The sequence below is a fragment of the Streptomyces sp. NPDC033845 genome (assembly GCF_055576225.1).
Window position 1 is genome coordinate 1 of record NZ_JBVIRI010000018.1, and the last position, 56,020, is coordinate 56,020.

The 56,020-nt window shown below is 72.2% G+C and carries 53 protein-coding genes, 1 pseudogene and 1 riboswitch (1 of these 55 cut by a window edge); of the genes and pseudogenes, 31 read left to right on the top strand and 23 right to left on the bottom strand.

Going from position 1 to position 56,020, the window contains the following annotated elements; all coding sequences use genetic code 11:
• Positions 1-260: 260 nt before the first annotated feature.
• Positions 261-887: a hypothetical protein gene (locus tag ACZ50K_RS29545; protein WP_468908491.1), complete on the bottom strand. Its 627-nt coding sequence runs from the start codon at positions 885-887 to the stop codon at positions 261-263.
• 270 nt (positions 888-1,157) lie between these two features.
• Here ACZ50K_RS29545 and purN point away from each other — a divergent pair, with 270 nt between their 5' ends.
• Together purN and purH are read left to right on the top strand one after the other, a co-directional pair.
• Entirely contained in the window at positions 1,158-1,790 is a 633-nt protein-coding gene (purN, locus tag ACZ50K_RS29550) for a phosphoribosylglycinamide formyltransferase (protein ID WP_468908492.1), read from the top strand.
• Positions 1,787-3,388 carry a bifunctional phosphoribosylaminoimidazolecarboxamide formyltransferase/IMP cyclohydrolase gene (gene purH, locus ACZ50K_RS29555; protein ID WP_468908493.1) on the top strand — a complete coding sequence of 534 codons (1,602 nt, stop codon included), beginning with the start codon at positions 1,787-1,789 and terminating at the stop codon, positions 3,386-3,388. The genes purN and purH overlap by 4 nt, the downstream gene beginning before the upstream one ends.
• Before the next feature lie 98 nt (positions 3,389-3,486).
• On the opposite strand, the gene ACZ50K_RS29560 is transcribed toward purH, so the two are convergent.
• A complete protein-coding gene (locus tag ACZ50K_RS29560; RefSeq protein ID WP_468908494.1) occupies positions 3,487-4,122 on the bottom strand; it encodes a hypothetical protein in 636 nt (211 codons plus the stop codon).
• A gap of 287 nt (positions 4,123-4,409) precedes the next feature.
• Here ACZ50K_RS29560 and ACZ50K_RS29565 point away from each other — a divergent pair, with 287 nt between their 5' ends.
• From ACZ50K_RS29565 to ACZ50K_RS29575, 3 genes are all read left to right on the top strand, one after another.
• A complete protein-coding gene (locus ACZ50K_RS29565; protein WP_468908495.1) occupies positions 4,410-5,270 on the top strand; it encodes a bifunctional methylenetetrahydrofolate dehydrogenase/methenyltetrahydrofolate cyclohydrolase in 861 nt (286 codons plus the stop codon).
• Complete coding sequence (locus ACZ50K_RS29570) at positions 5,260-5,670, top strand: DUF3017 domain-containing protein (protein ID WP_468908496.1); 411 nt, start codon at positions 5,260-5,262, stop codon at positions 5,668-5,670. Before ACZ50K_RS29565 ends, ACZ50K_RS29570 begins: the two co-directional genes overlap by 11 nt.
• 162 nt (positions 5,671-5,832) lie before the next feature.
• On the top strand, positions 5,833-6,822 hold the full coding sequence (locus ACZ50K_RS29575) for a malate dehydrogenase (RefSeq protein ID WP_468908497.1): 990 nt from the start codon (positions 5,833-5,835) through the stop codon (positions 6,820-6,822).
• Positions 6,823-6,891: 69 nt separating this feature from the next.
• Here the strand turns inward: ACZ50K_RS29575 and ACZ50K_RS29580 are convergent, their stop codons facing one another.
• Positions 6,892-7,383, bottom strand: a complete 492-nt coding sequence (locus ACZ50K_RS29580) for a carboxymuconolactone decarboxylase family protein (RefSeq protein WP_468908498.1) — start codon at positions 7,381-7,383, stop codon at positions 6,892-6,894.
• Between the two features lie 46 nt (positions 7,384-7,429).
• Between ACZ50K_RS29580 and pdxR the strand changes: the two genes are divergently transcribed.
• A complete protein-coding gene (gene pdxR / locus ACZ50K_RS29585; protein ID WP_468908499.1) occupies positions 7,430-8,866 on the top strand; it encodes a MocR-like pyridoxine biosynthesis transcription factor PdxR in 1,437 nt (478 codons plus the stop codon).
• 27 nt (positions 8,867-8,893) lie between these two features.
• Here pdxR and ACZ50K_RS29590 read toward each other — a convergent pair whose 3' ends face one another.
• Positions 8,894-9,322, bottom strand: coding sequence for an ATP-binding protein (locus ACZ50K_RS29590; protein WP_468908500.1), 429 nt, complete (start codon positions 9,320-9,322; stop codon positions 8,894-8,896).
• A 106-nt stretch (positions 9,323-9,428) separates the two neighbouring features.
• Between ACZ50K_RS29590 and ACZ50K_RS29595 the strand changes: the two genes are divergently transcribed.
• Positions 9,429-10,268, top strand: coding sequence for a helix-turn-helix domain-containing protein (locus ACZ50K_RS29595; RefSeq protein WP_468908501.1), 840 nt, complete (start codon positions 9,429-9,431; stop codon positions 10,266-10,268).
• Entirely contained in the window at positions 10,265-10,462 is a 198-nt protein-coding gene (locus ACZ50K_RS29600; RefSeq protein ID WP_468908502.1) for a DUF397 domain-containing protein, read from the top strand. The genes ACZ50K_RS29595 and ACZ50K_RS29600 overlap by 4 nt, the downstream gene beginning before the upstream one ends.
• On the opposite strand, the gene ACZ50K_RS29605 is transcribed toward ACZ50K_RS29600, so the two are convergent.
• Positions 10,446-11,294, bottom strand: a complete 849-nt coding sequence (locus ACZ50K_RS29605) for a DMT family protein (RefSeq protein ID WP_468908503.1) — start codon at positions 11,292-11,294, stop codon at positions 10,446-10,448. The genes ACZ50K_RS29600 and ACZ50K_RS29605 overlap by 17 nt on opposite strands.
• Positions 11,295-11,410: 116 nt before the next feature.
• Between ACZ50K_RS29605 and ACZ50K_RS29610 the strand changes: the two genes are divergently transcribed.
• Together ACZ50K_RS29610 and ACZ50K_RS29615 are read left to right on the top strand one after the other, a co-directional pair.
• The gene (locus ACZ50K_RS29610; RefSeq protein WP_468908505.1) at positions 11,411-11,842 is read left to right on the top strand and encodes a hypothetical protein; all 432 of its coding nucleotides are present in this window, start codon (positions 11,411-11,413) and stop codon (positions 11,840-11,842) included.
• A 34-nt stretch (positions 11,843-11,876) separates the two neighbouring features.
• A complete protein-coding gene (locus tag ACZ50K_RS29615; protein ID WP_468908506.1) occupies positions 11,877-13,070 on the top strand; it encodes a glutathionylspermidine synthase family protein in 1,194 nt (397 codons plus the stop codon).
• A gap of 16 nt (positions 13,071-13,086) precedes the next feature.
• Here the strand turns inward: ACZ50K_RS29615 and rocD are convergent, their stop codons facing one another.
• The gene (rocD, locus tag ACZ50K_RS29620; protein ID WP_468908508.1) at positions 13,087-14,292 is read right to left on the bottom strand and encodes an ornithine--oxo-acid transaminase; all 1,206 of its coding nucleotides are present in this window, start codon (positions 14,290-14,292) and stop codon (positions 13,087-13,089) included.
• Positions 14,293-14,404: 112 nt separating this feature from the next.
• Positions 14,405-14,495: riboswitch (ZMP/ZTP riboswitch) on the top strand.
• A gap of 34 nt (positions 14,496-14,529) precedes the next feature.
• Here rocD and ACZ50K_RS29625 point away from each other — a divergent pair.
• The 4 genes from ACZ50K_RS29625 to ACZ50K_RS29640 all read left to right on the top strand — a co-directional run bounded on the left by ACZ50K_RS29625 (position 14,530) and on the right by ACZ50K_RS29640 (position 18,647).
• A complete protein-coding gene (locus ACZ50K_RS29625; RefSeq protein WP_468908510.1) occupies positions 14,530-15,795 on the top strand; it encodes a serine hydroxymethyltransferase in 1,266 nt (421 codons plus the stop codon).
• Positions 15,796-15,857: 62 nt separating this feature from the next.
• Complete coding sequence (gene trpS / locus ACZ50K_RS29630; RefSeq protein WP_468908512.1) at positions 15,858-16,871, top strand: tryptophan--tRNA ligase; 1,014 nt, start codon at positions 15,858-15,860, stop codon at positions 16,869-16,871.
• 104 nt (positions 16,872-16,975) lie between these two features.
• Positions 16,976-17,563 (top strand): 2'-5' RNA ligase family protein, encoded by a 588-nt coding sequence (locus ACZ50K_RS29635; RefSeq protein ID WP_468908514.1) that lies wholly within the window; start codon positions 16,976-16,978, stop codon positions 17,561-17,563.
• Positions 17,564-17,699: 136 nt separating this feature from the next.
• Positions 17,700-18,647, top strand: coding sequence for a YihY/virulence factor BrkB family protein (locus ACZ50K_RS29640; protein ID WP_468908516.1), 948 nt, complete (start codon positions 17,700-17,702; stop codon positions 18,645-18,647).
• On the opposite strand, the gene ACZ50K_RS29645 is transcribed toward ACZ50K_RS29640, so the two are convergent.
• On the bottom strand, positions 18,586-19,875 hold the full coding sequence (locus ACZ50K_RS29645; RefSeq protein ID WP_468908518.1) for a D-alanyl-D-alanine carboxypeptidase family protein: 1,290 nt from the start codon (positions 19,873-19,875) through the stop codon (positions 18,586-18,588). The two genes, ACZ50K_RS29640 and ACZ50K_RS29645, sit on opposite strands and share 62 nt — an antisense overlap.
• A 121-nt stretch (positions 19,876-19,996) precedes the next feature.
• Here ACZ50K_RS29645 and ACZ50K_RS29650 point away from each other — a divergent pair, with 121 nt between their 5' ends.
• From ACZ50K_RS29650 to ACZ50K_RS29660, 3 genes are all read left to right on the top strand, one after another.
• Entirely contained in the window at positions 19,997-20,254 is a 258-nt protein-coding gene (locus ACZ50K_RS29650) for an SCO4848 family membrane protein (RefSeq protein ID WP_468908520.1), read from the top strand.
• Positions 20,254-21,576 (top strand): metallophosphoesterase, encoded by a 1,323-nt coding sequence (locus tag ACZ50K_RS29655; RefSeq protein ID WP_468908609.1) that lies wholly within the window; start codon positions 20,254-20,256, stop codon positions 21,574-21,576. The genes ACZ50K_RS29650 and ACZ50K_RS29655 overlap by 1 nt, the downstream gene beginning before the upstream one ends.
• A gap of 91 nt (positions 21,577-21,667) precedes the next feature.
• Entirely contained in the window at positions 21,668-23,224 is a 1,557-nt protein-coding gene (locus ACZ50K_RS29660; protein WP_468908522.1) for an ABC transporter substrate-binding protein, read from the top strand.
• On the opposite strand, the gene ACZ50K_RS29665 is transcribed toward ACZ50K_RS29660, so the two are convergent.
• The 11 genes from ACZ50K_RS29665 to ACZ50K_RS29715 form a co-directional block, all read right to left on the bottom strand.
• Complete coding sequence (locus ACZ50K_RS29665) at positions 23,211-23,957, bottom strand: TetR family transcriptional regulator (protein ID WP_468908524.1); 747 nt, start codon at positions 23,955-23,957, stop codon at positions 23,211-23,213. The two genes, ACZ50K_RS29660 and ACZ50K_RS29665, sit on opposite strands and share 14 nt — an antisense overlap.
• 11 nt (positions 23,958-23,968) lie before the next feature.
• Complete coding sequence (locus ACZ50K_RS29670) at positions 23,969-24,412, bottom strand: thiol-disulfide oxidoreductase DCC family protein (protein WP_468908526.1); 444 nt, start codon at positions 24,410-24,412, stop codon at positions 23,969-23,971.
• A 3-nt stretch (positions 24,413-24,415) separates the two neighbouring features.
• The gene (locus ACZ50K_RS29675) at positions 24,416-24,820 is read right to left on the bottom strand and encodes a hypothetical protein (protein WP_468908527.1); all 405 of its coding nucleotides are present in this window, start codon (positions 24,818-24,820) and stop codon (positions 24,416-24,418) included.
• A gap of 98 nt (positions 24,821-24,918) precedes the next feature.
• Positions 24,919-27,264 carry a hypothetical protein gene (locus tag ACZ50K_RS29680; RefSeq protein WP_468908529.1) on the bottom strand — a complete coding sequence of 782 codons (2,346 nt, stop codon included), beginning with the start codon at positions 27,262-27,264 and terminating at the stop codon, positions 24,919-24,921.
• Between the two features lie 70 nt (positions 27,265-27,334).
• On the bottom strand, positions 27,335-28,096 hold the full coding sequence (locus ACZ50K_RS29685; RefSeq protein ID WP_468908531.1) for an alpha/beta fold hydrolase: 762 nt from the start codon (positions 28,094-28,096) through the stop codon (positions 27,335-27,337).
• Positions 28,097-28,112: 16 nt separating this feature from the next.
• On the bottom strand, positions 28,113-28,655 hold the full coding sequence (locus ACZ50K_RS29690; protein WP_468908532.1) for a hypothetical protein: 543 nt from the start codon (positions 28,653-28,655) through the stop codon (positions 28,113-28,115).
• 100 nt (positions 28,656-28,755) lie between these two features.
• Positions 28,756-29,523: a succinate dehydrogenase iron-sulfur subunit gene (locus tag ACZ50K_RS29695; protein ID WP_468908534.1), complete on the bottom strand. Its 768-nt coding sequence runs from the start codon at positions 29,521-29,523 to the stop codon at positions 28,756-28,758.
• Entirely contained in the window at positions 29,523-31,277 is a 1,755-nt protein-coding gene (gene sdhA, locus ACZ50K_RS29700) for a succinate dehydrogenase flavoprotein subunit (RefSeq protein WP_468908536.1), read from the bottom strand. The genes ACZ50K_RS29695 and sdhA overlap by 1 nt, the downstream gene beginning before the upstream one ends.
• Before the next feature lie 26 nt (positions 31,278-31,303).
• Complete coding sequence (locus ACZ50K_RS29705; RefSeq protein WP_468908538.1) at positions 31,304-31,786, bottom strand: succinate dehydrogenase hydrophobic membrane anchor subunit; 483 nt, start codon at positions 31,784-31,786, stop codon at positions 31,304-31,306.
• Between the two features lie 5 nt (positions 31,787-31,791).
• Positions 31,792-32,172 carry a succinate dehydrogenase, cytochrome b556 subunit gene (sdhC, locus tag ACZ50K_RS29710; RefSeq protein ID WP_468908539.1) on the bottom strand — a complete coding sequence of 127 codons (381 nt, stop codon included), beginning with the start codon at positions 32,170-32,172 and terminating at the stop codon, positions 31,792-31,794.
• Between the two features lie 133 nt (positions 32,173-32,305).
• Positions 32,306-32,785: a 2-oxo-4-hydroxy-4-carboxy-5-ureidoimidazoline decarboxylase gene (locus ACZ50K_RS29715; protein WP_468908541.1), complete on the bottom strand. Its 480-nt coding sequence runs from the start codon at positions 32,783-32,785 to the stop codon at positions 32,306-32,308.
• 455 nt (positions 32,786-33,240) lie between these two features.
• On the opposite strand from ACZ50K_RS29715, the gene ACZ50K_RS29720 reads away from it, so the two are divergent.
• Together ACZ50K_RS29720 and ACZ50K_RS29725 are read left to right on the top strand one after the other, a co-directional pair.
• Positions 33,241-33,981, top strand: coding sequence for an RNA polymerase sigma factor (locus tag ACZ50K_RS29720; RefSeq protein ID WP_468908611.1), 741 nt, complete (start codon positions 33,241-33,243; stop codon positions 33,979-33,981).
• Positions 33,981-35,126, top strand: a complete 1,146-nt coding sequence (locus ACZ50K_RS29725) for a hypothetical protein (RefSeq protein WP_468908543.1) — start codon at positions 33,981-33,983, stop codon at positions 35,124-35,126. Before ACZ50K_RS29720 ends, ACZ50K_RS29725 begins: the two co-directional genes overlap by 1 nt.
• Positions 35,127-35,301: 175 nt before the next feature.
• On the opposite strand, the gene ACZ50K_RS29730 is transcribed toward ACZ50K_RS29725, so the two are convergent.
• Complete coding sequence (locus tag ACZ50K_RS29730) at positions 35,302-36,195, bottom strand: L,D-transpeptidase family protein (protein ID WP_468908545.1); 894 nt, start codon at positions 36,193-36,195, stop codon at positions 35,302-35,304.
• 179 nt (positions 36,196-36,374) lie between these two features.
• Here ACZ50K_RS29730 and leuE point away from each other — a divergent pair, with 179 nt between their 5' ends.
• Positions 36,375-37,082, top strand: coding sequence for a leucine efflux protein LeuE (gene leuE, locus ACZ50K_RS29735; RefSeq protein ID WP_468908547.1), 708 nt, complete (start codon positions 36,375-36,377; stop codon positions 37,080-37,082).
• Here leuE and ACZ50K_RS29740 read toward each other — a convergent pair.
• From ACZ50K_RS29740 to ACZ50K_RS29750, 3 genes are read right to left on the bottom strand one after another with little or no spacing between them, the layout of a single operon-like run.
• Positions 37,075-38,259 (bottom strand): acyltransferase family protein, encoded by a 1,185-nt coding sequence (locus tag ACZ50K_RS29740; protein WP_468908548.1) that lies wholly within the window; start codon positions 38,257-38,259, stop codon positions 37,075-37,077. The two genes, leuE and ACZ50K_RS29740, sit on opposite strands and share 8 nt — an antisense overlap.
• Complete coding sequence (locus ACZ50K_RS29745; RefSeq protein ID WP_468908550.1) at positions 38,241-39,614, bottom strand: polysialyltransferase family glycosyltransferase; 1,374 nt, start codon at positions 39,612-39,614, stop codon at positions 38,241-38,243. The genes ACZ50K_RS29740 and ACZ50K_RS29745 overlap by 19 nt, the downstream gene beginning before the upstream one ends.
• Positions 39,614-40,588: a glycosyltransferase family 2 protein gene (locus tag ACZ50K_RS29750; protein WP_468908551.1), complete on the bottom strand. Its 975-nt coding sequence runs from the start codon at positions 40,586-40,588 to the stop codon at positions 39,614-39,616. The genes ACZ50K_RS29745 and ACZ50K_RS29750 overlap by 1 nt, the downstream gene beginning before the upstream one ends.
• Before the next feature lie 199 nt (positions 40,589-40,787).
• Between ACZ50K_RS29750 and ACZ50K_RS29755 the strand changes: the two genes are divergently transcribed.
• The 11 genes and pseudogenes from ACZ50K_RS29755 to ACZ50K_RS29805 all read left to right on the top strand — a co-directional run bounded on the left by ACZ50K_RS29755 (position 40,788) and on the right by ACZ50K_RS29805 (position 54,019).
• Positions 40,788-42,101 carry a DUF6716 putative glycosyltransferase gene (locus ACZ50K_RS29755; RefSeq protein ID WP_468908552.1) on the top strand — a complete coding sequence of 438 codons (1,314 nt, stop codon included), beginning with the start codon at positions 40,788-40,790 and terminating at the stop codon, positions 42,099-42,101.
• A gap of 86 nt (positions 42,102-42,187) precedes the next feature.
• Positions 42,188-42,550, top strand: a pseudogene (locus ACZ50K_RS29760) (acylneuraminate cytidylyltransferase family protein); the annotation flags it as partial.
• A gap of 576 nt (positions 42,551-43,126) precedes the next feature.
• The gene (locus tag ACZ50K_RS29765; protein ID WP_468908612.1) at positions 43,127-44,035 is read left to right on the top strand and encodes an N-acetylneuraminate synthase family protein; all 909 of its coding nucleotides are present in this window, start codon (positions 43,127-43,129) and stop codon (positions 44,033-44,035) included.
• A 76-nt stretch (positions 44,036-44,111) separates the two neighbouring features.
• A complete protein-coding gene (locus ACZ50K_RS29770; protein WP_468908554.1) occupies positions 44,112-45,314 on the top strand; it encodes a hypothetical protein in 1,203 nt (400 codons plus the stop codon).
• 148 nt (positions 45,315-45,462) lie between these two features.
• Positions 45,463-46,707 carry an amidohydrolase gene (locus ACZ50K_RS29775; RefSeq protein ID WP_468908614.1) on the top strand — a complete coding sequence of 415 codons (1,245 nt, stop codon included), beginning with the start codon at positions 45,463-45,465 and terminating at the stop codon, positions 46,705-46,707.
• 238 nt (positions 46,708-46,945) lie between these two features.
• A complete protein-coding gene (locus ACZ50K_RS29780; protein WP_468908555.1) occupies positions 46,946-47,998 on the top strand; it encodes a BMP family lipoprotein in 1,053 nt (350 codons plus the stop codon).
• A gap of 121 nt (positions 47,999-48,119) precedes the next feature.
• Positions 48,120-49,850 (top strand): ABC transporter ATP-binding protein, encoded by a 1,731-nt coding sequence (locus tag ACZ50K_RS29785; protein WP_468908616.1) that lies wholly within the window; start codon positions 48,120-48,122, stop codon positions 49,848-49,850.
• A complete protein-coding gene (locus ACZ50K_RS29790) occupies positions 49,847-50,962 on the top strand; it encodes an ABC transporter permease (RefSeq protein WP_468908556.1) in 1,116 nt (371 codons plus the stop codon). The genes ACZ50K_RS29785 and ACZ50K_RS29790 overlap by 4 nt, the downstream gene beginning before the upstream one ends.
• On the top strand, positions 50,959-52,215 hold the full coding sequence (locus tag ACZ50K_RS29795) for an ABC transporter permease (RefSeq protein ID WP_468908557.1): 1,257 nt from the start codon (positions 50,959-50,961) through the stop codon (positions 52,213-52,215). The genes ACZ50K_RS29790 and ACZ50K_RS29795 overlap by 4 nt, the downstream gene beginning before the upstream one ends.
• Positions 52,212-52,634 carry a cytidine deaminase gene (locus ACZ50K_RS29800; protein ID WP_468908558.1) on the top strand — a complete coding sequence of 141 codons (423 nt, stop codon included), beginning with the start codon at positions 52,212-52,214 and terminating at the stop codon, positions 52,632-52,634. Before ACZ50K_RS29795 ends, ACZ50K_RS29800 begins: the two co-directional genes overlap by 4 nt.
• 107 nt (positions 52,635-52,741) lie before the next feature.
• On the top strand, positions 52,742-54,019 hold the full coding sequence (locus tag ACZ50K_RS29805) for a thymidine phosphorylase (RefSeq protein ID WP_468908559.1): 1,278 nt from the start codon (positions 52,742-52,744) through the stop codon (positions 54,017-54,019).
• A gap of 88 nt (positions 54,020-54,107) precedes the next feature.
• Here ACZ50K_RS29805 and ACZ50K_RS29810 read toward each other — a convergent pair whose 3' ends face one another.
• On the bottom strand, positions 54,108-56,020 hold the 3' portion of the coding sequence (locus ACZ50K_RS29810; protein ID WP_468908561.1) for a DNRLRE domain-containing protein. The gene runs 1,336 nt beyond the window's last position; 1,913 of the gene's 3,249 nt are visible here — the last part of the coding sequence; its start codon lies beyond the right edge, outside the window — the gene reads right to left on this strand; it ends in the stop codon at positions 54,108-54,110.

The following is a 56,020-nucleotide window of genomic DNA, read 5'->3' on the forward strand; positions in this document are numbered from 1 at the left end:
CCGCGCCGCCCGCGCGGCCCGCGCCGCCCGCGCGGCCCGCGCCGCCCGCGCGGCCCGCGCCGCCCGCGCGGCCCGCGCCGCCCGCGCGGCCCGCGACGCCCGCGCCGCCCGCGCCGCCCGCGCCGCCCGCGACGCCCCCGCCGCCCGCGCCGCCCCAGCCGCCCGCGGCACCGCGCGCCGCCCGCGACGCACCGCGGCCCTCGGCCCGCCATACGGCGGGGCCGGGGGCCGCGGTGCGTCTGCGGGGCCGGGCGGATCGGTCAGGGCTGGACGCCCAGGATGCCCCGGAGCGGCTTGGGGAGCTCGTCGTTGCACTTGAGTTCGGCGGTCTGGGTGAGGGCGTCGTCGCGGCAGACGTAGAAGTCCTTGTAGACGATCTGCAGCGTGTACGAGCCGGCCGCGAACAGGATGGCCAGCGCGGCCGTCACCAGGCCGGCGATGGCCGCCGTCCGCTGCGGGCGGACGTAGGCGGCGGGCAGCGGGGTCGCCGGTGCGGCGGCCGGGCGGGTGCCGTCCGCGCCCGGCTTCGCCTCCTGCTTGCCGCGGAGTGCGCTGATGCCCCAGTACAGGGCGAGCGCGCCCAGCAGCAGTCCCATCGAGGGGATGCCGAACAGGCCGAAGAAGAAGCCCCACATGCCGGCCAGCAGCGCGTACCGGGCCCGGCGCTGGACCGGGTCCGTGGGGTCCCAGCGGGACGGGCGCTTGCCGTCGGGGCGGCGGTCGGTGTCGCCGCCGGTCGGGCGGGACGGGTCACCGCCGCCGGCCGGCTCCGCTCCGTCGCGCGGCTGCCAGGGCTGGTCGGGGCGCCCCTCCGGGGGAGCCGCGAACGGGTTGTCGTCGCCGTTCGGCGAGGACGGCGGGGTGGAGGACTGGCGGCGGTCCGGCATCGGGTGCGTTTCTTCCCCTGTGGTGTGTGGAGTCTGGTGGGCTGGCGCGGTGTGTGGTGGCGGTGCGTGGCGGGGTGGTGCTGGTGGTGGCTGGTGGGTGAATGCGTTGGTATGCCAGACGCTACCGCCCGGGGAGGGGACCGTCCCTCGGGGGCCGCCCGGTGTGCCGGTATCGTTGCAGGCGGTCGGTGGCTTCGTATGGTTCCCCGTATATCAGGGGCCCGGAGTTTCGTACGATCGCATAAGACGCACCCGTGAGAAAGGGCCCCCATGGCCGTCTCCCGCCTGGTCGTGCTGGTCTCCGGTTCCGGCACCAATCTCCAGGCCCTGCTTGATGCCATCGACGCCGACCCCGGGGGACCCGAAGGCTTCGGCGCGCGCGTCGTGGCCGTGGGTGCCGACCGGGACTCGATCGCCGGTCTGGAGCGGGCCGAGAAGGCGGGGATTCCCACCTTCGTGTGCCCGGTGCGGGACTACGCCACCCGGGCGGACTGGGACCGGGCGCTGACCGAGGCCACCGCCGCCCACGCACCGGACCTGGTGGTGTCCGCCGGGTTCATGAAGATCGTGGGCCCGGAGTTCATCGGCCGCTACGAGGGCCGGTTCGTCAACACCCACCCGGCGCTGCTGCCCGCCTTCCCCGGCGCGCACGGGGTCCGGGACGCCCTCGCCTACGGGGCGAAGGTCACCGGCTGCACCGTCCACTTCGTGGACGCCGGCGTGGACACCGGTCCGATCATCGCCCAGGGTGTGGTCGAGGTGACCGAGGAGGCCACTCCGGAAGGCGAAGCCGCTCTCCATGAGCGCATCAAGGAAGTCGAGCGCAGGCTGCTCGTCGATGTCGTGGGGCGTCTGGCCCGGCACGGCTACCGCATTGAGGGACGAAAGGTAACGATCCAGTGACCGCCGAAGTGACCGCCGAAGGTACGACGACGAAGCGGCCCATCCGCCGGGCGCTCATCAGCGTGTACGACAAGACCGGGCTGGAAGAGCTCGCGCGCGGGCTGCACGAGGCGGGCGTGGCGCTGGTCTCCACCGGTTCGACCGCCTCCAGGATCGCCGCGGCCGGGGTGCCCGTGACCAAGGTGGAGGAGCTCACCGGCTTCCCCGAGTGCCTGGACGGCCGGGTCAAGACCCTGCACCCGCGGGTGCACGCCGGGATCCTCGCGGACCTGCGGCTGGAGAGCCACCGCGAGCAGCTCGCCGAGCTCGGGGTCGAGCCCTTCGACCTGGTGGTCGTCAACCTGTACCCGTTCCGGGAGACCGTGGCCTCCGGCGCCACCCCCGACGAGTGCGTGGAGCAGATCGACATCGGCGGGCCCTCGATGGTCCGCGCCGCGGCGAAGAACCACCCGTCGGTGGCCGTGGTCACCAGCCCGGAGCGGTACGCCGACGTGCTCGCCGCGGCCGCCGGCGGCGGCTTCGAGCTGACCGCCCGCAAGCGGCTGGCCGCCGAGGCGTTCCAGCACACCGCCGCCTACGACGTGGCCGTGGCCTCCTGGTTCACGAATGCGTACGCGCCGGAGGCCGGCGAGGGCGAGGGCGCGGAGGGCGCGCTGCCCGAGTTCCTCGCGGGCGCCTGGGAGCGCAAGGCCGGCCTGCGGTACGGGGAGAACCCGCACCAGGCGGCCGCGCTGTACGTGGACGGGCAGCCGGGCGGGCTCGCCAACGCCGAGCAGCTGCACGGCAAGGAGATGTCCTTCAACAACTATGTGGACACCGAGGCCGCCCGCCGGGCCGCCTACGACCACGAAGAGCCCTGCGTGGCGATCATCAAGCACGCCAACCCGTGCGGGATCGCGGTCGGCGCGGACCTGGCCGAGGCGCACCGCAAGGCGCACGCCTGCGACCCGCTGTCCGCGTTCGGCGGGGTCATCGCGGTCAACCGCCCGGTGACGGTGGAGCTCGCCGAGCAGGTCGCCGAGATCTTCACCGAGGTCATCGCGGCCCCCGGCTACGAGGACGGGGCCGTGGAGGTCCTCGCCCGCAAGAAGAACATCCGGGTGCTGAAGGTCGACGGGACCCCGCACCAGCCGGGCGACCTCAAGCCGATCAGCGGCGGGGTGCTGCTCCAGCAGTCCGACCTGCTGCACGCCGAGGGCGACGACCCGGCGAACTGGACCCTGGCCACCGGCGAGGCCCTCACGGCGGCGGAGCTCGCCGAGCTCGCCTTCGCCTGGAAGGCCTGCCGGGCGGTCAAGTCCAACGCGATCCTGCTGGCCAAGGACGGTGCCTCGGTCGGCGTCGGCATGGGACAGGTGAACCGGGTGGACTCGGCGAAGCTCGCGGTCGAGCGGGCGGGCGCCGAGCGCGCCCGGGGCTCGTACGCGGCGTCCGACGCGTTCTTCCCGTTCCCCGACGGCCTGGAGATCCTGACCGCGGCCGGCATCAAGGCCGTCGTCCAGCCGGGCGGCTCGATGCGCGACGACCAGGTGATCGAGGCCGCGAAGGCGGCCGGCGTCACCATGTACCTCACCGGCACCCGCCACTTCTTCCACTGACGGGACCGGCCGCGCGGCACGGCGGCGCGGTACGGACGAGACGGCGGAGGCCGCCCCGGAGCGATCGGGGCGGCCTCCGCCGTCTGCGGGGCCGGGGGTTACGGGCGCTTGAAGTAGGCGCCCGCCGCGGCGTTGGCCAGGCCGGCGATGACCCAGATGCTCAGGCCGAGCGAGATCAGGTTGAGGATCAGCGGGAAGATCAGCGCGGCGGCCTCCCCGTGGGCGTCGGCCGAGGCGGCCAGGCTCGCCAGCATGCTGATGCCGGCGAACAGGGCCTGGATCGAGCCGAAGACGATGCCGGAGACCCGGACGCCGGTGCGGCCCTTGCTCAGCTTGGCGGCGGTCAGGATCGGCCACAGGGAGATCCCGATGAGGATCAGGCCGATCACGACCGCGACCCCGCCGGCGATGGCGCCGAAGTCCGAGGCGGAGGAGCTGGAGGAGTCCGCGGTCGCCGAGGCGAACACCGCGCCGAAGATCAGCGCGATGACCCCGCCGACCGCCGTCAGGCCGCCCTGGATGAAGAGGATGACGCGGGCGGCGACCACACTGCCGGGCATGGGGACATGTCCGCCCGGGTAGCCCGCGCCGGCGCCGGCCGGGTAGCCGGGGTAGCCCTGCGGGGCCTGCTGCGGGTAGCCGTAGCCGGCCGGTTGCGGATAGCCGTACTGGGGCTGGCCCTGCGGGGCGGCGGGCTGCTGCCCGTAGGGATTGTTCGGGTCGCCGAAGCTCATCTGGGGTGTTCCTCCGTGGGAGTGCGGGGACGCGCGGCTCGCGCGCGGAGGAAGGTCCAGCGTGCGGTCCGCCCCCCGGCACTGCCCGCGGCACTACTGCGGCCATCGTCGTGGCTGGTTCGAGCCGTTGTCCAGTCGCCCGGGGCGCACCGGGGTCACTCGTTGTGCAAGTGCAATGCGCTCCGCGTGCCGTGCGGGCGTCCCGCACCCGCCCGGCGCCCGCCGTACGCGGTCCGGCCGGATCCGCTGACTGGAACCGGGGCGGGTCCATCCGGAAGGATGGGGACATGACCGCCCAGATTCTCGACGGCAAGGCCACGGCAGCCGCGATCAAGTCCGAACTGACCACCCGCGTCGAGGCGCTCAAGGCCCGGGGCACCACCCCCGGCCTCGGCACCCTGCTGGTCGGTGACGATCCGGGCAGCCGCTGGTACGTCAACGGAAAGCACAAGGACTGCGCCGAGGTCGGCATCGAGTCGATCCGCCGCGAACTGCCCGCCACCGCCTCCCAGGAGGAGATCGAGGCGGTCGTCCGGGAGCTCAACGAGGACCCGTCCTGCACCGGCTACATCGTGCAACTCCCGCTCCCCAAGGGCATCGACACCAACCGGGTGCTGGAACTGATGGACCCGGCCAAGGACGCCGACGGCCTGCACCCGATGTCGCTGGGCCGGCTGGTCCTGAACGAGCCGGGCCCGCTGCCCTGCACCCCCTTCGGGATCGTCCAGCTGCTCCGCCACCACCAGGTGGAGATCAACGGCGCGCACGTGGTCGTGCTGGGCCGCGGCATCACGGTGGGCCGCTCCATCGGCCTGCTCCTCACCCGCAAGTCGGAGAACGCCACCGTCACCCTCTGCCACACCGGCACCCGGGACCTGTCCGGGCTGCTCCGGCAGGCCGACATCGTGGTGGCGGCGGCCGGTGTCCCGCACCTGGTGAAGCCGGAGGACGTCAAGCCGGGCGCCGCCGTGCTCGACGTCGGCGTCAGCCGCGACGAGAACGGCAAGATCGTCGGCGATGTGCACCCCGGTGTGGCCCAGGTGGCCGGCTGGATCTCGCCGAACCCGGGCGGGGTGGGCCCGATGACCCGCGCCCAGCTCCTCGTCAACGTGGTCGAGGCCGCCGAGCGGGCGACCAGTGCGGGCTGAGCAGGGCGGGCGGCGCCGTTCGCGGCGGTTCCCCCAGATCACCCGGGACACCGCCCGCCCCGAGGGCGGCGGCCGGGCGGCGCCCCCGGACGCGCCCGCGCCGGCCCGGCAGTGGCCGATGCTCAGCGTGCTCGCCGCGACCGCGGCCGGGCTGCTGTTCACCGCCTTCGGGCACCCGCGGATCGGCTGCCTGCTGATCGGCGCGGTGCTGGTGGCGGCCGCGGTGCTGCGGCAGATACTGCCCTCGGTGGGCATGCTGGCGGTCCGCTCCCGGTTCACCGACATGGTCACGTACGGCATCCTCGGCGGCGCCATCACCCTGCTCGCGCTGATGATGGAACCCGACTCGCTGCTGGAACTCCCCTGGCTGGAGAACAGCGTCCGGTTCTTCGTCCGCTAGCGGGCCCCCGGACGGGCAGGCCACGGGGCCGTTCCGCCTGCGAACCCCCGGCCCCGTGTGCGACGTGCCACACGGACCGGGGGATTGGGGCGTCCCGCGGTCGGATAGCCTGCGCACATGGGGCAGGGACGTCCCACCGCCAGCTGTCTAACGGAGAAGGCCATGACCCGCACTCCCGTGAATGTCACCGTCACCGGCGCCGCCGGCCAGATCGGTTACGCGCTGCTCTTCCGCATCGCGTCCGGCCACCTGCTCGGCGCTGACGTGCCGGTCAACCTGCGCCTCCTGGAGATCCCGCAGGGCCTCAAGGCCGCCGAGGGCACCGCCATGGAGCTCGACGACTGCGCCTTCCCGCTGCTGCGCGGCATCGAGATCACCGACGACGCCAACAAGGCGTTCGACGGTGCGAACGTCGCCCTGCTCGTCGGCGCCCGCCCCCGCACCAAGGGCATGGAGCGCGGCGACCTGCTCTCCGCGAACGGCGGCATCTTCAAGCCGCAGGGCAAGGCCATCAACGACAACGCCGCGGACGACATCCGTGTGCTGGTCGTCGGCAACCCGGCGAACACCAACGCGCTGATCGCCCAGGCCGCCGCCCCGGACGTACCGGCCGAGCGCTTCACCGCGATGACCCGGCTGGACCACAACCGCGCGATCTCGCAGCTGGCCGCCAAGACCGGTGCCGCCGTCTCCGACATCAAGCGCCTGACCATCTGGGGCAACCACTCGGCCACCCAGTACCCGGACGTCTTCCACGCGGAGATCGCCGGCAAGAACGCCGCCGAGGTCATCGGCGACCAGGCGTGGCTGGCCGACGAGTTCATCCCGACCGTCGCCAAGCGCGGTGCGGCGATCATCGAGGCCCGCGGCGCCTCCTCGGCCGCCTCGGCCGCCAACGCCGCCATCGACCACGTCCACACCTGGGTCAACGGCACCGCCGAGGGCGACTGGACCTCCATGGGCATCCCGTCGGACGGCTCCTACGGCGTCCCGGCCGGCCTGATCTCCTCGTTCCCGGTCGTCTGCAAGGACGGCAAGTACGAGATCGTCCAGGGCCTGGACATCAACGAGTTCTCCCGCGCCCGCATCGACGCCTCGGTGCAGGAGCTCTCCGAGGAGCGCGACGCGGTGCGCGAGCTCGGCCTCATCTGAGTCACCCGCTGAACCACGGGAGCGCCCCGGTCGGATCTCCGACCGGGGCGCTCCGGCGTCTTCCGGGGCTCAGTGCTGGAACATGCCCGGGGTGTAGTGGCCGGGGACCGAGCGGGTGGTCACCGCGAAGCGGTTCCAGGCGTTGATGGTCGCGATCACGGCGGTCAGCTGGGCCAGCTCGGCCGGCTCGAACTGCTTGGCCGCCCGGGCGTACACCTCGTCCGGGACGAATCCGTCGGTGAGCAGGGTGACGGCCTCGGTGAACTCGATCGCGGCCAGTTCCCGCTCGGTGTAGAAGTGCCGGGACTCCGCCCAGGCGGCGAGCTGCACGATCCGCTCGACCGTCTCGCCGGCCGCGACGGCGTCCTTGGTGTGCATGTCCAGGCAGAACGCGCAGTGGTTGAGCTGCGAGGCGCGGATCTTGACGAGTTCGACGAGGACCGGGTCCAGACCCTTCCGGGAGGCGATCTCCAGGGCGACCATCGCCTTGTAGACCTCGGGGGCGAGGGCGTGCCACTGCATGCGGGCGGGCTCTTCGGGGGCGTATTCGCTGTTCGGCATGGGTTCAACCTAGGTTGCCGACCGTCCGCCGGTATGGTCCATTTTCATGACGGATTCCTGGGCCAATCCGGCGGGGGCCGGACCGGCCGGACCCGGTTCCGGTGCCTTCGGCGCCGACCTGCACCTGGAGCTGTCCGCCGGCCGCGGGCTGCGGGCGGGTCTGGCGGCGGCGCTGCGGGAGGCCGTGCGCGGGGGCCGGCTGGCCCCGGGGGCCCGACTGCCGTCCTCCCGGACGCTGGCCGCCGATCTGGGGGTGGCCCGGAACACGGTCGCGGAGGCGTACGCCGAGCTGGTCGCCGAGGGCTGGCTCACCGCCCGGCAGGGCTCCGGCACCCGGGTGGCCCCGCGGGCCACCCCCCGGCCGGCCCCCACCGGACCGGTGGTCCGCCGGCCCACCCGGCAGGGCAGGGCCGCGTACAGCCTGCTGCCCGGCTCCCCCGACCTCGGCGGGTTCCCGCGCGCCGCCTGGCTGACGGCGGCCCGCCGGGCGCTGACCCGGGCGCCGAACGAGGCCTTCGGATACGGGGACCCGCGCGGCCGGGTCGAGCTCCGGGAGGCCCTGGCCGGCTATCTGGCACGGGCCCGCGGGGTGCACGCGGACCCCGAACGGATCGTGCTGTGCTCCGGGTTCGTGCACGGGCTGATGATGCTGGGCCGGGTGCTGCGGGCCCGCCGGGTCGCGGAGGTGGCGGTGGAGGCGTACAGCCTGGACGTCCACCGGGACCTGCTGACGGCCGAGGGGCTGCGGACCCGCCCGCTGCCCGTGGACGGCGCGGGCGCCCGCACCCCGGACCTGCGCGCCATGACGGCCGGCGCGGTGCTGCTGACCCCGGCGCACCAGTTCCCCACCGGGGCCGCGCTCACACCCGGCCGGCGGGCCGCGGTGGTCGACTGGGCGCGCGCCTCGGGCGGGCTGGTCCTGGAGGACGACTACGACGGGGAGTTCCGCTACGACCGCCAGCCGGTCGGTGCCCTCCAGGGCCTGGACCCGGAGCGGGTGGTCTATCTGGGCACGGCCAGCAAGTCCCTGGCCCCCGGGCTGCGGCTGGGCTGGATGGCGGTGCCGCCGGGCCTGCTGGACGAGGTGCTCGCGGCCCGCGGCTACACCGACTGGACGTGCAGCGCGCTGGACCAGCTGACCCTGGCACAGTTCATCACCTCGGGGGCGTACGACCGGCACGTGCGGGGAATGCGGCTGCGCTACCGGCGGCGCCGGGACCACCTGGTGGCGGCGGTGGGCGACCGGTTCCCGGTCACCGGGATCGCGGCCGGCCTGCACGCCGTGCTGGACCTGCCGCCCGGCACCGAACGCTCCGTCCTCCAGGCCGCGGCCTGGCACGGCCTGGCCCTGGACGGCCTGTCCGGCTTCCGCCACCCCGAGGCCGAACTCCCGCCCCGGGACGCCCTGGTCATCGGCTACGGCAGCCCGCCGGACAGCGCCTGGGCCCCCACCCTGGCGGCCCTGGCGGCGGCCCTCCCGTAGCGGGGGCGCGGGCGCGCGGGGGAGTCCTCAGACGGGCGGCCGGTGCTTGGCGCACTCGGCCCACACGGTCTTCCCGACGGTGCGGTCCGACACGCCCCAGGCCGTGCTCAGGGCGTCCACGAGCCGCATGCCGTGCCCGTGCTCCCGTTCATGGGGCGGCAGGACCCCGGGCAGCCGGTCCGCGCGGGCGTCGGAGACCTCCACCCGGAAGACCTCCCCCAGGTCGGCCACCCGGACCTCGAAGGTCCGGCCCGGAGCGCGACCGTGGGACACGGCGTTGGCCGCCAGCTCCGCGACCACGTGCGCGACCCGGTCGGAGTCCGGCCCGCCGAGCGGATGGCCCCAGCCGGCCAGTTCGAGCAGGGCCATGTGCCGGGCCAGCCGGGCCCCGCGCGGGGTGCTGCTGAACTGCCGGTGCCACTCCTGGTCGTAGGTGAAGGGGTTCGTTCCGGGCATGGGCCACTCCTGTCCGTAGTCGTTCCACTACCGAGTGGGTTCAGGGTGGCCGAGAACGGGGAATCCCTTCAACTGGGCAGTAATGAAGGAAGGGTTGGGGGCAGGGATGGTCAATCGCAAGGAACTGAAGCCGGAGAGCAGCCCGCGGGCGGCCTTCGGGGCGAGGGTCCGCAGGTTCCGGGAGCAGCGCGGCTGGAACCAGGAGGAGCTGGCCAGGAGGACGGAGTACTCCAGCCAGCACATCTCCGCCGTGGAAACCGCCCGCAAACCGCCGACCCTCCCGTTCGCACGCAAGCTGGACCAGCTGTTCGGCGTCGCCGGAACCGCCGACTCGTTCGAACGCGAATGGCGCGAACTGCGCCACGGCTCCCTGCTGGAGGGCTTCCCGGAGTACGTCGGCTACGAGGGCCGGGCGGTGGAGCTCCGCCTCTTCGAGGTGGGCATCATGCCGGGCCTGCTCCAGACGCCCGAGTACGCCAGGGTCCTGGCGGACAGTGCGGTGCGGCGCGGAGCCATCACGCCCGAGCAGGCGGACGAACGGGTCTCGCTCCTGGCGGAGCGCCAGGCGGCCCTGATGCGGCCCAAGCCGCCCATGGTGTTCGTGACCATGGACGAGAGCTGCATCCGGCGTCCCGTCGGCGGCGCCGCTGTGATGGATGCCCAGTTGGAGCGTCTGATCGAGTTCGCCGAGCTGCCGAACACCCTGCTCCAGGTGGCGCCTTACGCCATGGGTGAGCGGCGCACGTTCGACCTGCCGGTCAACCTCCTGACGCTCCCGGACCGGTCCGTAATCATCTATGCCGAGTCCCAGGCTCAGGGATACTTGGACCGCGAGAGCGCGTCCGTGCTTCCCATGCTGACGGCCTATCACCAGCTCCAGGCCGAGGCGCTGTCGCAGGCGGCATCCGTGGCCATGATCAGCCAGTTCCGAAAGGGCACCCCATGACGACCGAATCTCCCCGCTGGTTCAAGTCCTCCTACAGCAACAATGGCGGCAACTGCGTCGAGGTGGCCGCCAACCTCGTGGCCTCGCACGGGGTGGTGCCGGTCCGGGACTCCAAGGTGGCGGCCGGGCCCGTGCTCGGGTTCTCCGCGGTGGCGTTCAACCTGTTCGTGGACGGGGTCAAGGGCCGGCGGTAGGGGCTGTCGGTTCGGGTTCGCCGAAGCGGGAGAGGGCCAGGGCGCCGGAGACCGCTACGGCGAAGCCGAGAACGGCCAGCCAGGCCAGGCCGGGGCGGGTGCGGTCGCCCAGCCAGAGGACGCCGATCAGGGCCGGTCCGACGGTCTCGCCGAGCACCATGCCGGCCGTGGCCGTGGTGACCGAGCCGCGGGACAGGGCCGAGGTCAGCAGCAGGAACCCGGCCGCCCCGCCCAGCAGCAGGGCGTAGAACGCGGGGTCGGCCAGGGCCGACCAGGCGATGTCCTCGATCAGGCGGACGGCGACCTCCACCACCCCGAAGCCGGTGCCCGCCCCCAGGCCCAGCACCAGGGCCCGGGAGCGGTCCGGGAGCCGGCCCGCCGCCGCCCCGGCCAGCAGGACGGCCACTGCCACGCCCAGCAGGCCGTACGCCAGCGCGTCGCCGCCGCCCTCACGGCCCTCCGGGCCGGCGGCCAGGCCGAGCATCGCCAGGCCCGCGCACACCACGCCGACCGCGGCCCACTCGCCGCGGCTCAGCCGGACCCGCAGCAGCCGGGCGGCCACCACGGCCGTCACGGCCAGGCTGGCGGCCAGCGCGGCGCCCACCGCGTAGATCGGGATGTGCCGCAGGGCGATGATCTGGAGCACGAACCCGGCTCCGTCCAGGGCCAGACCGGCGAGATACCGCCACTGGCGCACCGCCCGCAGCAGCAGGGCCGCGTCCACCCCGGAACCGCCCGCCCCCGTGCCCTGACCGGCCGCCGCCCGGGCGGCGACCGCCTGGAGGACGGAGGCGGTACCGAAGCAGAGGGCCGCACCGAGCGCAGAAATCATCCCAATCAGCACAAACAGACTGTAGTGGAGGGGGGATCCGGCGGCCGGATTCCATACCCCGCACGCCCGGCCCTACTCTGTCGGCAGCACGCCACCGGCAGGGGGAGCACCCAGACATGGACAGCAGCACCGGCAGTAGCACCGGCAGCAGCGCCGGCAGCAGCACCGGCACCACCGAAGGCGCCCGCGAAGGCGCCGCCGCGACCGGTCCCGCCGGCATAGCCGCGACCGGCACCGCCACCGGCCGCGCCCGCCGCCGGATGCGCTCCGGCGGGGTCGCCCTCGGCGGCATGGGCCTGCTCGCGGCGACCCTGGTCGCCTGCGGCAGCAGCGACGAGCCGGACAAGCGCTGCGCCGACCGCAAGACCCTGAACCAGTACTCCATGGAGGAGTGCAAGAAGGGCGGCCGAGGCTCCTACTACTACGGCGGCTACACCTCCACCGGCGTCGCGGGAGCCAACGACAAGAAGGTGGCCGGCGGCAGCTTCGACAAGAGCGCCGTGCAGCGCGGCGGCTTCGGCGGCGGCAAGAGCTCCAGCGGCGGCTGACCGCCCCACGGGCCGTAACCGGAAGAGCAGGCACATGAAGCGGCACACCATCGAACCCCGGCCCGACTGGCAGCGGACCGTGGAGGAGCAGGGTCTGATCTATCCGCTGACCCGCTACCCGGATGACTCCCTGCGCCCCTACTGGGACGAGAGCGCCTACTACTCCTTCTCCCTCCCCGAGGTGGAGGCCCTGGAGGACGTGGTCGAGGAGCTGCACGCCATGTGCCTGGCCGCGGCGGCCCACATCGTGGAGCAGGACCGGTTCGCCGACCTCGGGATCACCGACCCCCGGCTCCGCGAGCGGATCCTCGACTCCTGGCGGCGGCGGGCCGAACAGCCCTCCCTCTACGGCCGGTTCGACCTGCGCTACGACGGCACCGGCCCGGCCAAGATGCTGGAGTACAACGCGGACACCCCCACCTCCCTGGTGGAGGCGGCCAGCCCGCAGTGGTTCTGGATGGAGGAGCGCTTCCCCGGCGCCGACCAGTGGAACTCGCTGCACGAGCGCCTGGTCGACGCCTGGCGCCGGCAGGCCGAACTGCTGCCGCCCGGTCCGCTGCACTTCGCGCACTCCGAGGCCGACGAGCTCGGCGAGGACCTGATGACGGTCGCCTACCTCCAGGAGACCGCCGAGCAGGCCGGCATCGAGACCCATGCGCTGGCCGTCGAGAAGATCGGCTGGGACCGGCTGTCGGGCCGCTTCGTGGACGAGAAGCTCCGCTTCATCCGCAGCTGCTTCAAGCTCTATCCCTGGGAGTGGATGGTCACCGACCCGTTCGCCCCCCAGGTCCTGGACACCCTGGACAACGGCGGCGGATCGGGCACCACCTGCTGGATCGAGCCGGTCTGGAAGATGCTGCTCTCCAACAAGGCGCTGCTCGCCGTCCTGTGGGAGCTGTTCCCCGAGCACCCCAACCTGCTCCCCGCCTACCTCGACGGCCCCCGGGAGCTCGCCGGGGACGGCGGGTACGTGGCCAAGCCGCTGCTGGGCCGCGAGGGCGCCGGGGTCACCGTCCACGAGCCGGGTCCGGACGGGCTGCCGTTCGTCCCGGAGGACGGGGAGCGGTACTGCTTCCAGGCGCTGGCCCCGCTGCCCGACTTCGACGGCAACCGGGTGGTGCTCGGCGCATGGGTCGTCGAGGAGGAGGCGGCGGGGCTCGGCATCCGGGAATCGGCGGGGCTGATCACGGACGAGTACGCCCGTTTCCTGCCCCACGTCATCCTCTAGCGGGACGGTCCCGCGGTCAGGCCGACAGGACCGCCCGCAGCTGGTCGAGGCCCCAGTCCAGGTCCTCCTTGGAGATCACCAGCGGCGGGGCGATCCGGATGGTCGAGCCGTGGGTGTCCTTCACCAGCACCCCGCGCTCCATCAGCCGCTCGGAGATCTGCCGCCCGGTGCCGTGTGCCGGGTCGATGTCCACGCCCGCCCACAGGCCGCGGCCGCGGACCGCGGTCACCGCGCCGCCGCCGACCAGCAGCCCCAGCTCCTGGTGCAGGTGGTCGCCGAGCTCGGTGGCCCGCTGCTGGTACTCGCCGGTGCGCAGCATCGCCACCACCTCCAGGGCCACCGCGCAGGCGAGGGGGTTCCCGCCGAAGGTGGAGCCGTGCTCGCCGGGGCGGAAGATCCCCAGCACGTCCCGGTCGGCGACCACCGCGGACACCGGGACCACCCCGCCGCCCAGGGCCTTCCCCAGGATGTAGACGTCGGGGACGACCTCCTCGTGGTCGAGGGCGAAGGTCTTCCCGGTGCGGCCCAGCCCGGACTGGATCTCGTCCGCCAGAAAGAGCACGTTCCGCTCCCGGGTGAGCTCCCGGACCCCCCGCAGATAGCCGGCCGGCGGGACCAGCACCCCGGCCTCGCCCTGGATCGGCTCCAGCAGCACCGCCACCGTGTTCTCGGTGACGGCCGCGGCCAGCGCGGTCAGGTCCCCGTACGGCACGATCTCGAAACCGGGGGTGTAGGGCCCGAAGTGGTCCCGGGCCTCGTGGTCGGTGGAGAAGGACACGATGGTGGTGGTCCGGCCGTGGAAGTTGTCCGCGGCGACCACGATCTTGGCGTGCCCGTCCGGGACCCCCTTCACCTGGTACCCCCACTTCCGAGCGGTCTTCACGGCGGTCTCGACCGCCTCCGCACCGGTGTTCATGGGGAGGACCATCTCCTTGCCGCACAGCGCGGCGAGTTCCGTGCAGAACTCGGCGAACCGGTCGTGGTGGAAGGCCCGCGAGGTGAGGGTCACCCGCTCCAGCTGCGCCTTCGCGGCGTCGATCAGCCGGCGGTTGCCGTGGCCGAAGTTGAGCGCGGAGTACCCGGCGAGCATGTCGAGGTACCGCTTGCCCTCGACATCGGTCATCCAGGCGCCCTCCGCCGTGCTCACGACCACCGGCAGCGGGTGGTAGTTGTGCGCGCTGTGCGCCTCGGCGGATCGGATGGCATCAGCAGTACTCGACACGGGGTCTCCGTTTCGTCCGTCCTGACCTGTGACGTGGGTGACGTCACTTTCTATCCTCGCTCTTCCCGGTGGACGGCGGAAGCGCCCCTGTGTCGGGCCCGCTAAGGTGTGCGGTACGCACGGCGACTGGCGTACGGGGAACCAACTCCGGGGGAGTCGTGCCGAACAGTCCGCACACAGGGCCGCTCGCCTGGGCCTCGCGGGGTACGAATCGACATCGACCCCGGAGGAGCCGCCATGACCGCGCGCCATCCCGCCCTGCTCGCCGCCGACCCCGAGCTCGCCGCCCTGGTGGCCGCCGAGGAACGCCTCCAGGCGGACACCCTGCGTCTGATCCCCAGTGAGAACTACGTCTCCGCCGCCGTGCTGGAGGCCTCCGGGACCGTCCTCCAGAACAAGTACAGCGAGGGCTACCCGGGCCGCCGCTACTACGAGGGCCAGCAGAACATCGACCGGATCGAGGCCCTGGCCGTCGAGCGGGCCAAGGGCCTCTTCGGCACCGACCACGCGAACGTCCAGCCCTACTCCGGGTCCCCGGCCAACCTCGCCGTCTACCTGGCCTTCGCACAACCCGGCGACACCGTGATGGGCATGGCGCTGCCGATGGGCGGCCACCTGACACACGGCTGGGGTGTCTCGGCCACCGGCTCCTGGTTCCGCGGGGTCCAGTACGGGGTGCGGCGGGACACCGGGCTGATCGACTACGACGCGGTCCGCGACCAGGCCCTCGCCGAACGCCCGAAGATCCTCTTCTGCGGGGGCACCGCCCTGCCCCGCACCATCGACTTCGAGGCCTTCGCCGCCATCGCCAAGGAGGCCGGCGCGGTGCTGGTCGCCGATGTGGCGCACATCGCCGGACTGATCGCGGGCGGCGCCCACCCCTCCCCGGTGCCGTACGCCGACGTGATCTCCACGACCACCCACAAGACCCTGCGCGGCCCGCGCGGCGCCATGCTGATGTGCCGGGCCGAGCACGCCAGGGCCATCGACAAGGCGGTGTTCCCGGGCCTCCAGGGCGGCCCCCACAACCAGACCACCGCCGGGATCGCGGTGGCCCTCCAGGAGGCCGCCCAGCCCTCCTTCACCGCCTACGCCCACCAGGTGGTGGCCAACGCCCGGGCGCTGGCCGAGGCCCTGCTGGCGGAGGGCTTCGACCTGGTGTCCGGCGGCACCGACAACCACCTCGTGCTGATCGACCTCACCGCCAAGGAGGTCCCCGGCAAGACCGCGGCCAAGGCCCTGGACCGGGCCGGGATCGTCGTCAACTACAACACCGTGCCCTTCGACACCCGCAAGCCCTTCGACCCGTCCGGGATCCGGATCGGCACCCCGGCCCTGACCTCCCGGGGGCTCACCGCCGAGCACATGCCGCAGGTCGCCCGGTGGATCGCGCGGGCCGTCGCCGCGGCCGCCGCCGGCCGGGAGGCCGAGCTGTCCGCCGTCGCCGCCGAGGTCTCCGCCCTCATGGCCGAGTACCCGGCCCCCGGCCTGCCGGTCGGCTAGCCCGCCCTCTCGGGTGCGGCGGCGGGGCCGGACCCCGCCGCCGCACCTGAGACAATGGGGACATGGCTTCTGACCGTCCTCGCGCGCTCTCCGGTATCCAGCCCACCTCCGGTTCGTTCCACCTCGGGAACTACCTCGGAGCCATCCGCCAGTACGTGGCCCTGCAGGAGACGCACGACGCCTTCTACATGGTGGTCGACCTGCACGCGATCACCATGCCGCAGGACCCGGCGGCGCTCCGGGAGAACACCCGGCTCTCCGCCGCCCAGCTGCTGGCCGCCGGCCTCGACCCGGAGCGGTGCACCCTCTTCGTCCAGAGCCACGTGCCCGAGCACGCGCAGCTCGGCTGGGTCATGAACTGCATCACCGGCTTCGGCGAGGCCAGCCGGATGACCCAGTTCAAGGACAAGTCCGCCAAGGGCGGGGTCAACAACGCCACCGTCGGCCTGTTCACCTACCCGATCCTCCAGGTCGCCGACATCCTGCTCTACCAGGCGAACGCCGTGCCGGTGGGCGAGGACCAGCGCCAGCACATCGAGCTGACCCGCGACCTCGCCGAGCGCTTCAACCAGCGGTTCGGCCCCACCTTCACGCTGCCCGCCGCGCACATCGTCAAGGAGGTCGCGAAGATCTACGACCTCCAGGACCCGGCGATCAAGATGTCGAAGTCGGCCTCCTCGCCCAAGGGCCTGGTCAACCTCCTCGACGAGCCGAAGGCCACCGAGAAGAAGATCAAGAGCGCGGTCACCGACACCGGCTCCGAGATCCGCTTCGACACCGAGAACAAGCCCGGCATCAGCAACCTGCTCACCATCTACTCCACCCTGACCGGCACCACCGTCCCGGTCCTGGAGGAGAAGTACCAGGGCAAGGGGTACGGCGCGCTGAAGACCGACCTGGCCGCCGTGATGGTCGATTTCGTCACACCCTTCAAGCAGCGCACCCAGGAGTACCTGGACGACCCGGCGGAGCTCGACGCCGTGCTGGCCAGGGGCGCGGCCAAGGCCCGCACGGTCGCCGCCGACACCCTCGCCCAGGCCTACGACCGGCTCGGATTCCTGCCCGCGCGGCACTGACCACCTCCGGCCCTGGCAGGAACGGGGGTGCTGGCCCCACACTGGGGACGGCACACCCGAACCACAGCCGTCACACAGAGACGACGACACACGAGGAGACATCCGTGGGGACCGTAACGCTCGGCGTTTCGATCGCGGTCCCGGAGCCGTACGGCAGCCAGCTCCAGCAGCGGCGGGCCGGCTTCGGGGACGCCGCCGCGCACGGCATCCCCACGCATGTCACCCTGGTCCCGCCCACCGAGGTGGCCGCGGACCGGCTCCCGGAGATCCGGGCCCACCTCGCCGAGGTCGCGGCGGCCTTCCGCCCCTTCCAGATGCGGCTGGCCGGCACCGGCACCTTCCGGCCGCTCTCCCCGGTCGTCTTCGTCAAGGTCGTCGAGGGCGGCCAGGGCTGCACCCGCCTCCAGAGCCAGGTCCGCGACCCCGACGGCCCGCTCCGCCGCGAGCTGGCCTTCCCGTACCACCCGCACGTCACCGTCGCCCACGGGATCTCCGAGGAGGCGATGGACCGGGCCTACGCCGGCCTGGCCGACTACGCCGCCGACTGGACCTGCGCCGGCTTCGCCCTCTACGAGCAGGGCTCCGACGGGGTCTGGCGCAAGCTCCGCGAGTACCCGTTCGGCACCGGCCCGACCGGGGTCCCGGCACAGCTCGGCTCCCCGGTCGACGAGCCCGCCGCACGCCGCCCCTGAGGGAGGGCGCGCAGCGCCAGGAAGAGGAGCCGGCGCAGGACCAGGACGTGCATCGGGCGAAAAGTCACAGTCGACGACCGTAGCGCCCGAAAGCGGCGATCCCGGCTATTTGCGAACCCTCAATTACGGTGGGCGCATGGACTGGCTGAAGAACCTCCCCGTCATCGGTCCGCTGCTGACCCGCCTGACGCTCACTCATCCGTGGCGCTCCTACGAACGTTTGGAGCGGGTGCACTGGAGCCGGCTGGCCGCCGCCATCACCTTCATCAGCTTCCTCGCCCTGTTCCCGCTGATCACCGTCGCCGCCGCGGTCGGCGCGGCGCTGCTCAGCCCCGACCAGCTGAAGAAGCTGGAGGACACGCTTGCCGAACAGGTCCCCGGGATCTCCGAGCAGCTCGACATCGGCGCCCTGGTCGCCAACGCGGCCACCATCGGCCTGGTGGCCGGCGCGATCCTGCTCTTCACCGGCATCGGCTGGGTCGGCTCCATGCGGGACTGCCTGCGCGCCGTCTGGGACAAGGACGACGAGGACGGCAACCCCTTCGTCCGCAAGGGCAAGGACGCCCTGGTCCTGCTCGGGCTCGGCGGCGCCGGACTGGCCTCCGCCGCCGCCTCCGTCCTCGGCGCCAGCGCGGTCGGCCGGGGCGCCCGCTGGCTGGGCGTCCCCGAGCACGGGGCCGGCGGGGTGCTGCTGCGCGCCGCCGCCTTCCTGGTCGGGGTGCTCGCCGCGTTCCTGCTGCTGCTCTACCTGCTCACCCTGCTGCCGGGGGTGCAGCCGCCCAGGCCCCGGCTGATCCAGGCCGCGCTGATCGGCGCGGCCGGGTTCGAACTGCTGAAACTGCTGCTCAGCGGCTATATGCGGGAGGTCGCGGCGAAGAGCATGTACGGGGCCTTCGGGGTGCCCATCGCCCTGCTGTTGTGGATCAACTTCACGGCGAAGCTGCTGCTCTACTGCGCCTCCTGGACGGCCACCGACAGCGAGCCGGAGCGCTCCCACCGGGGAGCCGCTCCGGCCGCGGAATTCACTCCTGGGGGCGACGGGCCGTCTGCCGGCCCCGGGCGCGGCGCGGCCACCGCCGGTTGACCAGGAAACCGCCGCCGGCCAGCAGCGCCAGCGCGCCGCCGGACACCGCCAGGGCGGTGCCGAACCCGCCGCCGGCCTCCTCGCCGGCCACCGCCCCGCCGTCCTTCGCGGGGGTCTCGTCGTGGGACTGGGCGGGGGAGCCGTGCGGGCCGGTGTCCGCGCTCTTGGGCGGTACCAGCTCGCCCACCGGCCGGACCTTGCCGGCCGCCGCGAAGCCCCAGTCGAACAGTTCCGCCGTCTCCTCGTAGACCGAGTTCAGCCCGCCGGTGCCCGGGTTCATCACGGTGACCAGCAGCTTGCGGTCCCCGCGCTGGGCGATGCCGGTGAAGGTGGAGCCGGCCATGCTGGTGGTGCCGTTCTTCACCCCGGCGATCCCCTTGTACGGGGCGATCCCGCCCGCGCCGGTCATCAGCCGGTTGGTGTTCTGGATCTCGAAGGTGTCGCGGGGCGCGCCGCCCTTCATCTCGCCGGGGAACTGGGCGACGGCGGTGCCCGCGTACTCCCGGAAGTCCTTCTTCTGCATCCCGGAGCGGGCGATCAGGGTCAGGTCGTAGGCGCTGGAGACCTGGCCGGGGGCGTCGTAGCCGTCCGGGGTCACCACATGGGTGTCCAGGGCCTGGAGCTCCTCGGCGTGCTCCTGCATGTCCTTGACGGTCTTGTCGATCCCGCCGTTCATGGCGGAGAGGACGTGCACGGCGTCGTTGCCGGAGCGCAGGAACACGCCCAGCCACAGGTCGTGGACCGAGTACTCCAGGCCCTCCTTGATGCCGACGGTGCTGGAGCCCGGGCCGACGCCCTCGGTCTCCTCGTAGCCGACCTTGTGGACCTTCTCCTTGGGCAGGGTCGGCAGCACGGTGTCCGCGAAGAGCATCTTCAGGGTGGAGGCCGGGGGCAGCCGCCAGTGCGCGTTGTACGAGGCGAGGACCTCGCCCGACTCGGCGTCCGCGACGATCCAGGAGCGCCCGCTCAGCCCGGTGGGCAGGGCGGGGGCGCCCGGCAGCAGGTTCACCTGGGTGCCGGGCTGGCCCAGCCGGGTGCCGCCGACGGTGGACATGTGCGCGGGCGGCGCGGGGGCCTTCGCCGGCGGTTTCCCGGGCGTCTTCGCCGGAGCCTTGGCGGGCGGCTTGGAGCCGGGCTTGGGGTCGTCGGCGTACGCGGGGGCCGCGAGCACGCCGGGGAGCAGCAGCGCGGCGGACATGACCATCAGTACGGTCTTCTTTGCAGACACGATGGTGAAATTACCTTCATTTTTTCGTACTGCACGCTCCGTTGGGCCAACAAGCCGCAACGACCGCCGGGACGGCCCACCCCGACGCGTCCGTCCTGGGGACGGAACGGATACTGGAGGCATGAAACTCGGCCGCGCCGCCTCCTGGTTCCTGCTCGCCTTCGGGGTCTGGAGCTGGTTCATCTGGGTGACCTTCGTTCGGAACCTGTGGAAGGACGGCAGCGGCCTGGCCTTCGACGACGCGGGCGATCCGACCGGGTACTTCTGGGTGCACCTGACGCTCGCGATCACGTCCTTTCTCCTGGGGACGGCCGTGGGGTGGATCGGGTTGCGCGGGGTCCGGGCGCTGCGGCGTGAATCACGTACGGGCGGTGCGTGATGGCGGTGCTGCTGTTCGTCCTGGTCGCCGCCGCCGTCCTGGCCCTGCTGGTGCTGGTGCACCGCTGGCTGTGGGTGCGGCTGGTCCGTGACACCACGGCGGCCGGTTCCGGCCTCCGCCGCGCGGGCACGGCCGCCGCCTGGACCCTGCCGCTGCTGTCCCTGGCCGCGCTGGTCGCCGGCCGGGCCGGCGCCCCCTTCTGGCTCCAGCAGACGGTGGCCTGGCCCGGCTACCTCTGGCTGGCCGTCCTCCTGTACCTCACCCTGGCCGTCCTGGTGACGGAACCCCTGCGCCTGCTCCTGCTCCGCCGCCGCTCCGAGCCGGCCGGCTCGGCCACCGGCGAAGCCCGGGCCCACGCCGGGGAGCCCCCCGCCGGGCGGGGTCCGGGGCCGCAGGCCCCGGTTCCGGGAAGGGGCGGGGAGGGGAAGGCCCCGCAGGGCCCGGCCCCGGCCGCCACCACCGCCGAGCCCGAGCCCGTGGCCAAGCCCGTGGCCGGGCCGACGCGGCGGGTGTTCGTGGCACGGGCGCTGGCCGGGGCGGCGGTCGCCGCCTCCGCAGGGACCGTCGGCTACGGGACGTACGGGGTGCTGCGCGGACCCCGGGTCAAGCGGGTCACCGTGCCGCTGGCCCGGCTGCCCCGGGCGGCCCACGGGTTCCGGATCGCCGTGGTCAGCGACGTGCACCTCGGGCCGGTCCTCGGCCGCGCCCACACCGAGCGGATCGTCGCGGCCGTCAACGGGACCCAGCCCGATCTGATCGCCGTGGTCGGCGACCTGGTCGACGGCTCGGTGGCGGACCTCGGCCGGGCCGCCGAACCCCTCGCCCGGCTGCGGGCCCGGCACGGGGCCTTCTTCGTCACCGGCAACCACGAGTACTTCTCCGGCGCCGAGCAGTGGGTGGACCACGTCCGCGAACTGGGCCTGCACCCCCTGGAGAACGCCCGCCGGGAGCTGCCGTACTTCGATCTCGCCGGGGTCAACGACATCGCGGGGGAGAGCGAGGGGCAGGGCCCGGACTTCGCCCGGGCGCTCGGCGACCGGGACCGCTCCCGGACCTCGGTGCTGCTCGCCCACCAGCCGGTGGTGATCCACGACGCGGTGAAGCACGGGGTCGACCTGCAACTATCCGGCCACACCCACGGCGGGCAGCTCTGGCCCGGCAACTACCTCGCCGAGCTCGCCAACCCCACCGTGGCCGGCCTGGAGCAGTACGGGGACACCCAGCTGTACGTGTCCCGGGGAGCCGGGGCGTGGGGCCCGCCGGTCCGGGTCGGGGCCCCGTCCGATATCACGCTGGTAGAACTCGCCTCATATCAGGCATAGACCTGACGAGTTGGTAGCGAAACGCCCTTCCGTCCCGGAATTTTCCGTGATTGGGTGACCGGTATTCGGACACATGAGGGGTGAGTGCAGGGTGCGGGCAGTCCGTTCCAAGGTCATCGTGGGCGGGCTGGTCCTCGCCGTCGCCGGGGTCGCGACCTGGCAGCTGCTGCCGGGCGGCGCGGAGAAGAACGACGCGATCCGGGTGGGGACCACCGACGTCGCCTCCTCGCTGGACCCCGCCGGGGCCTACGACGCCGGCTCCTGGGCGCTCTACAGCAACGTCTACCAGTCGCTGATGACCATCAAGGCGGGCTCCGAGCAGCCGGTCCCGGACGCCGCCTCCGCCTGCGGGTTCATCGGCCAGAAGCTCACCACCTACCAGTGCGAGCTGCGCCCCGGCGTGAAGTTCTCCAACGGCCGGGCGATCACCGCCGAGGACGTGAAGTTCTCCTTCGACCGGATCAAGAAGATCAAGTCGGACCAGGGCCCGGGGCCGCTGCTGAACACCCTCGCCTCGGTCAAGGCCGAGGGCCGGAAGGTCACCTTCAACCTGTCGACCCGGGACGCCACCTTCCCGTTCAAGATCGCCACCGGTGCGGGCTCGATCGTGGACCGGGAGAAGTACCCGGCCGACGCGCTCCGCGAGGGCGACGGACTGGACGGCTCCGGCCCGTACACCCTGAAGTCCTACAAGCCGGGCATCCAGGCCGAGCTGGTCCCCAACTCCGGCTACGCGGGCGAGGCCAAGCCCGCGCACGTGCCGGTCACCGTCCGGTACTACGACGGCTCGGAGGAGCTCAACGGGGCCTGGGAGACCCGCCAGGTGGACGTGGCCCACCGGGAGCTGCCGCCGGCCGTGCTGGCCGCCCTGAACCCTGGCATGGAGGACGTCCGCTACCAGGAGTCGGGCGGCACCGAGATCCGCAACATGGTCTTCAACGTCCGGCCGGGCACCCCCATGGCCGAGCCGGCCGCCCGCAAGGCGGTTGCCGCGCTGCTGGACCGCGGCAAGCTGTCCAGGGAGACGTACAGCGGGACCGTGGAGCCGCTGTACTCGCTGATCCCGCAGGGCGTCAGCGGCCACAGCACCCCGTTCTTCGACTCCTACCAGGAGCCCAGCGCGGCGGTCGCCAAGAAGCTCCTGAAGGACGCCGGGATCTCCACCCCGGTCTCCTTCAGCCTGGGCTTCAACATGCGCGGGGCGAACGTCGCCGAGGCCGCCGAGATCAAGCGGCAGCTGGAGTCCTCCGGCCTGTTCCGGGTGCGGACGGAGGCGGTGAAGGAGTGGCAGGACTTCCAGGAGGGCTACGCGGCCGCCAAGTACGACGTCTACAACATCGGCTGGATCGCGGACTTCCCGGACCCGGACAACTTCACCGCCCCGCTGGTCGGTGCCGGCTCCAGCATGAACAACGGCTTCTCCGACAAGGCCATCGACGGCCTGATCACCCGCACCCAGGCCTTCGGCAACCGGGCCGAGGCGGCCGGCGACTTCCGTGAGGCGCAGCGGCTGGTGGCCGAGCGGGTGCCGATGCTCCCGCTCTGGCAGAAGAAGGACTACGTGCTCTCCCGGGAGGCCGTCACCGGCATCCAGCACCTCTCCGACGGCACCGGGGTGTGGCGCCTCTGGGACCTCAACTGGCTCTGACCGGCGACTCCCGGGCCGTCTGGCCGGAGGGCCGGCCCTTGCGGGCGGCCGCCGTCTGGGCCATGCCCGGGAGGAAGTCCGTGAACAGTTCGTGGACCTCCTTCACCAGCGGGCGCAGCACCCGGAACCGGGCCAGCACGATCCCGCGGGTGGTGAGCTGCGCGCCGCGCTGGGCGAGCCTGCGGGTCCGCTCGCTGTTCTCCGAGCGGTCGAAGACCCAGTAGAGGACCAGTCCCATCTGGGACAGCCACATCAGCTCGGGCAGCTGGTCGGCGAGTTCGGCGGGAACCTTGGTCTTCGCCCCGGCCAGCACCTCGCGGTGCATGTCGATGGCCTGCTTGCGGGCCGGCTCGGACTCCGCGGAGAACGGGCTGAGCGGGCTCTCGGGGTCCGCCGCGTTCTTGAAGAACTGGGCGGCGAACTCGTGGTAGGGGGCGGCGATGTCCAGCCAGGCGGTCAGCACCCCGGCCAGCCGGGTCTGGAGATCGGTCTCCTGGTCCAGGATGGGCCGGACGGCCGCCTGGTGGGCGGCGCCGATCCGGTCGTAGAACCCCTGGACCAGGTGTTCCTTGGACTCGAAGTAGTAGTAGGCGTTGCCGACCGAGACGCCGGCCTCCTTGGCGATGGCCCGCATGGTCGTCTTGTCGTAACCGCGCTCCTGGAAGAGCCGGAGCGCGGTTTCGAGGATGAGCGTCCGGGTCTGCTCGCTCTTCGCGGCCTTGGGTTCCGTCACGGTTCCCGAGCCTATCCGGGAGCGGCGCAGTGCTCGTCACAGGCCGCCGGTTCCCCGGCGGCCGGGCCGTCCGGATGGTCCCGCCGGGTGGCCTGCCGCCAGGCGGCGGCGGCCAGCATGGTGGCCCGGGCGAACGGCCGCCCCGCCGGGGTGGCCAGCCAGTCGGCCTTGGGCCGGTGCTCGGCCAGGGCCCAGAGGCAGACGATGAACGCGTCGGTGCCGGTCCACACCTGCCCGGAGTCCCCGATCACGGTGATCTCGCGGAGGGTGGCCTCGTGGTCCAGCTCCGGGTACCGGCCGCGGGCCGCGAAGGACCCGGCCGGCAGCAGGCGCAGGGGCACCAGGACGCGCTGTCCCAGCAGCCAGTGCCGGATGTGCACGCAGAGCGGGCAGCCGGCGTCGTAGAGCACGGTCAGCCGGCGCACCGGCCGGGTCGGCGCGGGGGTCCCCGGCACGGCTCAGGCCCCGGCCGGCGCGGTCCAGCCCTGCGGGGCGACCGGCGGGGTCTGCTGGCGGTCCATCAGGCTCCGCCGGCGGATCCTGTTGAGCACCCAGACGTTGCCCAGGTGCATGACCCCGAGGACCAGCAGGACCACCCCGAGCTTGACCGAGAGGGCCTCGAAGAGCGACTGGGTGTCGTCGATGGTGTCGGCGGCCTTGAGGTAGAGCGCCACGAAGCCGAGGTTGACCAGGTAGAAGCCCACCACCAGCAGGTGGTTGACGGCGTCGGCGAGCTTCTCGTCCCCGTTCAGCACGCTGGAGATGAAGATCCGGCCGTTGCGGCTGAGGGTGCGGGCCACCCAGACGGTGAGGCCGACGCTGATGAGCAGATAGATGACGTACGCGACCACGGTGAAGGTCATGCCCCCGCCTCCTTGAACGTGTTCAAACCTTGGGCATGACTGACTGTAGGGCTGGTTTTGAACAAGTTCAAGCCCTGTTTTTGAACAAGTTCAGGCTCTTAGGGGCGGGGCTGCTGGGACGGGATCGGCGGCGGGGCGCCGGGGGTGGTGAGGCGGTCCAGCAGCTCGGCCCGGACCGCCTCCATCCGCGGGTCCACCCGGTAGAGGTCGTGCCGCTGCAACGGCACGAACACCGGCCGCGCGGCGTCCCGCGGCCGCGGACCGGACCCCCGCGGGGCCGCCGGGTCCACCCCGTCCGGCCACCGGGGCCGGTCCAGCCCGTGCCCGACCGCCCCGCTCAGCACGTCCGTGTCCCGCCGCACGTTCGCCCACCCGGCCAGCCCCTCCGGACCGCCCCGGCCGGCCGCGGCCGCCAGCTCCGCCACCGCCTCCGCCGTCACGTACGCCGGATAGTGCCGCCGGAAGAAGCTGGTCAGCGGACAGCCGGTGGTCAGCAGGGCGACCCGCGGCCGGTACCCGGGATCCGCCTGCCACAGCGCCAGCACCGAGATCATCGCCCCCATCGAATGCCCGTGCAGCAGCACCCGCGCCTCCGGCCGGCCGTCCAGCAGGGCCCTCAGCCGGTGCGTCGTCTCCGGGATGCCCCGGGCCGTCCAGGTGGCCGGGGTGAACGGGTGCCCGGAGCGCGGCCAGAACGCCCCGAAGGCCCACAGCATCCCGGTGTACCGCCGCGACTCGGCCCGCAGCACGATGGTCCGGGCCACCAGCAGCACCAGGATGATCAGCGCCACCAGCATGGAGGAGCCCAGCGATACCAGCAGCCGCAGCCCGTCCGCCATCAGTTCCTGGTACCGCGACGACAGGAAGTCGGGGTCGTCGTACGCCAGCGGCCCGAACACGATCAGCACCAGCAGGATCAGCCCGGCCACCGCCGCCAGCCCCCGCTCCAGACGGACCAGCAGCCGCGCCGGATCACCGGCCGCCGAGGCCCGGGCCCGCTCCAGCCGCAGCGCCTGCCGCCGCTCCTCGTGCGTCTCCCGCTCCGCCTCCGTACGCGGCCACGGCCGGGCCTGCCACCAGCGGTGGGCGGCCAGCAGCCCGAATCCCAGCACGGTCAGTACGACCGCCAGCACCGTGATCATCGGCAGGGCGGCCGCGTTGGCCTGGATCGCGTCGGGCAGCACGACCTCCTGCCGTACCGGGTCGGTGGTCAGCCAGTCCTGGTTCCACAGCAGCAGCGCCGTGGAACAGAGCCAGCCGCTGAAGCAGGCGACCACGCCCATCGCCACCCCGGCCAGCCCGCGCAGTGCCGGTCGGTCCGCCGGATCCCGCCGTACGAACACGCACAGCACGGCCATCACCACCAGCAGCAGCACCTGGCCCAGCAGCAGAACCGTGATCAGCCCCTCCGACCCGGGCAGCATCTCCCTGCGGCCGCGCTGCTCGCCCGAGGACGCGTAGTACACCGCCGAACCCGCCAGGGCCAGCACGCAGACAGCCCCCACCACGCGCTCCCCGAGCCGGCCCGGCCACCACCAGGAGCCTCCCGCGATCAGCAGGGACCCCGCGCCGATCACACAGAACAGCAGCCGCCCCGTGCCGTGCCCGGCCCCGCCCCGGTACCCGGTCATCGACAGCAGCATGGCCAGGGTCAGCGTCCCGGCGCACAGATGGCGGGCCGCCAGACCGCGCGCCCGCCAGTTGTACTCCCAGAACAGCGGGGCGGTCAGCGGCCCCTGGGGCCGCCGCTCGTCCCGGCGCACCTCCTGCCAGGGGTCACCGCCCACCACGGCCGTCCGCCGCACCGACCGGTACTCCCCACGGCCGTCCCGGGCGCTGAAGGCCATCACCGCCAGCCCCACCACCGGCACCAGCGTGGCGAGCAGCATCCCGGTCGTGGTCCCGACCCTCCGTACCAAGTGGACCAGCGGGTTGCCCTCCTTGCACACCGCTGCGACCGGACCGTCGGGCCCGCACTGCCAGACCAGCTGGTCCATCGCCCCCTGGGCGAACACCGCGACCGCCAGCACCGTCAGCGACAGCCCCAACAACTGCGCCAGCCAGCGGTACAGCCCGGAGGCCACCCGCCGGTCCAGCCGGAACGGCTGCATCCAGGCGACCTGGTTGACCAGCAGGAAGGGCAGCAGGAACAGCCACAGCGCCCGGGTGGCCCCGCCGATCGTCAGCCGGGACCAGTCGTACACCTCCCGCACCACCCCCGGGCCGGGCTCCCGCTCCCCGGCCGTCCGGTAGGTCCCCGCCCGGTCGTCCCCGCTGACCAGCAGGATCCCGGAGGGCTGGAGCGCCTCCTGGCGGTCCAGCAGCCCCATCCCCGGCACGACCACCTCGACCGCGCCCGCCCACCGCGGCGTCCCCCGCTGCGGTCCCCGCTCCTGCCCCTGCGTCCGGCCCTGCGTCCGTGCCTGCCCCGCCCCTTGGTCCATCGGACCAGGCTGACAGGGCGTCCACGCCTGTGTCAGCCCTTGGTCGGAACCGGGGCGGCCGCGGGCCGGCTCAGCGCAGCAGGTCCAGCAGCAGCTTCGTGGTCTCGTCCGGACGCTCCAGGGCCGGCAGGTGCCCGGCCCAGGGGAGTTCGGTGTACGTGGCGTTCGGGAGCAGCCCGCCCAGCTCGCGGGAGACCGCCAGGAACCCGGGCAGGTCCAGCGCCCCGCCGACCACCGAGGCGGGCACCGTCACCGCCCCGAGGTCCACCTCCGGCTCGGGCAGCTCGAACTCCCCGCCCGCCGCGGCCGCCGCCAGGCCCCCGGCGAAGTTTCCCGCCTGCATCTCGGCGACCAGCTCCCGGGCCGCCGCGTCCGCCTCCGGGCCCAGCCAGGTGCGGATGTTCAGGGCCACCGCCCCGTCCAGGTCCCCGGCGTCCAGCAGGGCGTCCTCCTCCGCGCCGAAGGCCTTGACGTCCTCGGTGTACTGCTGCCCGGGCACGGCGGTGCAGAGCAGCACCAGCCGCTCGGTCCGCCCGGGGTGCAGTGCGGCGATCCGCAGGGCGACCCGGCCGCCGTAGGAGGCGCCGACGAAGGCCGCCCGCCCGATCCCGAGGGAGTCCAGCAGGGCCAGGACGTCGCCCTCGTCGGAGTAGGGGGCGGTGGCCGCCGGGGACTGCCCGCAGGTCCGGAAGTCCAGCCGGACCACCCGGTACCCGGCCGCGGCCAGCGGGCCCCGTTGGGCGTCCCACATCCGGCGGTCGCAGACGGAGGAGTGCAGCAGGACCACGGCGGGGCCGTCGGCCGGCCCGTCCACATCATGAGAAACGATCATCCGGTGATCATGCCGGTCAGATGCTCAGGGAGCGAGCGATATTCACCTGGTTCATGACCCAGGGGAAGACCATCGGGCCGGTCGCCGGGATCATCGCCGAGTGGTGCCGGCCGGCACTGCTGACCGTCACCTGCACGTATCCGACGGTGACCCGCTCCTTCATCATCAGGAACAGCAGGCCGATCAGGCAGAACAGCGCGAACACGATGGCCAGCACGATGGCGTGGGCCGGGATCTTCTCCTCGGTCCGGGAGAAGTCCACGGCGTTCCAGACCGCTCCCTTGAGGGGCATCGGCCCGGACGGGGTGATGATCTGGTCGCCGACGATGCTGATGTCCGCGAGCTGGAAGCCGGCGCCCCCGCCGAACCCCGGCGGGGGCGGCACCGCCGGATAGGGCCCCGGATAGGCCTGCGGGTGCGCCTGCGGCTGCGGGTGGGCGGCGTAGGGCCGCGGCTCCGGATACGGCTGCGGATATCCGTAACTGGGGTTCCCGGGGCCCCACTTGTAGGCGTCCTGTCCGGGACCGTCCGCGTACGGATTCGGCTGCTGCTCGCTCATACCGTCGATCCTACGGGCGGCGGACGCACCGCGACCCCGCCCCGGATCGAACTCCGGGACGGGGTCGGGTGCTTCCGCGGACCGCTGGCCGCGGGGAGGGTCAGAAGCGGCGCGTGATCAGGGCGCGCTTGACTTCCTGGATGGCCTTGGTGACCTCGATGCCGCGCGGGCAGGCGTCGGTGCAGTTGAACGTGGTGCGGCAGCGCCACACGCCGTCCTTGTCGTTCAGGATCTCCAGCCGCTGCTCACCGGCCTCGTCGCGCGAGTCGAAGATGAAGCGGTGCGCGTTGACGATCGCCGCCGGGCCGAAGTACTGCCCGTCGTTCCAGAACACCGGGCACGAGGAGGTGCACGCGGCGCACAGGATGCACTTGGTGGTGTCGTCGAAGCGCTCGCGGTCCTCGGCGGACTGCAGGCGCTCGCGGGTCGGCTCGTTGCCCTTGGTGACCAGGAACGGCATGACGTCCCGGTACGCCTGGAAGAAGGGCTCCATGTCGACGATGAGGTCCTTCATCACCGTGAGGCCCTTGATGGCCTCGACGGTGATGGGCTTCTCCGGGTTGATGTCCTTGATCAGCGTCTTGCAGGCGAGCCTGTTCTTGCCGTTGATCCGCATCGCGTCGGAGCCGCAGATGCCGTGCGCGCACGACCGGCGGAAGGTCAGCGTGCCGTCCAGGTCCCACTTGATCTTGTGGAGACCGTCGAGCACGCGCTCCTTCGGGTCGATCTCGATCTGGAAGTCCTGCCACTCCGACTGGTCCGAGACCTCGGGGTTGAAGCGGCGGATCCGGAAGGTGACGGTGATGAACGGGGAGGCCGCGGCCGCCGCCTCCATCTCGTCCGTCTTCGACAGGGTCGGGGTTGCCATCAGTACTTACGCTCCATCGGCTGGTAGCGGGTCGTGACGACCGGCTTGTAGTCGAGCCGGACCGAGTCCGAGCCGTCGGCCCCGACCTCGCGGTACGCCATGGTGTGGCGCATGAAGTTGACGTCGTCGCGGTTGGGGTAGTCCTCGCGGTAGTGACCGCCGCGGGACTCCTTGCGGGCCAGCGCCGACACCGCCATGACCTCGGCCAGGTCGAGCAGGTTGCCCAGCTCGATGGCCTCCAGCAGGTCGGTGTTGAACCGCTTGCCCTTGTCCTGCACGGCCACGTTCTTGTAGCGCTCGCGCAGTTCCGCGATCTTCTCGACCGCCGTCTTGATGGTCTGCTCGGTGCGGAACACCATGACGTTGGCGTCCATGGTCTCCTGCAGCTCCAGCCGCAGGTCGGCCACCCGCTCGTTGCCGGTGGACTCGCGGAGCCGCTCGACCTGGTCGACCACCAGCTGGGCCGGGTTCTCCGGCAGCTCGACGTAGTCGTTCTCGGCCGCGTACCGGGCGGCCGCGATGCCGGAGCGCTTGCCGAACACGTTGATGTCCAGCAGCGAGTTGGTGCCCAGGCGGTTGGCGCCGTGCACCGACACGCAGGCGACCTCGCCGGCCGCGTACAGGCCCGGGACGACGGTGGTGTTGTCGCTGAGGACCTCACCCTCGACGTTGGTCGGGATGCCGCCCATGGCGTAGTGCGCGGTGGGCTGGATCGGGATCGGGTCGGTGTACGGCTCGATGCCCAGGTAGGTGCGCGCGAACTCGGTGATGTCCGGCAGCTTGGCGTCCAGCTGCTCCGGCGGCAGGTGGGTCAGGTCCAGGTACACGTGGTCCCCGGCCGGACCGCAGCCGCGGCCCTCGCGGATCTCGGTGTAGATGGAGCGCGAGACCACGTCACGGGACGCGAGGTCCTTCATGACCGGCGCGTACTTCTCCATGAAGCGCTCGCCGTCCTTGTTGCGGAGGATGCCGCCCTCACCGCGGGCGCCCTCCGTCAGCAGGATGCCCATGCGCCAGATGCCCGTCGGGTGGAACTGGAAGAACTCCATGTCCTCCAGCGGCAGCCCGCGCCGGTAGCAGGCCGCCTGGCCGTCACCGGTGAGGGTGTGCGCGTTGGAGGTCACCTTGAAGAACTTGCCGGTGCCGCCGGAGGCGTAGATCACGGACTTCGCCTGGAAGACGTGGATCTCGCCGGTGGCCAGCTCGTACGCGACGACGCCGGCGGAGTGCTTGACCCCGTCGACCTCGGTGATCAGCTGGTCCAGGACGTAGAACTCGTTGAAGAACTCCACGCCCTCCTTGACGCAGTTCTGGTACAGCGTCTGGAGGATCATGTGGCCGGTGCGGTCCGCGGCGTAGCAGGACCGGCGGACCGGGGCCTCGCCGTGGGCGCGGCTGTGGCCGCCGAAGCGGCGCTGGTCGATGGTGCCGTCCGGGGTGCGGTTGAACGGCAGGCCCATCTTCTCCAGGTCGAGGACGGCGTCGATGGCCTCCTTCGCCAGGATCTCGGCGGCGTCCTGGTCGACCAGGTAGTCACCGCCCTTGACCGTGTCGAAGGTGTGCCACTCCCAGTTGTCCTCCTCCACGTTGGCCAGCGCGGCGGCCATGCCGCCCTGCGCGGCGCCCGTGTGGGAGCGGGTGGGGTACAGCTTCGTCAGCACGGCGGTGCGGCTGCGCTTCGTCGCCTCGATGGCGGCGCGCATGCCGGCGCCGCCGGCGCCGACGATGACGGTGTCGTACTTGTGGATCTTCATGAGATTGGTCGCCTCAGCCCCGTTGCCTAGCGGATGTTCGGGTCGAAGGTGAAGATCACCAGCGTGCCCAGAAGGATGGTGAACACCGTGGCGGTGTAGAGCAGGCCCTTCAGCCACAGCCGCGTGTTGGCGCGCTCCGCGTAGTCGTTGATGACGGTACGCAGGCCGTTCGAGCCGTGCAGCATGGCCAGCCACAGCATCAGCAGGTCCCAGCCCTGCCAGAACGGCGAGGCCCAGCGGCCGGCCACGAAGGCGAAGCCGACCTTGGACACGCCGCCGTCCAGCACCAGCTGGATGATCAGGTGGCCGATGACGAGGACGACCAGCACGATGCCCGAGAGGCGCATGAAGAGCCACGCGGCCATCTCGAAGTTGCCGCGGGTCGACTTCGGCGTCTTGGAGGTGCGCTTGCGCGGCGCCTCGATGTACGGGGCGGGGTTGTCGACGTCGTAGAGGGCGACACCCTCCACCTCGCCGATGCCCGGTGCGGAAGACGTGTCAGAGGACATGCGCGTCACTTCCCGAACAGTTCTTCGGCGGCGTGACCCAGGACGGGGAACACGGAGTAGGCCATGGTCACGGCCCAGATGCCCACGACGGTCCAGAGCATCTGCTTCTGGTAGCGCGGGCCCTTGGACCAGAAGTCCACGGCGATGACACGGAGACCGTTGAGCGCGTGGAAGATGATGGCGGCCACGAGGCCGTACTCCAGCAGCGCGACGATCGGAGTCTTGTAGGTAGCCACGACATCGTCGTACGCCTCGGGGGAGACGCGGACGAGAGCGGTGTCGAGGACGTGTACGAACAGGAAGAAGAAGATGAGGACGCCGGTGACTCGATGAGCCACCCAGGACCACATTCCTTCCCGGCCGCGGTACAACGTTCCAGCCGGCACGGAAAACCCTCCGGAAGCGGGGCGGGGGCCAGCCGGCTTCGTTGTCGGTCGGGCCCGGCCGGGTACGGTCCTCCGGCCCCGGACATCGTAGCGACGACTTGTCGGTTCCTTCGCGCGGGGGCCATCGGTGTGATCAAACAGGCACGGACGGGCTATCCCACAAGGGCGAACAGGGTGATTCCGGGCCCATCGTTTCCAGTGCTCCCGGCATTTCGGTCAGCGCCGCCAGCCGGGCCCGGGCGAGTCGCCGGAGTTCGTCCGCGGAGACGGCCCGCTCCTCGTCCCCCTCGTGGCCCATCCGGCGCCGGATCCCGGCCAGCACCTGGTCCGGGTGCTCCTCCACCGGGTGCTCCTCCAGGCAGATCACGAAGGCGTGCCCGAACCTGAGCTCGTACGCGGACAGGGCCGCCTCCAGGGCCAGCCGGGCCGCGTACGGCGCGCCCTCGTGCAGCTCCGCCGAGTACTCGGCGCCCAGCGCCTCCGTCAGATCGGCCTGGGACATGTCGTACGAGGCCTCGTCCGCGGCGGCCAGCAGCGCGCCCAGGTCCGGGTAGGGCCGGTGCGCCGCCAGCCGGTGGGCCCAGCGGCGGCTGCCGCAGCAGAGCAGCAGCATCCGCTCCGCGGACCCGGCGGGCGCCGCGTTGAACCGGGCGAGCGCGCTGCCGCGGACCTGGGCCGGGAGGTGGCTGGACAGCGGGGGGCTCCTCGGGACGTGTCGGGGTGTGCCGCAACGCTATCGACGCGGAGGCGGGTGCGCGGCCCGCGACGGGGGGATTTCACCCGGATGAGATCGGACGGCGGGCGCGGCGGCCGGCCGGCGGGGGGCCGGGGGAGCGGCGGAGGAGGCGACCGGGACCGCCACCCCCCACAGGAGAGGCCCCGGTCGCGCTCCGACACGGGCTCGTGCGACAAGCCCGTACCCCTGTCAGCGTCCCGAGTGCGTTTTGTGTCACACCTCGCTGCGCGCATGGATGGTTGCCCGTTGTACAACTCGTGGACGTAGGTCCTTCGACGCCGTAACGTGCTGATTTGCGCAGGACGTACAGGACAGTGAACGGGTTGGGGACTTTGCTGGGGGACGACGCGGAGCTGACCGCCGCGGTGCTCGCGGCACAGCACGGCGACGAGAGCGCGTTCCGTACTGTGTACCGCGCCGTGCACCCGCGCCTGCTCGGATACGTACGGACGCTCGTCGGCGACGGCGACGCCGAGGACGTCACCTCCGAGGCCTGGCTGCAGATAGCCCGAGACCTGGACTCCTTCGCCGGTGACGCCGACCGCTTCCGCGGCTGGACCGCCCGGATCGCCCGCAACCGGGCCCTGGACCACATGCGGATGCGCGGCCGCCGCCCGGCCATCGGCGGGGACGAGAGCGAGCTCACCGGACACGCCGCCGACTGCGACACCGCGGGCGAGGCCATGGAGGCGCTCGCCACCGGACGCACCATGGCCCTCATAGCCCAGCTCCCGCAGGACCAGGCCGAGGCCGTGGTGCTGCGGGTGGTGGTCGGACTGGACGCCAAGAGCGCCGCCGAGGCCCTCGGCAAGCGCCCCGGAGCCGTCCGCACCGCCGCCCACCGTGGCTTGAAACGATTGGCGGAACTGATCGGGGACGAGCCCGGAACGGACTCGGGAACGGAGCCCGGACCGGAAGTCGGGGATAATGCCGGAGGCCGCCCCGGGGGACCCGGCGGCCCCCCAGGTCCGCGCGATCTGGACGCCGTACCGGCGCAGCGCGCACCCGGCGGTGAACTCGTAAGGCAAACCGGTGTGACGCAATCACGTTGGCGGACGCAGAAGGACATGTGATGGCCGACGATCGCACCAGATGGCTGGAGAGAGCCGTAGCGGAGAAACTGCTGCGCGGCGAACCGGTCGGACCGGTGGCCGATCGAACGGCCCGGGAGCAGGTGGCCCGGCTGCGCCGGGCGCTGGAGGAACTGGTCCCGCCCAGCACCCCGCCCGGCCGCGAGGCCCGGGGCGAGAACGCCGCGCTGGCCGCCTTCCGGGCCGCCCGGCTCCCCGCGGACCCCCATGCGGAACCCGAACCGGAACCCGGCCCCGGCGGCCCCGGCCGTACCGAGCCGCTGGTCTCGCTCGCCGCACCCGCGGGCTCCCCGGACCGCGCCCCCGCACCGTCGCCGCCGAACCGCTCCTTCCGGCTGGGCCTGGCCGCCGCACTGGCGAGCGTGGCCGTCGGCGGGGTGGCCGCCGCGGCCGGCACCGGACTCCTGGACCGCGCGCTCCATCCCACCGCATCCCCCCGGCCTGCGGTTTCGCTCACCGTCGGGCCGCTCCCCAGCGGTCCCCCGGAGGAGGCCGGCGGCACCGCCGCGCCCGGACTCACCCCGGACGGCCGCCTCCTGAGGTCCGGCGGACCGGACCGCGGCGACGGCACGGACCGGACCGGCGACCCCGAGGGCACCGGTCCCACCGGCACGCCGACGGACGGTTCCGGGGATCCCGGCGGCACCGGGGACACCGGCCGGCACCGCGGCGGCGAGACCCCCGCCGGAGAACGGAAGCCGGACCCCACCGCCACCGGGAGCACCACCAGGGAGCGCGACCGGGACCGCGGGATCCGGATCGCGGACCTCTGCCGGGACCTCCGGGCCGGCCGGCTGGACACCGACCGCCGGGTCCTGCTGAGCCGGGCCGCCAAGGGTGCCGAGCGGATGGCCCGGTTCTGCGACCGGCTGCTGGACGGCGGTTCCGACGGGGACCGGGAGGGCGGCCGGGGCACCGACGGCTCCGGTCCGGGCTCCCGCACGGACGACTCCACCGGCCCCGGCGGCGACATCATGAAGCTCCCGCCCGGCACGGTCCGCCCGCCCCAGGCGCCCCCGGCCCAGGGCCCCGTCCCGGCCCCCGAGCTCAGCCGGAAACCGGCGGACCGGACCGGTGGCGCCGACCGTCCGGAGCGCAGGGAAAGGGCCGGGGACACCCGGCTGTAACACTTCTCGAACCCTTGGCGCAGTACATATTGAGCCGACTGGTCATCGGCCGCGCATGAGCCGGGGTTCCCCCCGTACCTCTGGGCTCTGCGCATCCGGCGCGGGCGGGGCACGTTCCCCCGGCCCTGCCCGCGCCCCCTACGTCCCCGCCGGGCTCCGGCTCACCGGTCCGGGCTCACCAGTAGACGACGACCTTGTCGCCGACCTTCACCTGGTCGAACAGGGCGGACAGCTTGGCCTTGTCCCGGACGTTCGCGCAGCCGTGCGAGGCGCCGTTGTAGCCGCGGGCCGCGAAGTCGGCCGAGTAGTGCACCGCCTGGCCGCCGCTGAAGAACATCGCGTAGGGCATCGGGGTGTGGTAGATCGTCGAGGTCCACTCCCGCTCCTTGCGGTCCACGGCGAACAGGCCCTCGCGGGTCGGGGTGTTCTCGGAGCCGAACCGGACGTCCATGGAGGAGACCACCTTGCCGTCGATCATCCAGGCCAGGGTGCGGCTCTCCTTGCTGATGCACATCACCCGCCCGGTCAGGCAGCGCGGGTCCGGGGCGGCCAGCTCGTTGGTGGTGGGCGGGCGCAGCTCGTCGGTGGTGGGCTTGCGGCTGGCGTCCTGGATCTGCTGCCAGGTGGCCTTGTCCACCCCGCCGGTGACCTCCAGCCCGTGCCCGCGCTGGAAGGCCTTCACCGCGGCCGTGGTCTTGCTCCCGTAGAAGGCGGTGGGCGCGGTCTTCAGCAGCTTGAGCTGCCGCAGCCGGGCCTGGAGCTCGCGGACCTTCTCGCTCTCGTCGCCGTTGGCCATCACATAGGAGACCGACGGGGTGGCGGAGGCGGAGGGCGAGCCCGATGCGGAGGGCGAAGCGGACTCCGTCGCGGAGGGCGAGGCCGAGGAGCCGCCGGGCTTGTCGTCCTGTGAGGGGGTGGCCGCCGGGCTGCCGCCGCCGGCGGCGGACGGGCCCAGGGCGGCCGGTGCCGCGGGCTTCGGGGCCTGCGGCCCGCAGGCCGTCGCCCCGGCGGCGAGCACCACGGCGGTGGCCGCTCCCAGTGTGCGGATGATGATTCTGCTGCGCTGCATTTCTTCGTCCCCCGTGTGTGTCCGCGGCTTCTGCCAGAACGATGCGCCGGGAGCGCGCGAGGTTGCGGGCGACCACGCGTTGTTGCGGCTTTGTGACCGAGGGCGTTCTTCCGGAGGGGTCTGTTCCAGCTGGTGAAACAGCTGGCGTGACAGGTGCGTCATGCGGGACACTCCTGCACATGCTGGGTGTCCACGACCTTCCGACGTATGTCGCCGCCCTGGTGCTGATCATTCTGCTGCCCGGGCCGAACTCGCTGTACGTGCTGTCCGTCGCCGCCCGGCGCGGGGTACGGGACGGCTACACCGCGGCCGCCGGGGTGTTCACCGGCGACGCCGTGCTGATGCTGCTGACCGCGGTCGGTGCCGGGGCGCTGCTCCAGGCCAGCCCGGTGCTGTTCGGGATCGTGAAGTTCGTCGGTGCGGGCTATCTGGGCTGGATGGCCTTCGGCCTGATGCGGGCGGCCCTGGCCATGTGGCGGGACCGCCGGGACGGGCGGGAGGAGCCGCCGGCCGGCCTCGCCACGGAGTCCGCCGCCGCGACCGCAGCCTCGACGGCCGGGGGGTCCGCCGCCGCGACCGCCACCCCGGCCGGGGAGCGTCCGTACCGCCGGGCGCTGGTGGTCAGTCTGCTGAACCCGAAGGCGATCCTGTTCCTGCTGTCCTTCTTCGTGCAGTTCGTGGACCCCGGGTACGCCTATCCGGCGCTGTCCTTCCTGCTGCTCGGCACGCTGATGCAGCTGGGCAGCTTCCTGTACCTGAGCACCCTGATATTCACCGGCACCCGGCTGTCGGCCGCCTTCCGGCGGCGCAGGCGGCTCTCCGCCGGAGCCACCTCCGCCGCCGGGGTCGTCTTCCTCGGCTTCGCGGCCAAGCTCGCCGTCAGCTGACCGGCGGCCGGCCGGCCCTCCGCTCCAGCGCGCGCCGCAGCTTCGGGGTGAACGGCCGCTCCACCAGCCGGTGGATCAGCCAGGCCAGCCCCAGCATGAGGGCGAGGACGGCCGCCAGCGTGGCGGAGGGCGGCAGGCCGGCCTTGCGGTGGAGGAAGCCGATGGCCACCCAGCCCAGGTGTTCGTGCACCAGGTAGAAGGGGTAGGTCAGCGCTCCGGCCACGGTCAGCCAGCGCCAGTCGATCCGGTTGAACAGGCCGACGGCGACCAGGGCGACCAGGGCGAAGGCCACCGTGACGATCAGGATGATCACCCAGGACTCGCGGTAGGAGAAGAACTTCGGGTTCGGCGCGTGCCACAGGCCCTGGACCGCGTAGTGCTGGCCCGTCAGCCAGCCGAGGACGGCGATGCCCCAGCCCAGTCCGTCCCGCCGGTCGCGGTGGACCAGGTAGAGGCCCATGCCGCCGATGAAGAACGGGGCGTACTCGGGCATCAGCACCATGCTGAGGAAGCCCTCCCCCGAGGGGTCCGAGGCGTCCGCGACCACCGCGGCCACCGCCCAGACCGCGGCGAACACCAGGGTCCGCCGCCGGCCTCCGCCGGGCAGGATCACGAACAGCGCGAACAGCACGTAGAACCGCAGCTCGACCCAGAGGGTCCAGCAGACACCGAGCACCCGGTCCGCGCCCATGGGCTGCTGGAGCATGGTCAGGTTGGCCAGGAAGTCGCTCGGCGAGACGGTCCGGTAGGCCACCATAGGCAGCGCGAACACGGCCGTGACCAGCAGGATCGCCACCCAGTAGGCGGGGTAGAGCCGGGCCACCCGGGAGGCCAGGAAGGACCGCAGCGGCCGCCCCCAGGCGCTCATCGAGATCACGAACCCGCTGATCACGAAGAAGAACTGGACGCCCAGCGGGCCGTACGCGAACCACTGCGCGAGTCCGGGGAACAGCTCGCGGGGGGAGTCGCCCCAGGCCTTGGAGACGTCCCCGTCCCGGCCCCCGAAGTGGTACAGCGCGACCATCAGCGCCGCGAGCATGCGCAGCCCGTCCAGGGCGTGCAGCCGGACGCGCGGCGGGCCCGCGGCGGCCTCGGCGCGCCGCCGCCCTCCCGGACGAGGGGCCCCCAGGCCCTGGGCGGGTGGTACGGCGGTGGTGCTCATTTCGACTTCCCCCATGACGTCTTCTGCAGTCGGCGGATCCGCCGCACTGTGCGACGGAGCGTCGGACTCCTCGGGAGGAAGGAAAGTTGTGCCGGAATTCCGCCCGGCAGGCCGAGCACGGTCAGCCGGCGGCGTTTGAAGTACCGCCAGGTGCGGTCGTCCAGATGCCGGGAGAGGTACTCCTCGGCCTCGGCGCGGCGGGCGGTGAGCACCTGGGACTGCATGGCGTAACCGACGGCGGTCACCAGGCCGGTGAGACCGGTGCCGGTGGTTCCGGGGCCGGGGGCGGTCCAGGCGCGCACCGCCTCCGGGTCTTCGAGGTCGGGCAGCAGGGCGTCCACCAGGGTGACCGGGATCCGGTTGCTGTTCTGGTAGGGGGCGATCCGGTCCAGCAGCCGGGTGGTCCCGGTACGGGCCACCGGCAGCCCGTAGAGGGTGGCGGCGGTGAGCAGTCCGGTGGAGAAGCAGCCGACCACCAGGGCGGGCCGGGTCCGCTGGTAGACCACCTCGGCCAGGACAGGGACGGACAGGGTGGTGAGCCGCACGCCGAGCCGGGCGGCCTCCTCCTCGACGGCGCGGGACTGCCGGGCGGGGGCGCCGGGATGCGGTTTGAAGACGACCTCGGTGTGGCCGAGGGCGTGCGCGCCGCGCAGCATGTCCAGATGGAGCCGGTCCTCCTCCTCGGCGGTGAGGAGTTCGAGGGCGGACAGGTACTGGCCCAGCAGCAGCGCGGCGCCCTCCGGGACCTCGGCGAGCCCGGCATCGGCACCGGCGGCCCCCGCGAGCTCGGTGAGCACCTTCAGGAAGGCGGCGCCCGGGACCAGTTCGGCCGGCACCCCGAACTCGGTGAGCAGCAGCGGCCGCAGACCGGGCACCAGGTCCAGGTGGAGGACCCGGCGGATCCGGGTGCCGAGCTGGGCGTCGAGCTTCACCCGGGTGGGTCCGTAGCTCATCAGGCCGTCGGCGTAGACCTCCACGGCCGCGCCGGGGAACAGCTGGCACAGGGCCTGGGCGGGGGAGACCTGGATGGATTCGACGATCAGTTCGATCCGGTCCTCGCCCAGGTCCCACAGGGTGCGCAGCTGGCGCTCCCAGATCGGGACGTCCTCCGGGCGGGGGCTCCAGGCGCTCGGGTGGTAGGGCTCGATGGTGGTGTTCCAGTCGAGGTGGCCGTCGAAGCGGGTCCGCAGTGCCTCGAAGCCGGGCATCGCGTCGAGCCCGGGGGAGATCTCCGGGATGACGGCGTTGTTGCTGGTCAGCAGGATCCGGCGGGAGGCGGGCGGGAAGCTGCCGGAGTCGATGGCGGCGGCCAGGGTGGCCAGTCCGTAGAGGGTGGAGGCGAGGAAGACCTGGGTGGTGCGGCCGTTCATCAGGCGGCCGCCCCGTCGCCCGCGCGGCGGCGCAGCCGGCGCAGCAGGACCGAGCGTTCGGCGTCCATGGAGTCCAGGGCGGAGTCGAGGACGTCCTGCGGAAGCCGGCCGAGCGCGGCCGCACTCATGGAGCGGAGTTTTTTGGCCACAGCCGGTTCGAACCTTTCGATGGAGCCGATGTGGTGCGCGATAATTGCGCAATATGTGCGAACGGCTTTGGGGAGCAGGGTCGCGGAATCGCGGTCGGCGGCCGTTTCCGAGATCACCTGATCGAATGCGCGGATGAAATCGAGCTGCCGGATGTCGCCGATCTGCGTCAATGAGGTGGAAATCCCCCGACGGTAGAAGATTCCGGGCAAACCGACCGTCGCGAACGACTCCGCCTCCCGGTGCAGCCGCCAGATCCACGGCCGGTCCTCGGCCGTGCGCAGCCCGTCGGTGAAGTGCAGCAGCCCCCGGTCCAGCAGCCGCCGGTGGTACATCCCGGCCCAGGCGAAGGGGTAGTCCACCGAGGTGGGCCGCTCGGCCGGCAGGATCGCCGACCGGGGATCCGCCGGCACCCCCTGCGGCCCGTAGGGGATCCGCTGGACCAGCCGGTTCCGCCCGGTCACCTGCACATGGTCATTGCGTACGAAATCGCAGTCCAGCGCCTCGATCGCGGCCAGCATCCGGGCCAGATGCCCCGGACCGAACCAGTCGTCCCCGTCCATGAAGGCCAGGTACTCCCCGGAGGCCGCGTCCAGACCGGTGTTCCGGGCGGTGGCCAGCCCGCCGTTCCGCTCGTGTCTGAGCAGCACCGCCCCCGGCAGCTCCCGGGACGCCCGCTCCAGCAGCCCGGGGGTCCCGTCCGTGGAGCAGTCGTCCACCAGCAGGAACTCGAAGTCGTCCCGCGCGTTGAGCGCAAGGCTTTTCAGGGCATCCGGTGCGTATGTCTGCACGTTGTAGAACGGCACGACAACAGAGAGCTTGACCACTCGGCAGACATTATGCCGTGGTGCGGCTTTCCCTATGGATGAAGCGAAGATTTTACGTGAACGAAGCGTGGCGGCAGTGTTAACCGGCCACCCTGTCTCGATGATCTCCGGTGGATTCTCATTTCGTCGACGGGTTGTTAACCCTCCGTTGTGCGTTCGTTGGGCCGATCACCGGAATTCAGGCATAGCTTCTCGTTCTGTGCCAGTAAGCAAGCGGGTCGCCGTACTCGCCGATTCCGATACGCGATGGAAATGGGGCGCACTCACCGCGCACCGCATCGCCCCCGACTGCGCCGCCGAGGACGGCGGCCTGACCGGCTTCCTGCTCCGCGGCCGGGCCACCCCCACCGCCCGCCAGCTCGGCGAGGTCGGCGTCCGGGCCGACCGGCTCGACGAGGTGAGCTGCGCCGAGTTCCTCGAAGAGCTCCGCCGGGAACCGTACGACGTGGTGGTCCTCGCCCTCGTCGGCGGGGCCGTCCAGGCCGTCCTGCACGGAATCCGCGCCCTGTGGCCCGAACCGGCCCGCCGCCCCGTGCTCGTCACCGGCTATGTCGGCGTGGTCTACGAGAAGCTCGCCGACGGCCTGCTGCTCCGGCACGGCGCCGATGTGGTGCTGGCCAACTCCCGGCACGACGCCGCCCGGTTCCGGGCCGTCTACGAGGGCGCCGGGGCCGACGCCTCCGCCGTCACCGAGACCGCCCTGCCCTTCCTCGACGGCCCGCCCCACCGCCCGGACGGCGACCGCGCCCACACCGTGGTCTTCGCCGCCCAGCCCTCCGTCCCGGAGAGCGCCGCCGACCGCGGCTACCTCCTCGGCCGGGCCGTCGGACACGCCCTGCTGCACCCCGACCGGGACGTGCTGGTCAAACTCCGCAGCAAGCCCGGCGAGCACACCACACACCTGGAGGAGTACCCCTACCAGCGGCTCGCCGACCGGCTGCCCGCCCCGCTCCCGCCCAACTGCCGCCTGGTGTACGGGAACATGGGCGAGGTCCTGGACCGCACCGACCTGCTGGTCACCGTCTCCTCCACCGCCGCCCTGGAGTCCCTGGCCCGCGGCATCCCCACCGCCGTGCTCACCGACCTCGGCATCCGCGAGACCCTCGGCAACCACCACTTCCTCGGCTCCGGCTGCCTCGCCTCCTGGGACCAGCTCGACGCCGGGCTGCGGCCCACCGGCGACCCCGACTGGCTGGCCGCCCAGGGCGTGGTCTCCGACGCCCCCTACGAAGCCGCCCGGGACAGGGTCGCGGCCCTCGCCGCCCGGCCCGAACTCCCGCCGGTGGACCCGTACTACACCAGCGTCACCGCCCCCGGCTATCTGCCCGGCATCCTCGCCCGGCACCACCTCGCCCCGGACGGCACCGTGCTCCCGGGCGCCGCCAAACCCCTCGCCCAGCGCTCCCGGCTGCGCCGCTACCTCCGCTCCTCCCTCCGCGGAGCCGCCCGCGGCACCTACCGCCACGGAGTGCAGCGCGTGGCCCCGGTCATCCGCCGCCTGGGGGAGCTGTGACCGGCCCGGGCGGCAACGCGGCCCCGAGCCGGGGCCGTACGCCGGCCCCCGGACCGCCGGCCGCGGAGGTGCCCCGGGTGCTGGCCGTGATCCCGGCCCGCGGCGGGTCCAAGGGGGTGCCCGGCAAGAACCTGGCCGAGGTGGCCGGGGTCCCGCTGCTCACCCGCGCCGTCCGGGCCTGTCTGGCCGCGCCCACCGTCACCGAGGTGGTGGTCTCCACCGACTCCGCGGAGATCGCGGCGGCCGCCCGCGCGGCCGGAGCCGGTGTGGTCCGCCGCCCCGCCGCCCTCGCCGGGGACACCGCGAGCAGCGAGTCCGCCCTCCTGCACGCCCTCGACAGCTACGAGGAACTCCACTCCCTCCGGGTCGACGTGGTCCTCCTCGTGCAGTGCACCAGCCCCTTCCTCACCGCCGGGGACATCGAGTCGGTGGCCGCGGCCGTCGCCGCCGGCCCCGCCGACTCGGCCCTCACGGTGGCCCCCTTCCACGGCTTCCTCTGGCGGGCCACCCCGGACGGGGCCACCACCCCGGACCCGTCCGGCGCCCCGGACGGGGCCAGGGACCCGGACCCGGCCGCCGCCGGCGACCCGGCCGCGGGCTCCGACCGGACCGCGGGCCCCGACCCGGCCGCGGGCGCGTACGAGCCCACAGGCACGGGCGCGTACGCGCCGACGGGCCCGGCCGCGCCGGCCGGCCCGTACGGGACCGCCGGCACCGACGCCACCGGCGCCTCCGGCGCCCATGGCGTCAACCACGACCGGTCCACCCGCCCCCGCCGCCAGGACCGCCCCCAGGACCTGCTGGAGACCGGCGCCGCCTACGCCATGGACGCGGCCGGCTTCCGCAGGGCCCGGCACCGATTCTTCGGGCACACCGTGCCCGTGGCCACCGATCCCGCCCGAGTGCTGGAGATCGACGACCCGCACGACCTGGCCCGCGCCCGAGCGCTGGCCCCGCTGCTCGATCCCGGCACCGAGCCGGACGGGCGTAAGAGAACCCGCACCGACCGAAGGACGTCATCTGCCATGACCGCCACCCCGAACGCCCGCCTCCGCCCCCTCGGATCGCGCACGGCCGGCCCCGGTCAGCCCGTCTACGTCGTCGGCGAGATCGGCATCAACCACAACGGCGACCTGGCCAACGCCATCGCCCTGATCGACGCCGCCGCCGAAGCCGGCTGCGACGCCGTCAAGTTCCAGAAGCGCACCCCGGAGATCTGCACCCCGCGCGACCAGTGGGACATCGAGCGGGACACCCCCTGGGGTCGGATGACCTACATCGACTACCGTCACCGGGTCGAGTTCGGCGAGGAGGAGTACCGCGCCATCGACGAGCACGCCGGGAAGCGCGGCATCGACTGGTTCGCCTCCCCGTGGGACACCGAGGCCGTCGCCTTCCTGGAGAAGTTCGACGTGCCCTGCCACAAGGTGGCCTCCGCCTCCCTCACCGACGACGACCTGCTGCGCGCGCTGCGGGCCACCGGCCGGACCGTGATCCTCTCCACCGGGATGTCCACCCCGGGCCAGATCCGGCACGCCGTCGAGGTCCTGGGCAGCGCCAACATCCTGCTCTGCCACGCCACCTCCACCTACCCGGCCAAGGCCGAGGAGCTCAACCTGCGGGTGATCAACACCCTCCGGGAGGAGTACCCCAACGTCCCGATCGGGTACAGCGGTCACGAGACCGGACTCCAGACCACCCTCGCCGCGGTGGCCCTCGGCGCGGTCTTCGTGGAGCGCCACATCACCCTCGACCGCGCCATGTGGGGCTCCGACCAGGCCGCCTCCGTGGAGCCGGGCGGCCTGCAGCGCCTGGTCCGCGACATCCGGACCATCGAGACCGCCCTCGGGGACGGTGTGAAGCGGGTCTACGAGTCCGAGCTCGGCCCGATGAAGAAGCTCCGCCGGGTCCAGGGCGAACCCGCCGCCGTCTGATCCCGCCGCCCGGCCCCCGCCCCCGCCCCGCCGCTGCCGCCGCCGCACCGCCGCACCGAACGACGAGGAGTACGTGGTGAAGAACCCTCCCGCCGCCACCCTGGCTTTCGTCGAGAGCCCGGTCCAGCTCCTGAACGTGCTGGAGTGGGCCCACGCCGACGCGTCCTCGGCCGCGGACGCGGCCCGGTCCGGCGCCGTGCTGTCCGCGGTGCCGCGGCAGCCGCGGCGCCGGGCGGCCGCGCCGGAAGGCCACGACGGGCCGGCCGCCCCCGCGGCGGCCGGCCCGCCCGCGGCCGGGCCGGAAGGGGAAACGTTCCGGATCGTCGTGCTGCCCCCCACCGACCCGATGTCCCGGGGCCAGCTCCGCCGGATCACCGGCATCGCCCGCGACCAGGGCCACACCGTGAGCTGGCAGGAGGCCCGGGGCGGCTCCGGAACCGCCCTGAAGGCCCTCGCGGCCCTCGCCGGAGAGGTCCGCCGGGCCCGCCGGATCGTCGTCGGCGACCCGTTCTCGCGGTTCGTCCAGCTGCTCCTGATCCCGGCCCGGGCCGCCGAACTGGTCGTGGTCGACGACGGCACCGCCACCATGGAGTTCCTGGCCCAGCTCGGCCGGGGCGAACGCCTCCGCCGCTGGCACCGCGGCCGCGGCGGCCCGCTCGGCCGGATCAAGGAACTCGCCTACGCCCCGGTCTCCGGCCGCGCCCGCCGACGGCTCACCCCCGGCCCCGGCCGCCGGGTGGAGGTGTTCACCTCCATGCCCGTCTCCCCGCTGCCCGGCATGGACCTCCGGGTCAACGACTTCGCCTGGACCCGCTCCCGGTTCGGCCCGCCCCGCCTCACCAGGGGCACCGACCTGGTCGGCACCTCCCTGGTGGAGACCGGGGTGGTCGACGCCGACCGCTACCTGGAGGCCGTCACCCGCCTCACCAGGACGTACGGGGCCACCCGCTACTTCGCGCACCGCCGGGAATCCCCCGAGAAGCTCCGCGCGCTCAGCGAGGCCGCCGGACTGGAGATCGTCCGCCCCGACCTCCCGCTGGAGCTGATCGCCCGCCGCGGCCCGATCGGCCGGACCATCGTCAGCTTCCCCTCCACCGTGGTCCACACCCTGCCCTACGCCCTGGCCGGCACCGGGGTCACCGTCGCGGTCTGCGAGGTCGACCCGGCCTGGCTCACCGGCAGGGCCTCCCCGCGCGCCCGGGGCTTCCTCGCCGGGGTCACCGACACCGCCAGGGACGTGCACCGGCTCCCGGCCCAGGCCGCCCCCACCACTGGATGAGCGCTCGATGAGCGGCGGAGTTTACCCCCGCCCATAGGGGCCCATGCGTCCGGAGGACGGGATTTCCGCCCCGAACGGGTAGAACTTTTCGTGATCTCCGCCCAGTTGACCGCTTGATGCGCCTACCCTTCAACGGGTGAACCAGTTGATGTCCCGCGAGTCCCAGACCGCCGCGCCCGGTACGCCCGCCCAGCCCGAGCTGCCCGGAAAACTCCCGGAACACCTGCGCACCGAACTGATCGCGTTCCGCCGGGACTTGCACATGCACCCCGAGCTCGGTCACCAGGAGTTCCGGACCACCGCCGCGATCAAGGAGCGGCTGGAGAAAGCCGGGCTCCGCCCCCGCGTGCTCGACTCCGGCACCGGCCTGATCTGCGACGTGGGCCGCTGGGACGGCGTACGCCCCATGCTGGCGCTCCGCGCGGACATCGACGCCCTGCCCATCCCCGACGCCAAGACCCACGCGCCCTACCGCTCCACCGTCCCCGACCGGGCCCACGCCTGCGGCCACGACGTGCACACCGCCACCGTCCTCGGAGCCGGCCTGGTGCTGGCCGAACTGGACCGGCAGGGCCTGCTCCCCCGCCCGGTCCGGCTGGTGTTCCAGCCCGCCGAGGAGGTGCTGCCCGGCGGAGCCACCGAAGCCATCGAGTCCGGCGCCCTGGACGGGGTGGGGAAGATCATCGCGGTGCACTGCGACCCCCGGGTGGACGCCGGCCGGATCGGACTGCGGGTCGGCCCCATCACCTCCGCCTGCGACCGCCTCGAAGTCAGCCTGGACGGGGCCGGCGGCCACACCGCCCGCCCGCACCTCACCACCGACCTGGTGACCGCCGCCGCCCGGGTGGCCGTGGACGTCCCCGCCCTCCTCGCCCGCCGGCTGGACGCCCGCTCCGGGATGTCCATCACCTGGGGCCGGATCGAGGCTGGGCACGCCTGCAACGTGATCCCGATGCACGCCGAGCTCTCCGGCACCGTCCGCTGCCTGGACCTCGACGCCTGGCACCAGGCGCCCGACCGGATCCACGCCGCCATCGACGAGGTCGCCACCATGCACGGCGCCAAGTTCGAGATCAACCACGTCCGCGGGGTCCCGCCGGTGGTCAACGACGCGGTGGTCACCGAACTGCTCCGGGAGGCCATGGCCGCCCGCCGCGGCGCCGACTCCGTCGAGGACACCGAGCAGAGCCTCGGCGGCGAGGACTTCTCCTGGTACCTGGAGCACGTGCCCGGCGCGATGGCCCGGCTGGGCGTCCGTACGCCCGGCGACACGGCCAAGCGGGACCTGCACCGGGGCGACTTCGACGTGGACGAGTCGGCGATCGAGGTGGGGGTGGAGTTCTTCACCGCCGCCGCCCTGATCGACGGCCACCGGGCCCGCCGCAACGGCTGAGATCCACTCCGTCCGGGCGAAATCCTGTACATCATCCGCGCGTCCGCCGTCGGCGCCGTCCAGCCCTTGGTACGCAAGGGCTGGACGAGTCGGGAGTTACCAATCGGTCACTGTCCGGTTCGCGACGATCCGATAACGACTCATGAACGGCGCTTTAACTGACATCTACGCGCGTTACGATCGCCGCAAAACCAGCGCCGGTCGTGGCGCTTCGGTCAGGTTTTGAAGGAGCCTCCCCTTGCGCCGGATCACCAGGATCGCCACCGTGGGCGTCGCGTCCGCGGCCCTCGCTCTCTCCGCCACCGCGTGTGGCGGGAAGAAGTCCGGGGACACCGGGTCCTCGGACTCGAAGGAAGCCACCGCTGCCATCGCGTACGACATCGGCGGCCGCGGCGACCAGTCGTTCAACGACGCCGCCTACGCGGGTCTTCAGATGGCCGAAAAGGACCTGAAGATCAAGGGCAAGGAGGCCGAGCCCACCGAGGGCGAGTCCGAGGCCGACAAGGTCCAGCGTCTCACCGAGCTCGCCCGCAACGGCTCGAACCCGGTCATCGGCGTCGGCTTCGCCTACGCCCCGGCCATCAAGAAGGTCGCCCCGAAGTTCCCGAAGACCACCTTCGGCATCATCGACGACACCTCGGTGACCGGCACCAACGTCGCCAACATGGTCTTCAACGAGGAGCAGGGCTCCTACCTGGCCGGCGTCGCCGCCGCCAAGGCGTCCAAGACCGGCACGGTCGGCTTCATCGGCGGTGTCGAGGTCCCGCTGATCAAGAAGTTCGAGGCCGGCTTCGCCCAGGGCGTCAAGGACACCAACCCGAACGCCAAGGTGCTCACCAAGTACCTGACCCAGCCGCCGAACTTCGACGGTTTCGCCAAGCCCGACCTGGGCAAGGCCGCCGCCGAGGGTCAGCTCGCCAACAAGGCCGACGTGATCTACGCGGCCGCCGGTCTGGCCGGCTCGGGCGCCATCGAGGCCGCCGCCAACAAGGGCGCGTGGGCGATCGGCGTGGACTCCGACCAGTACAACCAGGCGGGTCTGGCCAAGTTCAAGGACCGCATCCTGACCTCGGTCACCAAGGACGTCTCCGACTCGGTCTTCAACCTGATCAAGTCGGTCCAGGACGGCAAGCCGCAGACCGGTGAGATCCGCTACGGCCTGGACAAGGACGGCGTCGGCCTGGCCGACTCCAACCCGGAGTACAAGAAGATGACGGAGCTGACCGCGGCCGTCGAGAAGGCGAAGAAGGACATCATCGCCGGCACCATCACGGTCAAGACCACCCCGTAACACGTGGTCCGGCCGGGGCCCGGGAGGCTGCCCAGAGCAGCCTCCCGGGCCCCGGACCGCTTTTGAACCGCAGACTTTTCTTTTCTGACAGTGCTACGCGCGTAGAGATGCCGCGGACGCGATAGCGTCACCCACCGCCCTGTCCCCCCTGCCTTCGACTCCTTCCGGCCAAGGAGAGTGCGTCATCAACGCGTCCAGCCCGCCCCCCGCCGTAGAACTGCACGGCATTACCAAGCGCTTCCCCGGCGTCGTCGCCAACAAGGACATCGCGATCACCGTCCGCAAGGGCACCGTGCATGCCCTGATCGGTGAGAACGGTGCCGGCAAGTCGACCCTGATGAAGATCCTCTACGGCATGCAGAAGCCGGACGAGGGCACCATCGCGATCGACGGGGAGCAGGTCTCCTTCAGCAGCCCCGGTGAGGCCATCGCCCGCGGCATCGGCATGGTGCACCAGCACTTCATGCTCGCCGACAACCTCACCGTCCTGGAGAACGTGGTCCTCGGCGGCGAGAAGCTGCACGGCATCGGTGCCGCCGCCCGCCGCAAGATCCGGGAGATCTCGGACGCGTACGGCCTGGGGGTGCGCCCCGACGCCCTGGTCGAGGACCTCGGTGTCGCCGACCGGCAGCGCGTGGAGATCCTCAAGGTCCTCTACCGAGGTGCCCGCATCCTGATCCTCGACGAGCCCACCGCGGTCCTCGTCCCGCAGGAAGTGGACGCGCTCTTCGACAACCTCCGCGGCCTCAAGGCCGAGGGCCTGACCGTCATCTTCATCTCGCACAAGCTGGGCGAGGTCCTGAAGGTCGCCGACGACATCACCGTCATCCGGCGCGGCACCACGGTCGGCACCGCCGACCCGAAGACCGCCACCACCAAGCAACTCGCCGAGCTGATGGTCGGCAGCGAGCTCCCCACCCCGGAGACCCGCGAGTCCACGGTCACCACCGTCCCGATGCTGACCGTCGAGAACCTGACCCTGGCCGAGTCCGGCGTCAGCGCGGCCCCGCTGACCACCGCGCCCCCGGTGGACCCGGCGACCGCCGACGCGTACGTTCAGGAGGCCCCGGTGGCCGGGCGGCTGCTGCTGGACGGGGTCAGCTTCACCATCCACAAGGGCGAGGTCCTCGGCATCGCCGGTGTGGAGGGCAACGGCCAGACCGAGCTGATCGAAGCGCTGATGGGCATGAGCACCCCCGACGCGGGCGTGATCACCCTGGACGGCGCGGACATCACCCGCACCCCGGTCCGCAAGCGGCGCGAGGGCGGCATCGGCTACATCCCCGAGGACCGGCACCGGCACGGCCTGCTGCTGGAGTCCCCGCTGTGGGAGAACCGCATCCTCGGCCACGTCACCGAGGCGCCCAACTCCAGGCGCGGGATCATCGACCCGAAGGCGGCCCGCAAGGACACCGAGCGGATCGTCCGCGAGTACGACGTCCGCACCCCGGGCATCGACGTCACCGCTGCCTCCCTCTCCGGCGGCAACCAGCAGAAGCTGATCGTCGGCCGCGAGATGAGCCACAACCCCAAGTTCCTGATCGCCGCCCACCCCACCCGCGGTGTGGACGTCGGCGCGCAGGCGCAGATCTGGGACGCGATCCGGGAGGCCCGCCGCGAGGGCCTGGCCGTGCTGCTGATCTCCGCGGACCTCGACGAGCTGATCGGCCTGTCCGACACGCTCCGCGTCATCTACCGCGGCCGGCTGGTCGCGGACGCCGATCCGGCCACCATCACCCCCGAAGAGCTGGGCACCGCCATGACGGGCGCGGCCTCCGGGCACCTGGAAGTCAACGAAAGCCCCGCCACGGACGCCGCTGACGGTGCCGGGACGGAGGACGAGGCCCGATGAAGAAATTCGACAAGGACCGGCTGATCCTCGGCTTCGCCGGGCCCGCGCTGGCCCTGGTCAGCGCCTTCCTGCTGACCATGCTGGTGCTGGCCGCGACGGGCGTCAGCCCGATCGAGCCGCTCCGCCTGATGGTGGAGAACGCCGGCTACGAGGACATCCAGGTCCTGATCCTGAACCAGGCCGGCACGTACTACCTGGCGGCGCTGGCGGTGGCCATCGGCTTCCGGATGAACCTCTTCAACATCGGTGTGGACGGCCAGTACCGGCTCGCCGCGATGGTCTCCGCCGTCGTCGGCGCGGCCGTCTCGCTGCCCGGCCCGCTGCACATCCTGATGATCGTGGCCGTGGCCATGCTGACCGGCGCCTTCTGGGCCGGTATCGCGGGTGTGCTGAAGGCCCGGCGCGGGGTGAGCGAGGTCGTCTCCACGATCATGCTCAACGCCATCGCCACCAGCCTGATCGCCTGGCTGATCCTGCCGAAGAACTTCGGCGTCCAGCCCGAGGGCTCCAACGACCTGAACACCGGCGACATCGCCCAGTCCGGCTGGTTCCCGGCCGTGTCCCTCGGCGACGGCCTGGAGATCTACGGGTTCACCTTCGTGGCCTTCGCCCTCGGCGTCGTCTACTGGTTCGTCCTCAACCGCACCCGGTTCGGCTTCGACCTGCGCGCCACCGGCGCCAGCGAGTCCGCCGCCCAGGCCTCCGGTGTGGACGCCAAGAAGATGATCCTCACCTCGATGCTGATCTCGGGCGCCGTCGCGGGCCTGGCCGGCATGCCGGTACTGCTCGGCGAGAGCCACACGTACAGCCTGAACTTCCCGGTCGGCATCGGCTTCACCGGCATCACCATCGCCCTGCTGGGCCGCAACAGCCCGGTCGGCATCTTCTTCGCCGCCCTGCTGATCGCGTTCATCGACAAGGCGTCCGCCGGCCTGGACACGGCCGGCTACGCCAAGGAGATCGGCACGATCATGAAGGGCCTGATCGTGATCGCGGTGGTCGTCTCCTACGAGCTCGTACGCCGCTACGGGATCCGCCGGCAGCAGCAGAAGGTCGGCGAGGAACTGGCCGCGGGCCACGCCATCAAGACGGAGAAGGAGGTCGCGGCGTGAGCACCAAAACCGCTTCCGCGACGAGCGCCGCGCCCAAGGGCGGCCGCCGCAAGCTGACGCTGCCCTGGATCCTGCTGATCGTCGCGGCCGGCATCGTGCTGGTCTCGCTGGTCCGCACGGTCTCCGGCGCCGAGGACCTGACCTCCATCGGTCAGGTGTCGGGCGCCCTGGAACTGGCCATCCCGATCGGTCTGGCCGGCCTCGGCGGCCTGTGGGCCGAGCGCGCGGGCGTGGTCAACATCGGCCTCGAAGGCATGATGATCCTCGGCACCTGGTTCGGTGCCTGGGCGGGCTACCAGTGGGGTCCCTGGACCGGTGTCCTGGTGGGCATCATCGGCGGCGCCCTCGGCGGCCTGCTGCACGCGGTCATCACGGTGACCTTCAACGTCAACCACATCGTCTCCGGTGTGGCCGTGAACATCCTGGCCCTGGGCTTCACCCAGTACCTGTCGAACTTCACGTTCGCCGACGCCGAGGGCGGCTCCTCCAAGCAGTCCCCGCGCATCGACCCGATCACCGAGATCACCGTCCCGGGGGCCGACTGGCTCGCGACCATCCAGGGCAAGCACTGGTTCCTGGTCTCCGACCTCGCCGGGATCGTCGGCGGCGTGTTCACCGACCTGTCGCTGCTGACCGTCGTCGCGCTGCTGCTGATCCCCGGCACCTGGTGGGTGCTGTGGCGGACCGCGTTCGGCCTGCGGCTGCGCTCCTGCGGTGAGAACCCGGTCGCCGCCGAGTCCCTCGGCGTCAACGTCTACAAGTACAAGTACATCGCCGTGATCGTCTCCGGTGGTCTGGCCGGCCTCGGCGGCGCCTTCCTGGCGATCGTCTCCACCGGCATCTACCAGGAGGGCCAGACCGGCGGCCGCGGCTACATCGGTCTCGCCGCGATGATCTTCGGCAACTGGATGCCCGGCGGCATGGCCCTGGGCGCCGGACTGTTCGGCTTCACCGACAGCCTCAAGCTGCGCGGCGGCGCCGAGAACGTGCTCGCCATGGTGCTGCTGATCGCGATCCTGCTCGCGCTGTTCACCGCCTGGCAGGCGTACAGGAAGAAGTACCTCCAGGCCGGCATCTCGGCGGCCTGCGCGGTGGTCCTCTTCCTCGGCTACGTGCTGATCGACGAGATCCCCAGCCAGTTCGTGGACGCGGCCCCGTACGTCACCACCCTGCTGGTGCTCGCGCTGTCCGCGCAGCGGCTGCGGATGCCCAAGGCGGACGGCATGCCGTACCAAAAGGGCCAGGGCAAGTGACCGACGCGACCCCGCCGGGAACGGCGGGCGCGGCGGCACCCGACTGGGAGGCCCTGCGGGAGGCCGCCCGGGACGCCATGTCCCGGGCGTACGCCCCCTACTCGGGCTTCCCGGTCGGGGTGGCCGCCCTGGTCGACGACGGCCGGATGGTCACCGGCTGCAACGTGGAGAACGCCAGCTACGGCCTCGGCCTGTGCGCGGAGTGCGGGCTGGTGTCCGCCCTCCAGTCCTCCGGGGGCGGCCGGCTCACCCACTTCACCTGTGTGGACGGCAAGGGCGACATCCTCGTCCCCTGCGGGCGCTGCCGGCAGCTGCTGTTCGAGTTCGGCGGTGCCGAGCTCCAGGTGGAGACCCCGGAGGGCGTCCTGCCGCTCTCCGCGATGCTCCCGCAGGCCTTCGGACCCGACCACCTCCGCTGAGCCTGGACGCGGCCCCCGCACACTGAGTGCGGGGGCCGCCCCATTCCGTTTCAACGCGCGTAGAGTCGCGCGTGTACCCGAAGTGCCCGGAAGGAACTGGAACTGCCATGGACGTCATTTCCGTCATCCGCACCAAGCGTGACCGCGGCGAGCTGAGCCCCGAGCAGATCGACTGGGTCATCGACGCCTACACCCGCGGTGCGGTCGCCGACGAGCAGATGTCGGCGCTCGCGATGGCCATCCTGCTCAACGGCATGAACCGCGCGGAGATCGCCCGCTGGACCGCCGCGATGATCGCCTCCGGCGAGCGCATGAACTTCGACTCCCTGTCCCGCCCGACCGCCGACAAGCACTCCACCGGCGGCGTCGGCGACAAGATCACCCTCCCGCTGGCCCCGCTGGTCGCCGCCTGCGGCGCGGCCGTCCCGCAGCTCTCCGGCCGCGGCCTGGGCCACACCGGCGGCACCCTCGACAAGCTGGAGTCCATCCCCGGCTGGCGCGCCCTGCTCTCCAACGAGGAGATGCTGCACGTCCTGGACACCACCGGCGCCGTCATCTGCGCGGCCGGCGACGGCCTCGCCCCGGCCGACAAGAAGCTCTACGCCCTCCGCGACGTCACCGGCACCGTCGAGGCCATCCCGCTGATCGCCTCCTCGATCATGTCGAAGAAGATCGCCGAGGGCACCGGCTCGCTGGTCCTGGACGTCAAGGTCGGCTCCGGCGCCTTCATGAAGAACATCGAGGACGCCCGCGAGCTCGCCCGCACCATGGTCGGCCTCGGCACCGACTCCGGCGTGAAGACCGTCGCCCTGCTCACCGACATGTCCACCCCCCTCGGCCTGACCGCGGGCAACGCCCTCGAAGTCCGCGAGTCGGTGGAGGTCCTGGCGGGCGGCGGCCCGGCCGACGTCGTCGAGCTCACCATCGCGCTCGCCCGCGAGATGCTGGACGCGGCCGGCATCAAGGACGCCGACCCGGCGAAGGCCCTCGCCGACGGCACCGCGATGGACGTCTGGCGCCGCATGATCTCCGCCCAGGGCGGCGACCCGGACGCCACCCTCCCGGTCGCCCGCGAGCACCACGTGGTCACCGCCCCCGCCTCCGGCGTGCTGACCCGCCTGGACGCCTACGCGGTGGGCGTCGGCGCCTGGCGCCTGGGCGCCGGCCGGGCCCGCAAGGAGGACCCGGTCCAGGCCGGCGCCGGCATCGAACTGCACGCCAAGCCCGGCGACACGGTCACCGCGGGCCAGCCCCTGCTGACCCTGCACACCGACACCCCGGAGAAGTTCGAGTACGCCCTGTCCGCCCTGGAAGGCGCCTGGGACATCGCCCCCGCCGGCACCCCCTTCACCCCGGCCCCGATCATCCTGGACCGCATCGCCTGACCCGCACCCGCACCCCGAACGGCCCCCGGGCCGGGACACCCGTCCCGGCCCGGGGGCCGTTCTCCGTAGGCGTGGTCTCACCGTGTTCTCACCCGATGGTGAGGAACCCGCCCCAGTTGGGCTCGTCCAGACCGGCGGCTCCGCCCACCGTGGCGGTCCCCCCTTCAGGCTTCTCACCCCTGTAGAGGCGCTGGCTGCCGTTGGCGAGCACGGCCCAGATGTCCGGTACTCCGTCGCCGGTAGCGTCCGGGGTCCCGAGCAGCTTGGTGACGGCGCCCCGACCCCAGCCGGTGGTGGCGTAGGGGTGGTCCTTCCCGTCGAGGGCGGAGGACGCGTACCGCAGGGATTCGAGGTCCACGCCCCCACCGGTGCCGGGCTTGCCCTTGCGCAGGGCCAGCCCCCGGTCGGCGTCGGTGTCGTCCCGGAACAGCAGGTCCGGCACACGGTCGCCCGAGATGTCCCGGACCCCGACGAGGTCCCGCCCGCTCCAGCCGGTCGCGGACATCTGCACGGCCTCGGCGAAGGTGGCGCCGCTGTAGCCGGTGAAGGCCCAGAAGGCGTCGCCGACCCGTGCGAACGCGTCGGGCATCCCGTCGCCGGTGACGTCCTCGCTCACCAGGAACTGGTCGAAGTCCGCGGGGGAGGGCGATCCGTCCGGCAGCAGCACCTCGATCCGCCTGGCGGTGTCGAACCGGCCCACGCCGTCCCCGGGATAGACGTACAGCTTCCCGTCCGGCATCCGGGCGACCAGGTCGGTGAGACCGTCGCCCGGATACCAGTCGGTGGCATGGGCGATCAGGGCCTTCCGGCCGCCGACCGTCTTCCAGTAACCGCTCGGCGCGAGCCGGGCCCCGTCCAGGGCTCCGGGCATGGAGGCCGTGGTGTCGCCATCACCATTGCTGCCGTAGGTCCGCAGGTTGCCGTTGCCGTCGACGGCCAGGATGTCGGGGAGCCCGTCGCCGGTGACATCGCCGGGCGCGTCCAGCCCGGGCCTCGGCCGTACGTAGAACAGGTAGATCGTGGGGACGGAGACGTTGTTCGCCTTGTCCCTGGTGCGGACGTGGAGGATGTTCGGCCCCGCCGAGTCGACCTTGAGCTTGATGGTGGCCATGGCGAGGGAGGCGTTGGTGACCGTGGCCTTCTGCAGGTAGTCCGGTCGGTTCAGGCTCCACTCGAACTGCATGATCTCCTCGGCCTTGGTGCCGTTCCCGAGGAACTCGACCTGCTGGTCGGGGGTACCGGCCGGCTGCACGCTCCACTCCGAGGCGTCCGGACCCGGTTCCGGGAAGTGGACGGACCGGACGTCGGGGTTGGCGGGGGCGACGTGATCGACGGTGAAGGCACAGGGGTGTCCGTCGCCGCCGGTGTCGTTGGGGCCGAAGCCCGGGGACCAGGCGCCGTCGCTGTCCAGGGTGCGTGCGGCCCAGTAGTACTTGCGCCCGTTGACGAACTTGGCGGCCGCGATCCTCTCGGTGGCCTCGCCGTTGATCGGTACGACCTGCTTGAGGAGGACGGGGTCGGCCGCGATCCCGTCCCAGACCCGGATCTCGATGGCCCGCAGGGCGATCGGGTCACGATCGCTGCCCTTCACCCTGAAGGTGACATCGGTCTTCCCGACGATCGTTCCGGCCCCCGAGGTGAGGCACTTGGTGCCCGGCTCCATCGTCATGTCCCCCATCAGGGGGATGTTGGGCGGCTTGTTGTAATTGAAGTCGATGAACGGGGACGAACCGCCGTTCGCCAGGAACTTCTTCCAACCGAACGAGTCGTTCTCGTTCGCGGCCCGCAGACCCAGGGAGAGCGCGGTCCACCCCTTCGAGGCCGCCTCGGCCGCCGCGGATTTCACATCGATGCCGACCCACCTGTCGGGGCACTGATCGGACTTCCACCCCGCGGTGTCGCTCGAAGAGTTGATGTGCCGTCCCCAGAACGAGGCGTTGTTGGTGTTGTTCCACGTACTGGTCGAAAGGACGGGACCGGTCCGATAGACGTGGTACTCAC

Coding starts and splice junctions, on each gene's coding strand:
- ACZ50K_RS29545 (WP_468908491.1), bottom strand. CDS start 887: ATGCCGGACCGCCGCCAGTCCTCCACCCCGCCGTCCTCGCCGAACGGC.
- purN (WP_468908492.1), top strand. CDS start 1,158: ATGGCCGTCTCCCGCCTGGTCGTGCTGGTCTCCGGTTCCGGCACCAAT.
- ACZ50K_RS29560 (WP_468908494.1), bottom strand. CDS start 4,122: ATGAGCTTCGGCGACCCGAACAATCCCTACGGGCAGCAGCCCGCCGCC.
- ACZ50K_RS29565 (WP_468908495.1), top strand. CDS start 4,410: ATGACCGCCCAGATTCTCGACGGCAAGGCCACGGCAGCCGCGATCAAG.
- ACZ50K_RS29575 (WP_468908497.1), top strand. CDS start 5,833: ATGACCCGCACTCCCGTGAATGTCACCGTCACCGGCGCCGCCGGCCAG.
- ACZ50K_RS29580 (WP_468908498.1), bottom strand. CDS start 7,383: ATGCCGAACAGCGAATACGCCCCCGAAGAGCCCGCCCGCATGCAGTGG.
- pdxR (WP_468908499.1), top strand. CDS start 7,430: ATGACGGATTCCTGGGCCAATCCGGCGGGGGCCGGACCGGCCGGACCC.
- ACZ50K_RS29590 (WP_468908500.1), bottom strand. CDS start 9,322: ATGCCCGGAACGAACCCCTTCACCTACGACCAGGAGTGGCACCGGCAG.
- ACZ50K_RS29595 (WP_468908501.1), top strand. CDS start 9,429: ATGGTCAATCGCAAGGAACTGAAGCCGGAGAGCAGCCCGCGGGCGGCC.
- ACZ50K_RS29600 (WP_468908502.1), top strand. CDS start 10,265: ATGACGACCGAATCTCCCCGCTGGTTCAAGTCCTCCTACAGCAACAAT.
- ACZ50K_RS29605 (WP_468908503.1), bottom strand. CDS start 11,294: ATGATTTCTGCGCTCGGTGCGGCCCTCTGCTTCGGTACCGCCTCCGTC.
- ACZ50K_RS29610 (WP_468908505.1), top strand. CDS start 11,411: ATGGACAGCAGCACCGGCAGTAGCACCGGCAGCAGCGCCGGCAGCAGC.
- ACZ50K_RS29615 (WP_468908506.1), top strand. CDS start 11,877: ATGAAGCGGCACACCATCGAACCCCGGCCCGACTGGCAGCGGACCGTG.
- ACZ50K_RS29625 (WP_468908510.1), top strand. CDS start 14,530: ATGACCGCGCGCCATCCCGCCCTGCTCGCCGCCGACCCCGAGCTCGCC.
- trpS (WP_468908512.1), top strand. CDS start 15,858: ATGGCTTCTGACCGTCCTCGCGCGCTCTCCGGTATCCAGCCCACCTCC.
- ACZ50K_RS29640 (WP_468908516.1), top strand. CDS start 17,700: ATGGACTGGCTGAAGAACCTCCCCGTCATCGGTCCGCTGCTGACCCGC.
- ACZ50K_RS29650 (WP_468908520.1), top strand. CDS start 19,997: ATGAAACTCGGCCGCGCCGCCTCCTGGTTCCTGCTCGCCTTCGGGGTC.
- ACZ50K_RS29655 (WP_468908609.1), top strand. CDS start 20,254: ATGGCGGTGCTGCTGTTCGTCCTGGTCGCCGCCGCCGTCCTGGCCCTG.
- ACZ50K_RS29675 (WP_468908527.1), bottom strand. CDS start 24,820: ATGACCTTCACCGTGGTCGCGTACGTCATCTATCTGCTCATCAGCGTC.
- ACZ50K_RS29680 (WP_468908529.1), bottom strand. CDS start 27,264: ATGGACCAAGGGGCGGGGCAGGCACGGACGCAGGGCCGGACGCAGGGG.
- ACZ50K_RS29685 (WP_468908531.1), bottom strand. CDS start 28,096: ATGATCGTTTCTCATGATGTGGACGGGCCGGCCGACGGCCCCGCCGTG.
- ACZ50K_RS29690 (WP_468908532.1), bottom strand. CDS start 28,655: ATGAGCGAGCAGCAGCCGAATCCGTACGCGGACGGTCCCGGACAGGAC.
- ACZ50K_RS29695 (WP_468908534.1), bottom strand. CDS start 29,523: ATGGCAACCCCGACCCTGTCGAAGACGGACGAGATGGAGGCGGCGGCC.
- sdhA (WP_468908536.1), bottom strand. CDS start 31,277: ATGAAGATCCACAAGTACGACACCGTCATCGTCGGCGCCGGCGGCGCC.
- ACZ50K_RS29705 (WP_468908538.1), bottom strand. CDS start 31,786: ATGTCCTCTGACACGTCTTCCGCACCGGGCATCGGCGAGGTGGAGGGT.
- ACZ50K_RS29715 (WP_468908541.1), bottom strand. CDS start 32,785: ATGCTGCTGCTCTGCTGCGGCAGCCGCCGCTGGGCCCACCGGCTGGCG.
- ACZ50K_RS29725 (WP_468908543.1), top strand. CDS start 33,981: ATGGCCGACGATCGCACCAGATGGCTGGAGAGAGCCGTAGCGGAGAAA.
- ACZ50K_RS29730 (WP_468908545.1), bottom strand. CDS start 36,195: ATGCAGCGCAGCAGAATCATCATCCGCACACTGGGAGCGGCCACCGCC.
- leuE (WP_468908547.1), top strand. CDS start 36,375: ATGCTGGGTGTCCACGACCTTCCGACGTATGTCGCCGCCCTGGTGCTG.
- ACZ50K_RS29740 (WP_468908548.1), bottom strand. CDS start 38,259: ATGGGGGAAGTCGAAATGAGCACCACCGCCGTACCACCCGCCCAGGGC.
- ACZ50K_RS29745 (WP_468908550.1), bottom strand. CDS start 39,614: ATGAACGGCCGCACCACCCAGGTCTTCCTCGCCTCCACCCTCTACGGA.
- ACZ50K_RS29765 (WP_468908612.1), top strand. CDS start 43,127: ATGACCGCCACCCCGAACGCCCGCCTCCGCCCCCTCGGATCGCGCACG.
- ACZ50K_RS29775 (WP_468908614.1), top strand. CDS start 45,463: ATGTCCCGCGAGTCCCAGACCGCCGCGCCCGGTACGCCCGCCCAGCCC.
- ACZ50K_RS29790 (WP_468908556.1), top strand. CDS start 49,847: ATGAAGAAATTCGACAAGGACCGGCTGATCCTCGGCTTCGCCGGGCCC.
- ACZ50K_RS29805 (WP_468908559.1), top strand. CDS start 52,742: ATGGACGTCATTTCCGTCATCCGCACCAAGCGTGACCGCGGCGAGCTG.